This window comes from Rhizobium sp. ZW T2_16 (genome assembly GCF_044987325.1).
Lineage (GTDB): Bacteria > Pseudomonadota > Alphaproteobacteria > Rhizobiales > Rhizobiaceae > Neorhizobium > Neorhizobium cellulosilyticum.
The window spans coordinates 57,672-98,263 of sequence record NZ_JBJDRG010000015.1; the positions used below are offsets into that span (position 1 = coordinate 57,672).

At 56.3% G+C, this 40,592-nt stretch carries 42 protein-coding genes, 4 pseudogenes and 1 other annotated feature (1 of these 47 only partly in view); of the genes and pseudogenes, 23 read left to right on the forward strand and 23 right to left on the reverse strand.

Annotated elements, in window-relative coordinates; genetic code table 11:
- From ACI3K0_RS24060 to ACI3K0_RS24070, 3 genes are all read right to left on the reverse strand, one after another.
- Positions 1-1,827, reverse strand: the 5' portion of a protein-coding gene (locus ACI3K0_RS24060) for a glycosyltransferase (RefSeq protein WP_353654280.1). 1,413 nt of this gene lie to the left of the window's left edge; only the first 1,827 of its 3,240 coding nucleotides appear in the window; the start codon lies at positions 1,825-1,827; its stop codon lies off the left edge, out of view.
- Positions 1,820-4,060: a UDP-galactopyranose mutase gene (gene glf / locus ACI3K0_RS24065; protein WP_404946385.1), complete on the reverse strand. Its 2,241-nt coding sequence runs from the start codon at positions 4,058-4,060 to the stop codon at positions 1,820-1,822. The genes ACI3K0_RS24060 and glf overlap by 8 nt, the downstream gene beginning before the upstream one ends.
- A 192-nt stretch (positions 4,061-4,252) precedes the next feature.
- Positions 4,253-5,092 (reverse strand): glycosyltransferase, encoded by an 840-nt coding sequence (locus ACI3K0_RS24070; protein ID WP_404946386.1) that lies wholly within the window; start codon positions 5,090-5,092, stop codon positions 4,253-4,255.
- A 274-nt stretch (positions 5,093-5,366) separates the two neighbouring features.
- On the opposite strand from ACI3K0_RS24070, the gene ACI3K0_RS24075 reads away from it, so the two are divergent.
- Complete coding sequence (locus ACI3K0_RS24075; protein ID WP_206829101.1) at positions 5,367-5,633, forward strand: hypothetical protein; 267 nt, start codon at positions 5,367-5,369, stop codon at positions 5,631-5,633.
- Positions 5,634-5,679: 46 nt separating this feature from the next.
- Here the strand turns inward: ACI3K0_RS24075 and ACI3K0_RS24080 are convergent, their stop codons facing one another.
- Positions 5,680-5,901, reverse strand: coding sequence for a hypothetical protein (locus ACI3K0_RS24080; RefSeq protein ID WP_286195133.1), 222 nt, complete (start codon positions 5,899-5,901; stop codon positions 5,680-5,682).
- Positions 5,902-6,090: 189 nt separating this feature from the next.
- Here ACI3K0_RS24080 and ACI3K0_RS24085 point away from each other — a divergent pair, with 189 nt between their 5' ends.
- The 6 genes from ACI3K0_RS24085 to ACI3K0_RS24110 all read left to right on the forward strand — a co-directional run bounded on the left by ACI3K0_RS24085 (position 6,091) and on the right by ACI3K0_RS24110 (position 11,713).
- Positions 6,091-6,705, forward strand: a complete 615-nt coding sequence (locus ACI3K0_RS24085) for a nutrient deprivation-induced protein (RefSeq protein ID WP_206829072.1) — start codon at positions 6,091-6,093, stop codon at positions 6,703-6,705.
- Positions 6,698-7,114: a phage holin family protein gene (locus ACI3K0_RS24090; protein ID WP_206829073.1), complete on the forward strand. Its 417-nt coding sequence runs from the start codon at positions 6,698-6,700 to the stop codon at positions 7,112-7,114. The genes ACI3K0_RS24085 and ACI3K0_RS24090 overlap by 8 nt, the downstream gene beginning before the upstream one ends.
- Positions 7,114-8,082, forward strand: coding sequence for a DUF3618 domain-containing protein (locus tag ACI3K0_RS24095; RefSeq protein ID WP_206829074.1), 969 nt, complete (start codon positions 7,114-7,116; stop codon positions 8,080-8,082). Before ACI3K0_RS24090 ends, ACI3K0_RS24095 begins: the two co-directional genes overlap by 1 nt.
- 305 nt (positions 8,083-8,387) lie before the next feature.
- Positions 8,388-9,410, forward strand: coding sequence for a PAS domain-containing protein (locus ACI3K0_RS24100; protein WP_404946387.1), 1,023 nt, complete (start codon positions 8,388-8,390; stop codon positions 9,408-9,410).
- Positions 9,411-10,121: 711 nt separating this feature from the next.
- Positions 10,122-10,832, forward strand: coding sequence for an HAD family phosphatase (locus tag ACI3K0_RS24105; protein ID WP_206829076.1), 711 nt, complete (start codon positions 10,122-10,124; stop codon positions 10,830-10,832).
- The gene (locus ACI3K0_RS24110; RefSeq protein WP_206829077.1) at positions 10,829-11,713 is read left to right on the forward strand and encodes a DUF72 domain-containing protein; all 885 of its coding nucleotides are present in this window, start codon (positions 10,829-10,831) and stop codon (positions 11,711-11,713) included. Before ACI3K0_RS24105 ends, ACI3K0_RS24110 begins: the two co-directional genes overlap by 4 nt.
- A 5-nt stretch (positions 11,714-11,718) precedes the next feature.
- Here ACI3K0_RS24110 and ACI3K0_RS24115 read toward each other — a convergent pair whose 3' ends face one another.
- The 10 genes and pseudogenes from ACI3K0_RS24115 to ACI3K0_RS24160 form a co-directional block, all read right to left on the reverse strand.
- On the reverse strand, positions 11,719-12,168 hold the full coding sequence (locus ACI3K0_RS24115) for a hypothetical protein (protein ID WP_404946388.1): 450 nt from the start codon (positions 12,166-12,168) through the stop codon (positions 11,719-11,721).
- Positions 12,169-12,173: 5 nt separating this feature from the next.
- Entirely contained in the window at positions 12,174-13,253 is a 1,080-nt protein-coding gene (locus ACI3K0_RS24120) for a fatty acid desaturase (protein WP_404946389.1), read from the reverse strand.
- A 214-nt stretch (positions 13,254-13,467) separates the two neighbouring features.
- Positions 13,468-13,677 (reverse strand): hypothetical protein, encoded by a 210-nt coding sequence (locus tag ACI3K0_RS24125; RefSeq protein ID WP_206829079.1) that lies wholly within the window; start codon positions 13,675-13,677, stop codon positions 13,468-13,470.
- Between the two features lie 131 nt (positions 13,678-13,808).
- Positions 13,809-13,934: pseudogene (locus ACI3K0_RS24130) on the reverse strand (NAD(P)/FAD-dependent oxidoreductase); the annotation flags it as partial.
- A gap of 46 nt (positions 13,935-13,980) precedes the next feature.
- A complete protein-coding gene (locus ACI3K0_RS24135) occupies positions 13,981-14,877 on the reverse strand; it encodes a PhnA-like protein (protein WP_404946390.1) in 897 nt (298 codons plus the stop codon).
- A gap of 162 nt (positions 14,878-15,039) precedes the next feature.
- Positions 15,040-15,540, reverse strand: a complete 501-nt coding sequence (locus ACI3K0_RS24140) for a ferritin-like domain-containing protein (protein WP_206829081.1) — start codon at positions 15,538-15,540, stop codon at positions 15,040-15,042.
- An 82-nt stretch (positions 15,541-15,622) separates the two neighbouring features.
- Positions 15,623-16,138, reverse strand: coding sequence for a DUF4142 domain-containing protein (locus tag ACI3K0_RS24145; RefSeq protein WP_183686997.1), 516 nt, complete (start codon positions 16,136-16,138; stop codon positions 15,623-15,625).
- A gap of 402 nt (positions 16,139-16,540) precedes the next feature.
- Entirely contained in the window at positions 16,541-16,741 is a 201-nt protein-coding gene (locus ACI3K0_RS24150) for a DUF6894 family protein (protein WP_404946391.1), read from the reverse strand.
- 144 nt (positions 16,742-16,885) lie between these two features.
- Positions 16,886-17,383 (reverse strand): sigma-70 family RNA polymerase sigma factor, encoded by a 498-nt coding sequence (locus ACI3K0_RS24155; protein WP_148147881.1) that lies wholly within the window; start codon positions 17,381-17,383, stop codon positions 16,886-16,888.
- A 395-nt stretch (positions 17,384-17,778) separates the two neighbouring features.
- Positions 17,779-18,252: a hypothetical protein gene (locus ACI3K0_RS24160; RefSeq protein ID WP_206829082.1), complete on the reverse strand. Its 474-nt coding sequence runs from the start codon at positions 18,250-18,252 to the stop codon at positions 17,779-17,781.
- A 234-nt stretch (positions 18,253-18,486) separates the two neighbouring features.
- Between ACI3K0_RS24160 and ACI3K0_RS24165 the strand changes: the two genes are divergently transcribed.
- Positions 18,487-19,413 carry a manganese catalase family protein gene (locus ACI3K0_RS24165; RefSeq protein ID WP_206829083.1) on the forward strand — a complete coding sequence of 309 codons (927 nt, stop codon included), beginning with the start codon at positions 18,487-18,489 and terminating at the stop codon, positions 19,411-19,413.
- A gap of 323 nt (positions 19,414-19,736) precedes the next feature.
- Here ACI3K0_RS24165 and ACI3K0_RS24170 read toward each other — a convergent pair.
- The 3 genes and pseudogenes from ACI3K0_RS24170 to ACI3K0_RS24180 all read right to left on the reverse strand — a co-directional run.
- Positions 19,737-20,067, reverse strand: a pseudogene (locus ACI3K0_RS24170) (transposase); the annotation flags it as partial.
- A gap of 276 nt (positions 20,068-20,343) precedes the next feature.
- Entirely contained in the window at positions 20,344-20,598 is a 255-nt protein-coding gene (locus ACI3K0_RS24175; RefSeq protein ID WP_353654279.1) for a DUF982 domain-containing protein, read from the reverse strand.
- Positions 20,599-20,737: 139 nt separating this feature from the next.
- Entirely contained in the window at positions 20,738-21,361 is a 624-nt protein-coding gene (locus ACI3K0_RS24180) for a hypothetical protein (RefSeq protein ID WP_148147878.1), read from the reverse strand.
- A gap of 516 nt (positions 21,362-21,877) precedes the next feature.
- On the opposite strand from ACI3K0_RS24180, the gene ACI3K0_RS24185 reads away from it, so the two are divergent.
- Positions 21,878-22,201 carry an oxidoreductase gene (locus ACI3K0_RS24185; protein WP_183687000.1) on the forward strand — a complete coding sequence of 108 codons (324 nt, stop codon included), beginning with the start codon at positions 21,878-21,880 and terminating at the stop codon, positions 22,199-22,201.
- Between the two features lie 75 nt (positions 22,202-22,276).
- Positions 22,277-23,588, forward strand: a pseudogene (locus ACI3K0_RS24190) (IS3 family transposase).
- A 175-nt stretch (positions 23,589-23,763) separates the two neighbouring features.
- Here the strand turns inward: ACI3K0_RS24190 and ACI3K0_RS24195 are convergent.
- Both ACI3K0_RS24195 and ACI3K0_RS24200 read right to left on the reverse strand, forming a co-directional pair.
- Positions 23,764-23,919, reverse strand: a complete 156-nt coding sequence (locus ACI3K0_RS24195; RefSeq protein ID WP_206829084.1) for a hypothetical protein — start codon at positions 23,917-23,919, stop codon at positions 23,764-23,766.
- Positions 23,920-24,094: 175 nt separating this feature from the next.
- Entirely contained in the window at positions 24,095-25,225 is a 1,131-nt protein-coding gene (locus ACI3K0_RS24200; RefSeq protein ID WP_286195135.1) for a sensor histidine kinase, read from the reverse strand.
- 168 nt (positions 25,226-25,393) lie between these two features.
- Between ACI3K0_RS24200 and ACI3K0_RS24205 the strand changes: the two genes are divergently transcribed.
- On the forward strand, positions 25,394-26,137 hold the full coding sequence (locus ACI3K0_RS24205; protein WP_206829085.1) for a helix-turn-helix domain-containing protein: 744 nt from the start codon (positions 25,394-25,396) through the stop codon (positions 26,135-26,137).
- Positions 26,138-26,148: 11 nt separating this feature from the next.
- Here ACI3K0_RS24205 and ACI3K0_RS24210 read toward each other — a convergent pair whose 3' ends face one another.
- Positions 26,149-26,379: a DUF6894 family protein gene (locus tag ACI3K0_RS24210; protein ID WP_206829086.1), complete on the reverse strand. Its 231-nt coding sequence runs from the start codon at positions 26,377-26,379 to the stop codon at positions 26,149-26,151.
- A gap of 143 nt (positions 26,380-26,522) precedes the next feature.
- Between ACI3K0_RS24210 and ACI3K0_RS24215 the strand changes: the two genes are divergently transcribed.
- The 10 genes from ACI3K0_RS24215 to ACI3K0_RS24260 all read left to right on the forward strand — a co-directional run bounded on the left by ACI3K0_RS24215 (position 26,523) and on the right by ACI3K0_RS24260 (position 36,026).
- Complete coding sequence (locus ACI3K0_RS24215) at positions 26,523-26,654, forward strand: hypothetical protein (protein ID WP_286195136.1); 132 nt, start codon at positions 26,523-26,525, stop codon at positions 26,652-26,654.
- Entirely contained in the window at positions 26,651-26,962 is a 312-nt protein-coding gene (locus tag ACI3K0_RS24220) for a PAS domain-containing protein (protein WP_206829087.1), read from the forward strand. Before ACI3K0_RS24215 ends, ACI3K0_RS24220 begins: the two co-directional genes overlap by 4 nt.
- Before the next feature lie 110 nt (positions 26,963-27,072).
- Positions 27,073-27,987 (forward strand): hypothetical protein, encoded by a 915-nt coding sequence (locus ACI3K0_RS24225; protein WP_206829088.1) that lies wholly within the window; start codon positions 27,073-27,075, stop codon positions 27,985-27,987.
- Between the two features lie 62 nt (positions 27,988-28,049).
- Positions 28,050-29,297, forward strand: a complete 1,248-nt coding sequence (locus tag ACI3K0_RS24230) for a cation:proton antiporter (protein WP_206829089.1) — start codon at positions 28,050-28,052, stop codon at positions 29,295-29,297.
- Between the two features lie 310 nt (positions 29,298-29,607).
- Positions 29,608-30,246 carry an aldehyde dehydrogenase iron-sulfur subunit PaoA gene (gene paoA, locus ACI3K0_RS24235; RefSeq protein ID WP_148147872.1) on the forward strand — a complete coding sequence of 213 codons (639 nt, stop codon included), beginning with the start codon at positions 29,608-29,610 and terminating at the stop codon, positions 30,244-30,246.
- Positions 30,243-31,193 carry a xanthine dehydrogenase family protein subunit M gene (locus tag ACI3K0_RS24240; protein WP_206829090.1) on the forward strand — a complete coding sequence of 317 codons (951 nt, stop codon included), beginning with the start codon at positions 30,243-30,245 and terminating at the stop codon, positions 31,191-31,193. Before paoA ends, ACI3K0_RS24240 begins: the two co-directional genes overlap by 4 nt.
- Before the next feature lie 3 nt (positions 31,194-31,196).
- Positions 31,197-33,395 carry an aldehyde oxidoreductase molybdenum-binding subunit PaoC gene (paoC, locus tag ACI3K0_RS24245; RefSeq protein WP_404946392.1) on the forward strand — a complete coding sequence of 733 codons (2,199 nt, stop codon included), beginning with the start codon at positions 31,197-31,199 and terminating at the stop codon, positions 33,393-33,395.
- Between the two features lie 73 nt (positions 33,396-33,468).
- A complete protein-coding gene (locus tag ACI3K0_RS24250) occupies positions 33,469-34,368 on the forward strand; it encodes an XdhC family protein (RefSeq protein ID WP_404946395.1) in 900 nt (299 codons plus the stop codon).
- Positions 34,365-35,402 carry a GTP 3',8-cyclase MoaA gene (gene moaA, locus ACI3K0_RS24255; protein WP_148147869.1) on the forward strand — a complete coding sequence of 346 codons (1,038 nt, stop codon included), beginning with the start codon at positions 34,365-34,367 and terminating at the stop codon, positions 35,400-35,402. The genes ACI3K0_RS24250 and moaA overlap by 4 nt, the downstream gene beginning before the upstream one ends.
- A 12-nt stretch (positions 35,403-35,414) precedes the next feature.
- Positions 35,415-36,026, forward strand: a complete 612-nt coding sequence (locus ACI3K0_RS24260) for an NTP transferase domain-containing protein (RefSeq protein ID WP_206829092.1) — start codon at positions 35,415-35,417, stop codon at positions 36,024-36,026.
- 407 nt (positions 36,027-36,433) lie between these two features.
- Here ACI3K0_RS24260 and ACI3K0_RS24265 read toward each other — a convergent pair whose 3' ends face one another.
- Entirely contained in the window at positions 36,434-36,631 is a 198-nt protein-coding gene (locus ACI3K0_RS24265) for a hypothetical protein (RefSeq protein WP_353654282.1), read from the reverse strand.
- Positions 36,632-36,711: 80 nt separating this feature from the next.
- Positions 36,712-36,936: a hypothetical protein gene (locus ACI3K0_RS24270; RefSeq protein WP_404946393.1), complete on the reverse strand. Its 225-nt coding sequence runs from the start codon at positions 36,934-36,936 to the stop codon at positions 36,712-36,714.
- Positions 36,937-37,183: 247 nt separating this feature from the next.
- Positions 37,184-37,238 (forward strand) — a sequence feature (sul1 is cis-regulatory element that is thought to sense ions involved in sulfur or methionine metabolism; They are found in Alphaproteobacteria).
- 220 nt (positions 37,239-37,458) lie between these two features.
- Here ACI3K0_RS24270 and ACI3K0_RS24275 point away from each other — a divergent pair.
- Complete coding sequence (locus tag ACI3K0_RS24275) at positions 37,459-38,427, forward strand: hypothetical protein (RefSeq protein WP_404946394.1); 969 nt, start codon at positions 37,459-37,461, stop codon at positions 38,425-38,427.
- A 12-nt stretch (positions 38,428-38,439) separates the two neighbouring features.
- Positions 38,440-39,564 (forward strand): UDP-galactopyranose mutase, encoded by a 1,125-nt coding sequence (locus ACI3K0_RS24280; protein WP_206829094.1) that lies wholly within the window; start codon positions 38,440-38,442, stop codon positions 39,562-39,564.
- A 225-nt stretch (positions 39,565-39,789) separates the two neighbouring features.
- Here the strand turns inward: ACI3K0_RS24280 and ACI3K0_RS24285 are convergent.
- Positions 39,790-40,331: pseudogene (locus ACI3K0_RS24285) on the reverse strand (transposase); the annotation flags it as partial.
- Positions 40,332-40,592: the final 261 nt, after the last annotated feature.

Below are 40,592 nucleotides of genomic sequence, written 5' to 3' on the forward strand. Positions count from 1 at the left end.
GATGTGCAGGCCGACGCGATGGTTCCAGCCAAGCAGGCAGGTCGAGGCAAAGTTGGCGACCACGCCGGCCTCGAAGGTGAGGCTTGCGGTGGTGACCGTCGGCACGTCGAGCCCGGGAAATTCCGGCCGCTCCTGGTGGCCGACGCGCCCGTAGACCTCGGTCACCTCGCCGACGAGAAAACGTGCCAGATCGAGAAGATGCGTCGTCTGCTCGATCATCTGGCCGCCGGACTTGTCCTGCTTCCACCACCATTGCGGCGGCGGGGTGGAATCCAGCCAGTAGCCCGAAAGAAGTTGGGCGGGGTTTTCGGCCAGCAGGCCTTTCGCCTCATCGACGATATCGAGATAACGCCAGTGGTATCCGACACTCGTGATCAGCCCGCTGGCCGTCACAGCCTTGGAGATCTCCTCGGCAGTCGGGAGGTCGAGAGAAACGGGTTTTTCGACGAAGAATGGAATGCCGCGCTCGATCAGATCGCGCTCCGGCTCGCCATGGGCAAAGGGCGGAATGCAGACGTATACGGCGTCCGGGCTCACGGCGTCCAGCATGTCGCGATGATGCTGGAAGGATTTCGCGCCGAAGCGCATGGCCGCATGGTCGACGCGGGCGATATCGGGATCAGCAAAACCGGCGAGCTCCACATCGTCGAAGCCTGCCAGAATGTCTAGGTGCCGCTGGGCAATGCCCCCGGCGCCGATGAAGGCGAGACGGGTCTTTTTCATGGAATTGTCCTTTTGCATTTGGCTGGCCGGCCTGCTAACGAAACGGTCGTAGACCGCGCCCGTCTCAACAGCCATTCGGTGAGCGGAAAAACTGGTCTGAAAACGGTCGCTTCCGGCCTGCCCGACTACCGCAAGGCGGTGAGGCTCGGCCAGCGCGTCAGCGATGGCAGTGGCCATCGACTGCGGTTCGCCGGGTTTGGCGAAGAAAGGGTGATTTTCGCCCAGCGCTTCCTCGGTCCCGCCAATTCGCGTCGCAACCACCGGAACCCCAAGCGACATGGCCTCCAGAACCACAAGCGGCAAGCCTTCGAAGCGGGAAGGGAGAATCAAGAGGTCGGCGATCGCCATGATGTCGGCGACGTCCGTCCGCTGCCCGAGGAAGTGGACATGGTCAGCAATATCCAGCGCGGTCGCCAGTACCCTCAGCGTCTCCTGCTCGTTGCCCGAGCCGACCAGTAGCAGGACAACGGAAGGGTAGGATTTGATGATGCCGGGCAGGGCATACAGCAGGGTCGCATGGTCCTTCTGGGGCGTGAAACGCGCGATCGTCAGCAGGACGATCCGACTTTCATATCCCATCTCCCGCCTGATCCGCGACGAAGCGCGTGTCGGCGCAAGGGGAAAGATGCCGTTGCGGATCACCGTCATGCGTGTCGGCTCGATCCGGTCATGGAAGCTTGCAGCCGAGGCGGTGGAGACGACGATGTGGTGGGCGAGGTCCCGCGTCTGCTGTTGGTATCGCTCCTGCTGTTCGGGGTCGGTCAGCATATAGGGGAGATGCTCGGTCCTGATGACCGGGATGCCCGCGGCCAATCCGGCTGCGGCCAAGTCATGCCCCTCCCAGCCGATCCCGGCATGGACATGCAGGAGATCGAGCGAGGCAGTTGCCATCCAACGGCAGAACTCGTGTTGATCTCGCGCAATCCTGACGCCCAGTCCATGGCGAGCGGCGCGGGGCAACAAGCCTGCGCGATCCTCCGAGATCAAGCAGATGCCGACGTCCCATTGCGGGCTCAGTCCACGGGCAAGCGCCAGCATATGCTCGCCCATGCCGGATGGATCCCGACTGTCGGTCGCCAGAAGGATACGCGGCTTTTCAGTCACGCTGGACATCGGCCAAGACCCCGCCGACATCATGTCGTTTCTGCAGGCGCCTGTAGGTGGCGAGCGCTTGCCCGACGACCTGGTCCATGTTGTAATATTTATAGGTGCCCAGCCGCCCAGCGAAGGTCACGTCATCCCGCTCGCGCGCCAGCTCCCCATAGCGTTTGTAGAGCGCCTGGTTCTCCGGGCGGGGGATGGGGTAATAGGGATCCCCCTCCGCGCAGGCATATTCATAACTGATGCTGGTCTTGCGATGAACCTGACCGGTCAGATGCTTGTATTCGGTGACGCGCGTGTGCGGCACGTCCTGCGAAGGGAAGTTGACGACGCCGACCGGCAGTAACCGCCTCGCATCATGCGTCTCGTGACGGAATTTCAGGCTGCGATAGGGCAGGCGTCCGAACCTGTGCCCGAAATATTCGTCGATAGGTCCGGTGAAGATCGTGTGGCTGGCCAAGCCCGCCTGATCGAGTTCCGCAAAATCGGTGTCCAGCATTACTCTAATGTTCTCATGGTCCAGCATCCGCTCGAACATGCGGGTGTAGCCATCAAGCGGCATGGCCTGGAACGTATCGAGGAAATAGCGGTCGTCCTCGTTGGTGCGGGTCGGGATGCGCGCCGTTACCGAACGGTCGAGGTCGGACGGATCGAGGCCCCATTGCTTGCGGGTGTAACCTTCGAAAAACATGCGATAAAGTTCTGATCCAACCTGCGATATCACGACGTCTTTCGACGTCACGATCGGATCACATGGTTCGGCTCGGCCCGCCAGAAACAGGGCCGCGGCTGCTTCCGTGGAGAGATCGAGACCGTAGAGGCCGTTGAGGGTTGTGCGGTTGATCGGGACAGGGAGACGCAGATCGCCGATCTGGGCCAGCACACGATGTTCGTAGGGTCGCCATGCGGTGAAGCGTGACAGGTAAGCAAAGACATCCTCGCTATTGGTATGGAAGATATGCGGCCCGTATTTGTGTACCAGGATGCCGGCCTCGTCGTAATGATCGTAGGCATTGCCGCCGATATGGGGCCGCTTGTCGCAGACCAGGATCTTCTTGTTCGAACCGTCGGCCAGGCGTTCGGCCAGAACCGATCCCGCAAAACCTGCTCCCACGATCAGATAGTCGTATTTTTCCGGTTCGGTACGCCGAGGATTGCGCAGCAACAGTCTTTTGGGCGGAGGAGGCACGGTGGCGCTGCACGAGACTGCCTGCTCGACCAAAGCCGACATGCTGTCGAATGTGGCGTCCCAAGACGACTGCGCAAGAACTTCGTCCACGGCCTGCAGCCAGTTACTGCTCGATCGTGTCATTGCCAGTGCGGCATCGCAGGCTTTCCCGAAATTCTCTACACCGTCGGCCAGGAATACGCCGGGCACGTTGCCATAGGTGCGCACGACGTCGGTGACACGCGTGCCGACGACCGGCCGGCCGGCCGCAAGATATTCGGGTGTCTTGGTTGGGCTGATGAAACGGGTTGCCTCGTTCAGGGCAAATGGCATTAGGGCCACGTCCCAACCTGACAGATAGGCCGGCAGATCGGCATAGGTTTTGCGCCCGAGGTAATGGATGTTGGGCGCCTGGGGCAAATCGTCGGGCGAAATCTTGGCGACAGGTCCGAGAAAGACAAATGAAAAGCCGGACCGCGCTGCCGCCGTGGAGCGGATCAATTCAAGATCCAGCCTTTCATCGATGACGCCGTAGTACCCAAGGCGGGGGTGAGGGATGGCCGCCTGGTCCACCGGCTCAGGCAATCTGCAACGGGACCTGCGGAAGTGATGGGCATCGACGCTCGACGGGAAGGGATGGATATTGTCGTGCCGATGTTTCTTCACCTCGTAAAGGCTGAAACCGCCGGTGAAGACCGCGTCCGCGCGGGTAATCAGAGCGTCTTCCGTTTCCCTAATGTTTGCGGGAGCCAGCTTGAAATTGGCCAGCTCGTCCATGCAGTCATAGATGACGGCCGCGGCTTCGACATGCTTGGCAAAGCCGAACATCATCGGCGTGTAGAACCAGAGGACAGGTTTCCGGCCGCCATGCAATGCCAGCAGATCGTCCAGCAGGCGGGAAAGAGCAGCCTCTCGATCGGCTTCGCTCCACCAATGGGGAACGCGCGGACGGATTGCCTTGACGCTAGTTCCTTCGAATGGGTGGATCTCCAGGTATGGCAGATGATGATCGCTCGGAATGAATTCTTCAAAAAAGAAGACCTGACGCTCCAGTGAGAAACGTTGCATGAGATGCTGTGGTCGCTGCAGTACAAAATCCCACCTTAGGTGAGAAAAGCAGACGAGAGGAGCATTGGCCGGCACGCTCACATTGGACGATTGCGTAAATGCACTCACTAAATTCATTGAACACCCCAAGGTCGCCAGCCCCTCGAACAGAGGATTTGTCCACGAGTTCCAACCGCCGCAAAATATATCCGGCTAAGAACCGTCGATGATCCGCTCGAGTTTTTGTATACTGTGCTGCCAGGCCCAGTTTCGAAGGACGGTATCGCGAGGGTGGAAGCTGTCGTGCACCTCCAGCATGTCGCTTATGCCTTGATGGAACCTATCCTGCGAAGACGTGCGGCCTGTCTCAGACGTGATGTACTGCAGCCCGCAACACAGCTGATCGTTGGCGAGAACGGGGAGACCTGCCAACATGTATTCAGTCAAGATGGCGGGAGCCCCATCGTTGACCCCGCAGACCACTCCGACTTTGGCTTGGTTCATCAGTCGATTAACCTCACCAAATGGAACTCCCGGCGGATCGACGAAATCGACGTTGATCGCCAAGCTGCGCGCTTGGTCATGAAGGTCACCTATCATTTCGCCATAACCGCAGACGCATAACGCCTTGATCGACCGGGGCAGCTTTCGCAAAGCTTCGAACAGAATATCGTGCCGCTTGTACGGCTGTGCTGCGGCGACATAGATCACATCATAGGTTTTCGGCAGACCGAGGGGCCTGAAAGTGCTGCCGGAGGCGAACTCTGGTCCTATCGGCATAATGGCTGTCCGCATCCGCGGATGACGTGCGCGTACTGCTTCCGATTGCCACTCCGCACCAGTAAGGACTAGATCAAAATGGCGGCTGACCTCAATTGGAACGCGCAGCGCGGGCGCGTCAATCGAGTTGTAGATCTTGAAGCTGTCGCGGCAAGCCGATAGGATATCTTCATTAACACCGAGGCCCCAAACGCATAAAATCGTCGGGGCCCCAAATGCTTGCAGGTAACCGAGCATATCATTGGAGCGAAACGGCGCGTCGGGCCCGTTCATCCGGAACGCTCGCCTTCGTAAGATTGGATTTTCCCAACGATCCGACGGAGGGCTCTCTCCTCGCCAATGGGTCCATATTTCGGCAGCGTCGGCCAAGCCGCTTTTGAGAACGGCGAGGGGGAACCGCTCTATATACCCACCGTCCACGTCCACCGGCACTGATGACCGTGACGGATCCGGTGGGTCTCCTCGAGAGCCCTCCATCCATTGCCGGCGAAACAAGCTCGCCGGCGGAACGTCCGCCCTGCAGGGAGGGCCGTCCTGGAAGTCGCTAATGACGATGATATTACGTGGTCTTCCCGCACCGACCATCAGTGGGCGGTCCTCAGCGCTGAAGGCCAGAATTAAAGCCGGTTTTTTTGCAATGTTCAGTGAGATCTGGGTCCAACTCAAAAATCCTACTCGTATCGATCACGATTGCTCCAATGCTCGTATGGTGAAGCCTCCCCAGAATATGCGTCCGGGTGTGAATGACGCCGCCAATGGCGGCGACCTAAAAACTTTGGATATCTTGGTATGCATGAAAATGACCGAAGATTAGCCCTCGGCGTTCTGATTCACCACAGACGTGGCGATTGACGAGAGCGTCAGGTCGGTTTCCTGTTCTTCATCAAGCGTGGTCTGAAGAGTCCCGCAGCTTCGGTGTAACCCAATTCGAGCGTCCAAATGTCGTTGACTGCGTCTCTGTCCGCGTCGGGATTGTCCTTCGCAGTGAGATAGCCACATGGGCGCATTTCTTCCGGGCCCTCCCATCGCGGCGATTGGTCCGTTGTATCCTGCCCACCGGCAGTCCGTATAGCAACGCTCATAACGAAAGCTCCTCTCCTGTGCTGCTAACAAGAGGTGTGGCAGATGGTTCCTTTTTTCCGCGCCCGGATGCGGGATAATTTCGATGACTATGGACGAACGATAATCTTGTCTGTGCTGAAGGAACTATTCGAACTTCCTCTGGTTCGAGCGCCGGTCGCATGACGACCGATCATTCAAGGGAGAGTTTCATGACGGACATAAATCAGGGCTTCAGCTCCGGCCGGACCGCCCCTGGTCCTGACAAGGACAGCCCTTCAAAGGCCGACGGTATCGTCGAGAGAGGCGCTGCGGCGGGCGACATCAAACAGAAACTGTCTGATGATTTTAGTTCGGCGTCCGATTTTGCGCGACAAGAACTGTCTGGTGCGTCCGAAAAAGCCAAGGCCTCGGTCGAGGGCCAGAAAAACTTGATTGCTGGCAAGGTGAGCAGCGTTGCCGCTGCGATCGGCAGGGTGGCACAAGAACTCGAACAAGGTGACGATCGGGATTTGAGCAAGTTTGCTCGCAGCATCGGTACCTCAATGAAGACGTTTTCCGACAACATTCAGGATCGCAGCCTGGCGGAGATCGCTGGAATGGCTGAAGACTTTGGCCGCAAGCAGCCGCTTGCCTTTCTGGGAGTCGCGGCCATTGCTGGCCTGGCCGCCAGCCGGTTTATTACCGCTTCGGCTGCACATGGCCCATCCACAGCCGGCAAAACAAGAGCGGAGCAAAATCCCACCGCTCCTGTATCCATCGGGATCACCCCGTCTGGTGCGGCTTCAACAAGCCAATACAGCAGAGAGGATCGCAGCAATGGCTAACTCAACGGAAGAAAGATCGCTCTCGGAACTCGTAACCGGCCTTGTCGGGGATATTTCCGGGCTGTTTCGCAAGGAGATCAATCTCGCAAAGACTGAAGCCTCCGAAAAAATCGCGCATGCTCTGGTCGGCGTCGAGGCATTCGCCGCCGGTCTGGTCCTCGCAATATGCGCCGTCGGCGTGTTGTTGGCGGCCTTGGTGAATGGACTTGCCGCATTTCTGGTGGCGCAAGGCATGGCAGAACACAACGCTGATGCCCTTTCATCTGTTGTTGTCGGCCTTGTCGCCGCATTGGTTGCGTGGGGCCTCATCACCCGCGGCCTTGCGGCGTTCCAGGGCGGCAACCTCAAGCTCGACCGCACCACCGCCTCGCTTCATCAGGATGCGAAAATCGTGAAGGATAGAACGTGATGGCCTACACTTCAGAAAATCGAAATTCTGCGGAAATCGAGCAAGAAATTGCTGAAGACCGCCGTCGCATCGAAGACCGGCTTGACGCGATCCGGCAACGCATGTCGCCCGGACAGTTGGTAGATGAAATTCTCAATTACGCCAAATCGAGCGGCGGAGGCGAGTACGTGTCCAATCTCGGTGCAGCGGTCAGAAACAACCCTATGCCCATGGCACTGCTGGGCGTCGGACTTGCATGTTTGATGGCGGGTCCGAAGACAAACATTTCATCTTCTGCCAGTCGAGGTAAGGAGGAGTATCCGCTAGCAATCGTCAAAGGGGACCTTCGCCGATCGGGACCAGTCAGGATCGACGGAGATAAGCGCTATAGCCATTTCACGGATGGTGGTGGCAGCCAGTATAAGGCGCTGACAGACGAGACAGGGCGTCGTGCAGGACATTTTGTCGATGAGAGCGGCAAGACCTTTCGAGGCTTCGCCGACGCTACCGGGCGTCAGTACAATGACCTGCGTGACGAAGCGGGGAAGCTGTTTGAAGAGGCGTCCGGTTGGGTCTCAAATACGTGGAGCGATCTGACGCGGTCGGCAGGCAAGACAGGCCAGACACTGTCTGACGCTGGGCACAGTGCAGCCCACACCGGCGCGCAGTTCAATGAGGCCATTCAGAAGCATTTTAAGGATCAACCACTTGTGGGCGGCGCGCTCGCCTTCGCCGTCGGTGCTGCAATCGGCGCCGCTCTTCCCCGGACCCAGATGGAGGATGAAGCGCTTGGCGATGCCGCTGACGGTGTCAAAATGCGTGTATCGGCTGAAGCTTCCAAAACATTTGATAAAGCTGGAAGCATCGCCTCGGAGGCCTATAATAAGGCCGTTTCAGTTGCGGCAGATGTTCACGACGTCGCGCACGATCGCATACGCGAGGAAGCCCAATCGTTCAAAGACGGCGAACGCCCTTCATCGACGAGTTAATGTCCTAGCCCCTTATTCCGGACGGCGATGCTCGGGGCGGCGATCTATTCGCCGTCTCTCAGAGCCCGTGACGGGGCGCGAGAGGAGTAGCTGTTGCCATTCTTGAGTTCCAATGATCGACGACGGTGACGCTTCGATTTTCAAGGACATTAACTCGTCAATCAGATCCTGACTTGCAGTCGACGCTGATTGATGGGCTAAGGCTGTTGCTGGAGCAATGATAATCCTGGTGATGGCGGGCCTAAAATATCCCATGAAACAACAACCTCGTTGTGGAGTTACGCTCAGCATTTGAATGAGGTGGCATGTGCCAGATAGCCCATGGCGACAAGCCTACGGCCGCAGCTCCACACGGGATTCGTGATTACAAGGAGCAATCCGCAGCTGCATTTGAGCGAACGCGTATGCCGCTTGTCCTCACTGATGCCCGCCATCCCGATCACCCGATCATTCTTGCCAACAAGGCGTTTCTCAACCTGACGGGGTATGAGAGTAGAGAGGTACTTGGAGGTAACTGCAGGTTTCTGCAGGGAGAGAATACGGATCGAGCTGTTGTCGACCAACTTCGATATGCCATAGCCGGTGAGCTTGAGGCTACGGTCGACATTCTGAACTATAAGAAAGACGGAACGGCGTTCTGGAACGAGTTGCATTTCAGCCCGATCAGAGATGACGATCAGCAGCTTGCCTACTACTTCGCCTCTCAGCTGGATGTGACTGATTTCCGGAAGATGAAGGAACTCGAGGCCTCCGAGCGTCGGTTGCTCATGGAGGTTGATCATCGAGCGCGAAATGCCCTCGCGATTGTGGAAAGCATTGTGCGTCTGAGCCGAGCAACTGAGCCGGCGGATTATGCCATTGCGGTGCAGCGCCGCGTTCATGCGATTTCAGCGGCGCACACTCTCCTTTCCGAAGCAGGTTGGGTTGCTGTCGACCTTCGTAGACTGATCCTGGCGCAGTTTCCGGATCCCCAGCAGAATGTCTGTGAATTCAAGGGGCCCGTCCTTTTTATAACGCCGGACGCCGTGCAGCCTCTCTCTCTCGCTTTCCATGAATTGGCAACCAACGCGCTGACGTATGGGGCGGCGGCCGTCGGTAGGGGGTCTGTTGCCGTCGTATGGGACATTCAGCCGGGTGGCAGCGTCGAAATTACTTGGGCAGAGGAAACCCAACCTTTCGGCGGCGATAAACACAATGAAGGGTTCGGCACCAAGATTGTACGAACTCTCGTCGAACGACAACTTCATGGGCAGGTGGCCTGGAACTGGCGTGACAGTGGACTTCGTATCGATATCCACATTCCCCAAGAATTGACCCGCAGCTCGTGAGCCGTTGTCGCAGTCGCTGAAGGGTTGTTGCGATCGACACTTTGACTGTTCAGTAGTCAATAGCCGGCTGAGACGCCTAGCAGCCTATTGTTGTGATTCCGCGATGTGTGTTCAACAGCCGAAACTTCTCGCATCACCTCAAAATAACATGAGCGCTTGTGGAACTATGGCTGCCCGCGGCGGTTCGCACCGCGATGAAAGGTGGACCAATGACCGATAACAAGCCTGACGCGGAAAGCGATGCCGGCAGAACTGGCGAGAACGCTGACGAAAATCGCAAAAAACTCGCAGAGGAGGCGAAGAAGGGCATCGACAAGGCAATGGTCAGAAAGCGACCCTCATCCTCTTAGTATCGAGATGGGTATCAACCGTCCGGCAAAGTTATTTGTCCAAGGCTATGCATACCTGAAACTAACAGCTCTGCTCAAATTTGCCCTCGTGATTGGTGGACAATAAGGTCTCATGGTCGACGAAAGTTCGAAAATGCTGTTGCGTGCTGCCGCGGCCCACATAAGACGGCAAGAGATACTGGCTTTTAGATCAGCACTCTCCGTCCATCTCGCTTCAATCCGGCAAGCGAAGACAAAATACTCCACTGGTGTTGAAGATGACGACTTTTGCGCCGGCCATGCCTAGCCGTCTGCGCAGTTGCGAAACTGCTACGCAAATCGTCGCGGGTATCTGAAACAAATCTTATGATTGGGATCCGAAATGCAGGTCAAGGCGATCCTTTTCGATATCGATGGCACGCTCGTGGACAGCAACGACCTGCACGTGCTTGCCTGGCGCGAGGCATTTGAGAGCATCGGAATGAACTTCTCAGGGCCGGAAATTCATGCTCAGATCGGCAAGGGCGCCGATATGCTGATACCCGCGCTCGTGCCGGACCTTGATGCCGCAACATGTCAGGAACTGGGAAAGTTGCAGGGCGGGATTTTCCGTCGCAAGTATCGCGCGTCTGTCAAACCGTTCCGGCACGCTTTCGAGCTGCTTGCACATTCCAGTGAATGTCAGCAGCAGGTCGTACTGGCCTCTTCGGCTTCGCAGGATGATCTCAGTCACTATATGGACGAACTGAATATCAGGGAGCTCGTGGCCGCCACGACAAGTGGCGGCGAAGTGGAAAACACCAAACCGTCTCCCGATATCTTTTCGACCGCGCTGGCAAAATTGAAGGGTGTTACGGCCGAGGAAGTGATGGTGGTGGGGATTCTCCCTACGACGTCGAGGCGGCCCGCAAAATTGGCATTTCCACAGTGGCGTTGCGGTCCGGAGGGTTTGCGGATGAGCTCCTGCGGAATGCTGGCGCGATTGCCATTTACGATGACGTCGCTGCGTTGTTGTCGGATTACGCCAACTCCCCACTGGGTCATCATATCGAATGACCGCTCTTCCCCTGTGGGACCGCGAGAAGCACGGTGAGTGAACTATCGGAAGACGAGATTGCTGTGCGCCGCATCCGACGAGCCGAGCGCCGTCAAAAACAGCGCGATGCCAATGTCACGCGCGCAGCCAGAATGCACGAACTTCGCATATCGCGGCCCACGCTCGAACCAGTGGCGTCTGACCCGGTATCCGGATACGTCCATATCGGCTGCTCCGGGTGGTATTACTGGCATTGGAAAGGGGCCATGTATCCCTCCGACGTGCCATCAAGCCAATGGTTTTCGATCTACGAGGGCCGTTTCAAAACGGTCGAGCTGAACGCGCCGTTTTATTCCTGGCCGACAGTGGGTGCGGTTAAGACGTGGATCCGCCAGGCCGATCCGGGATTCGTTTACTCGATCAAGGTCTGTGAGCTCATCACCCACATCAAGCGTTTCGATGAAACGGAAACCTTGATCCAGGATTTTGGTTATATCGCGGATATGCTCGGGCCTCAAATGGGGTGTTTCCTGTTCCAGCTCCCGCCGAGCGTCCGATACTCAGCCGAAACTCTTCACTCGATCCTTTCTCAGCTTGATCCGCGGCGTCGCAATGTCGTGGAATTTCGTCATAAAAGCTGGTGGAATGCGACGGTGTACGAAGCCTTCTCGTCCGCGGGTATAATCTTCTGCTCGTGCAGTGGTCCGAAGTTACCGGACGAACTCGTAAAAACCGCCGATGACATCTATGTCCGCTTTCACGGTGTGAGCCAGTGGTATCGTCACGACTACAGTGATCAAGAGCTGCAGGTCTGGGCCGACCGAATTTTGAGCTCGTCTGCGAAAACCGTCTGGGTGTATTTCAATAATGATCGCGACGGTCATTCCATAAGAAACGCGCAACGACTTGCGGAGATGTTAAACGAGAAAGCAGGATAGAGACGTCAGTCATCGCTGATCGAGGGCAGATGGAGTTCGACCTCGCGGCGCTGCTTCTCCTCCATTGGCTCAACCTTGACATCCCAGAATTCCGAAGCCTCCTTGGGTTCGTCCTCCCATAGCCGCGTGTTGACGATGTTGTCGTCGACCTTAGCTCGCCGTTTGCCGCCTAGCCGGAGATATTCCTCGGCCAATTTCAGTGATGGAGTCTTTTCCTCCTCCCCGCCGTCCGCAGTTTCTGGCGCTTCGATAGCTGCAAGAGCGGCGGCGAGCCTGTCGTGTTGTGGTCCCCTCGGCTCTTGCGCCAAGAATGAATCGACAGTGCTTCGTGTTTCATGCCCCCCCGACGCAGGATTACCTCGATGGAGAACAAATGCTGCACTGCTCTGCTCGTTACGTCCGAGGAACCATCGGTCACCGTTGGAACTCGTGGCAAATTCTTTCAGATTGTGCATTGCTATCATCCTTTCACGGAACGTTGAGCTTCAGGCGGCGACGCTGTTGGCGCGCCTTTTTGTTGTGCCCGAGCTTCTTTCAAAGAGATTAGTCGCTGTGTCTTCTCGTCCCACAAGACGAGTTTTACGCAGGCAAGGCTATCACGGAGGGTGATCCGGCCCACATTCGCCAGTTCGGGGTAATCCCGAAGAATTTCGGGCAATCTGTAGAAGGGCACTTTGCTCGACAGATGGTGGATATGATGCATTCCGATGTTTCCGGTGATCCATCGCAGTGGCGCGGGGAGATCGTAGTGTGACGCTCCATGCATAGCTGCGTAAGGGAAATTCCATTCCGGCGGCCTCGACCAGTGTGTATCCTCGAACTGATGCTGAACGTAAAAAAGCCAGACACCTGCGGAACTGGCAATCAACACGATTGGGAGATGAACCAAGAGGAAAGGTACAAGTCCCACCGCCCAGATCAGCACGACAGCGAGGGCTGCAACAGCGGCGTTCGTGGCGAGTGTCGACACCCAGGGAAGGGCGCCTGAGCGCATCAGTCCGAAAGGTAATCTTTGTTTGAACAGAAACAGGAATGCTGGGCCGAGACCAAACATTACGGCAGGATGCCGATAGAGCCGATAAGCGACCTTTCCCCGTGTAGGCAGGGAATGATATTCGCGAACAGTGAGGGTCGTAATATCGCCAACCCCGCGTCCGTCGAGATTGCCGGCCGAGGCGTGGTGCTCGGCGTGGGCTCGACGCCAGTAATCGTAGGGTGTCAACGTCAGGACGCCGATCACTCTTCCGGTCCAGTCGTCCCAGCGACGACGACCGAAGAGGGAGCCATGGCCGCAGTCGTGTTGGAGCATGAATAGCCTCAGCAGAAATGCGGCCGCCGGCACGAGTAGAACCAGGCCTGGCCAGAACTCAAAATGGACGGCAAACCAGGTGCCGAACCAAAGCAGCAGGAACGGTACCCCTGTGATTGCAAGCTCATAGACGCTGCGACCAACATCTGGCTGTCGATATTTTGCGAGGATCTTCAGCCAAGCTTTTTCGTTTGAGCCTGACTGTAGATCTGATGTGCAAGTCGCACTCATTTATGGATTGCCTCAGTTTGTGGATGAAATTCTGTTCGGCGCGCAACACTTTGGTCGGTGCGGAAGGTGGTCCGGTTTAGCCCAACACGATACGCAACGATGTCAGTGTTACATCTCGTTCGTGTTCGAATGCGGCATGCGCGGAGTGCCGTATCGGCTCGCGACGGTATTGTTGGGGAGGGGCGGGTGCTTTCGCTCCCGCCCATGATAACGGCTAGCCGCGAGAATTCTGCTCGTTTGGCTCTGCGGGATCGTAGTTCAGATCGAAATCCTTCTCGGACTTTTTCCCGGGTGGATCTCGATGAACTGTCGCATCTTCCGAACCCGTGATCACGGTAGGTTTTGCGCTGTGAACACCGGTCGCTTTACGGTCTGCCTGCGAGGGCGCGTACTGGCCCTTGGCATCGTCTTCTGGGTTGCTCATATTTCCATCTCCTCGTTAGAGACGTCGAACATCCCATTGGTTCACGAGTTCCGCGGCTTGAGAAAATATCTTTGCCCGATCGCAGGTCGTGAACTCCGGGGGTCGAAAGCGGATGAACCGTGTCTCGATATCTACCTCAACAGTGTACGCGAAGCGCTCATATCGTTTCGAATGGTTGTTGCCGCAATCGCCGCTTGCCCCATCGCGCTGGCTATCTGATCAAGGCCGGGTACCACATCCCCGGCAGCATAAAGCCCCGCAAGGCGCCATGTGCAGAATCATGCTTCGCATCGAAAGCTGTTATTACACGCCTTCGATGTGACGCTTGTCGTCGGTCCTTAAAATGCCCCTCGTGCCGGAAACCCCGCCAAACCATGACGCGGCAGCACCTAGTGCCAAGGCAAGGAAGCCAAGGATTGCGCCTGTTGCTACCGTCGTGGCAGCGAGATCGGCGGCCTCTGCGGCCTGCTTTTTGGCGGATTCAATGTTGTCGTGGTAGGTCTTCTCATACTGTTCGACTTGCAGTCGGGCCTGATCAACAGGGATGCCTTGGGCGCGTGAGACTGCATCGGCAGCGCGTGTCCGGGCGTCCTCAGCCGCTGCTTCATCTCCCGTCATGGCCGCCCGGACAGCAGCAACTGCTGCGTCTTGCAGGGCCTCGGGATCATTTCCTGTCGATCCGCGGACCTGCCGTTCTATTCCGGCCATCGGATCGGTTGCGCTGGAGATCGCCGGGGCACTTGCTGCCACAGCGGTCGTAGCCGTTTGTCCGGCTCCGCTGATAACGCTCGAAAGCCCTGAAAACGCGCCGCCGATCAAAGCGCCAACTGACGTGGTCAACATGAATAAGACGACTAGCGTGGTCACAGCCCAGGTCGTCAGACCATGCAACCCACCAGTCGGCTTGTCGGGTCGCCCCGATAGCCTGCTGGCGATATAGCCACCGATGAAGGCTGAAACGATCCCCGCAAGCACGAACCAAATGCCCCCTGCTATCGAAAAGTTAGACGCTTCCGGGTTATCGGAGGTGGTCGGGTCGAGTACGCCAGCGCCGATACCAACGCCCAGGAGGTTGAGCAAGAACTGCGCGGCGAGAGCGATCGCAACACCAGCGAGAACCGCTCCCCAGGAAATTTTATAGAACGCTGCGCCAGAGGCGAAGCCGCTATCGCTATCACGGGCTGGAATAGGAACTGTCATAGGAATTCTCCTGGATCGCTATCGATATTCGGAGCTCGCTAACATGCAGCTGAGGAAGGAGTTCCACGCCCATGAAATCAAGTTTGATACTGAGCGAACGCGCTTCGGAAAAAAGTGAGGCCTCCTGGCGGCGGCCTCTGATCAGTGAGGTCAGAACAGTATCTAAGCGACTTTGTTGGCGCCCTTGGGATTGGCTGAGGCCTCCCCCAATTGGGTAAGCAGCTCGTCGGTCTGCAATTCTTCCTGCAGATTGGCATCCAGCAGCGGAACGGCGTCCGCCAGCCCCAGCTGACTGGCCCAGCTTTTCAACGTTCCATAGCGCGCGATTTCGTAGTGCTCGACGGCTTGCGCCGATGCGATCAAGCCCGCGTCAAGGGCGGGCGATCCCATGAATTCTTCCATGATCTCCTCGCCTTCAGCAAGAATGCCCTGGATCGCTTCGCAGGTTTTGCCACGCGCCGGCTTGCCGATCAGCTCAAATACCTGCTGGAGGCGTTCGATCTGACCTTCTGTCTGGTCTTTGTGAGTCAGAAAAGCCTGCTTGCCCTCAGGGGATTGGGCGGCACGTGCCATCTTGGGCAATGCCTTCAAGATCTGCTTCTCGGCAAAATAGATATCCTTGAGCGTATCAAGGAACAGATCGTCCAAAGTCTTCTCTGCCATCATAGGCTCCATAATTGCTAGGGTCGAAAATGCGGCCATCGAACACGTAGCCGCGTAATAAGTTCCACCGCTTTGAGCGCGATTATTTGTTATCGGTCAAACCGTGAACCTTGATCGCATGTGTTCTCAACGTCCCAAGCGTTGCTGTCGCAAAGTTTTTGATAGGACCGTCAGGCCCATCCTTGACGTACGAGGTAAACATCGCGACAGCCTCCTCGTGGGCCGCGACCTGGGTTGCGAGATACGCTTGGTCGAAATCCGCATCTGACGCCACTTCGAGGGCGGCGAGCTTGTCGGTGTTTTCCTTCGTCAGCCCTGTTGGAAGTTCGATTTTCTCGGCCTCGACAGCCGATTTCAAATCCGTAGAAGACTTGGTGTGATCCATCACCATGTCGCGGGCAAACTGTTTGGCGGCATCATCCTTGCCACGCGCAATAGCGACTTTGCCCGCTTCGATTTCGAACATGTCGGCCTGCGCAGCCTTTTGAGCGAACGCTGTGCTCGCAGCGTCCTGAGCATAGGCCGGAAGCATGCTAAAGGTTGCGAAGGAGTAGGTGATGGCGAAAGCAGCTATCATTAGTATACGGGGGTAATGCATCATTCAATCCTTATCAGCAGTGACAGTCGGAACCTGGCACGATGGTTAGTTGAAGTCGGGAGACATCGTGCCTCCGCGGTACTCCACGAGGTTGCTCACAAACCCAATCTCCTTCAGAGCGGCGACGATCTCTCATGACGACTTGGGCTGCCATTTCGCGCCCGAGGCGACCCACTGTTCCTCCACCCCAACGCCGAGACGACGAACAGTCCTTGCGGCGGATACGGCAGGTTCCTTATCTGTTAGAATGGGACCTACCCGAGTTCTAGCCGGTACAGCCCCTTGCGAGGGGCATATGGCGCACCCTAGTTCTGGAACTTTTGTAAATGGCCCCTACGAAGTGCGAGGAACTCTTCCTAGTTCATCCGACAAGCCTAAAGACCGTGGCGGTCTACTGAGAGTTCACGCCGAAAACGATGGTTCCGGCGACATAGTTACGACCGTTTGCCACGCTTGACCGTTCCAGCTGTGCTTGCCGTCACTCAACATCTGCCCAGCGGCTCGAATCGCTTCGGTGCGCATCTTGTCCGAGTTTGTAAGATCAAAGCCGATTTCATCGACGACCGCTTTGCCGTTGAGAACGTGAAAAAAGTACCGCGGCATATGGCTAGGCTCCCGTGCTGTGGCGGGAGCGCATTGTCTCTCTGTCACGAGCTGGCGAACAAGGTGCGGGTGAGGTGATGATTAGATATGCAAACCCCGGCGATCACCAGCACATATGATAGGTTGGGCAATTATGGATCCATATCATGGGGCGCCACCCATTTGCTCCGTGAGCGCTAGTCGAGCCCGGTTCACCCGGCTTTTAACAGTGCCGACTGGGCATCCACATCTCTTAGCCGCAGCCTCGTAACTGTCGCCGTCCACAAGAACCGCATCGAATGCCCCTCGGTGCTCGGGCGAAAGGCTTGCGATAGCCCTGTTGAATTCTTGCATTCGGATTGACCATTCCTGCGCAGGAGGCACGGATGACTGTAGCGAGACACAATCCTCACGACCGGGCGCTTCTCTCACGCTTCGTTGGTAGCGAGTGCAGAACGAGTTGCGAAGGATCGTAAACAGCCACGATCTGAGGCGGGTGCCCGGCTGGAACTTGTCGAGATTGGCGAGGCCGCGCAGGAGTGTTTCCTGAACGAGATCATCGACGTCGTTGGGATTGTCTGAGAAGCGCTTCGCAAATTTCCGGATTTCAGGAATGAGCCTGATCATGTCGGCGCGAATACCATCGTCGGTATCACGATCCATTGGAACTACCTCGAGGTGTTGCGCCATCCTTGACAGGAAGGGATCCGGGCTGTGCTAGAGCGGATGCGTTTGGTGTGCTCGTGCGATGAGCCTCCCGGCCCTCATCGCGACGTTTGCCTACGAGCCTGCACGTCAGTTCGCTGAGGCGATCAGGGTCTACCAGGGCTCGGACGTAGAAATGCAACACCGCCCTGGCAAGAAATACAGGGTCGACATCCGCGCAAATCGGACGAGTCACGGCCACTCGATACGCGGCCGCCATTGCCCGGATATCCGAGGGGAAAAAACCGTTGGAAATACTTTGGGAACTGTCTGCACTGATCGCTCCTCCTGTTCGGCCTCGCGGTCGTTACAACTCAGCGTATCTTCTCCTATTGGCCGCTCAATCACATATGTTAATGCTTTGTCACTTTATGCTGCGTGAGAAGCGCGGCCATGATCGCAGTGATCGCCTCGTGCTCGCGTGACATGCAGAAGCCGCTCGTTTGTGCCTTCCCTGTCTGCGATCCCGCAAAGATGGCCGGGATTCCCAGCCCATCCAGTTGATCAGTCAGGAGGATAAGCGCGTCAATGTCTAGGTCTAGGTCGATTATCGCGCCCACGACTAAGCCAATCGCTACGCGGGAGATCCGACCTATGGATAGAACGGGTCCAATCAGTTCGACTCCTGCTTCCCTCCACGCATAGACCATTTTGCGGTCGACGAATGTGTGCTGGCCAATTGTTAGGATGAGCAATTTTTCCACAAACTCCGCTTTCTTCGTCTCGAATGCGATGGTTTCGCGGATGTGCATTTTCACCGTGGACTCGGGAATCGTGGATATCTTCCCGGTCGACGAGGTGTCGGTGGTTTGACCCATCTTGTCCAAGTCGAAATCTCTGAACAAGAAATTCAGTAAGAGTTCCCGCTAAATACTTCTTAAGCGCTTCTTCTCCGTCTGGAGATGAGACTGGCGACCCCCTGGCGAGCTTTGACTGGATAAGCAGGCGCGCGTTCGCCGATACGCAATGGTTGACCGCCCTTCCTTTTTCTTTTTGACGCTGGGGAACTCGATCCAGGTCGTATTGTTCGTTGGCGTCATCCAACTAAGAAGGAACGGCACATGTTCATGAGAGTAGACCAGCTGCAGGCCAACCTGCCAGCTCCAAAACGCGCAGACCCAAATGCCGCCGCCGCTCTGCAGGAGCTTCTCGGCGGGAAGTACGGAGAAATGTCGACGCTTGGAAACTACATGTTCCAAAGCTTCAATTTCCGCAGCAAGGAAAAGCTCAAGCCATTCTATAGCCTCGTCGCCAGCATTACGGCGGAGGAGCTTGGCCACGTCGAACTCGTTAGCAATGGCGTTGCCATGCTCAATAATGGTCCAGACATTCCGGGCGGTGACGAAGGCGATGGAGGCGATATCTCAGGCGCTCCGTGGGAAGGGATGAAAGATATTCGCCTCGCTGCGGCGTTCCTGTCTGGTGGCGGCGGTGCGATGCCCGTCAATAGCAACGGCGTTTCATGGAATAACGATTTCATCACAACCACGGGCAACGTGGTGGTCGACCTCCTGCACAACTTTCACCTCGAATGCGGCGCGCGCCTTCACAAGCTACGGGTCTACGAAACACTCTCTGATCCGACCGGTCGTGAAGTCTGCGGCTATCTCCTTGTGCGTGGTTCCGTCCACGCGCACGCATACGCACTGGCGCTTGAAAAGATCACCGGCGTCGACGTCAAGAAATTCCTCCCGACACCGAACATTCCTCTCGATAAAGTTCCCGAGTGCCAGAAATATTTGGATGAGGGTTCTCACCGCCGTCTTTATACGTTCAGCCCAGGCGATTATAAAGAGATGTCAGGAATTTGGGGTAATGGCGAAGTTGCATTGCCTACGGATCCACCAGGTGAGCTCGAGGTCGTCGACGGCATGCCTGAAGGCGGAAAAATCCAGCAGCTAATCGGGGTTCCATCGGCGTTTACGCCTGACTATGCCCCGGAAGAAATGTTCGAGATTGCGGAGAAACTTTACAAAGCATCACGCTAAAGACCGGGGGGCTTAGCCCCCCGTTTCCAAAGCCATTAACGGACCTCGTAAGCATCCGGCGAAGGCCGCCCTCTTGGTCACTGATTTCTCGTTGACTAAACTTTTTATCGACGAATGGAGACAACGGGCAAAATGCGATATGGATTAGCTAGAAGAATGGTTTTCTGCTCGCGATGATAGGTGCGCAATAATCTACAGGACTGGCTCTATTGCGAATATCTGCCCGCGATGCGGCGAATCCGCCCTACGATCTCCAAGCAAAAGGGATTTGGTGCGTTCACAGCAAGAATGGATCAGTGAGGTAGAGCAGCGAGACGTGACATTTAGAGATCATGCTGCTTGAGCGTCTGCGCTGCCGTCGTCCAATTCCAAGGTAGCGGTTTCTCCATCTTGGTGATCGGCGTGTCAGCGATGCAGGCAAGAACGTGGAACAGCCACGCCTACCGATCGATATCGTTGAGCTTTGCTGTCATGATCAATGTGGCCACGAGTGCGGCCCGGTCAGTGCCCCGATCTGATCCAGCGAAGAGCCAAGGACTTCCTGCCGAGTGCGAAGCCTCACAAGGCTCGCTCGGCGGCGTTGTTCGTCAGGCAAATCCGGCCGTCGTCTAGGAACGACGTGAAGCCGTCCCATCGCTTGAGCATGTAATCAACGTCCTATCATCAACGTCCTATAACGCGGCCAGCGATGACGGCGGGGCGGAGCGCTGACCTCTCCCGCAGAGGGGTTAAGCCTTGGGCCTGCTGTTTCGGCAGCCCAAATATTTAGGCGGAATTCGGGAGTCGAAGGCTCGCTCGGGTAATATGGCGAGCCCTTGTCTCCATGGCCCAGGTGAGTGATCAGTAACTTGCCCAAACTGGTGTAGTTCCGTGGGTTACGGAAGAAATGTCCAAGGTTAACCGCCCTGATATGGGTGTAACACTCCGCACCTAGTATTCGACGAGGTTACCTGCTTCCTGTGCAGCCAGAATGAAAGCTATGCGTGCTGATGCTGGTTCCACGACATGATCAAGGCAATCGAGGCAAGCCTTCACTGCCTCGTAGAACCGGTCACCCTCATCCCCTGGCCAATCCGTCAAGAGCGCTAGGGCGGCGTCTTCTACGGAACTGACGATGCTGCCGCGGTTACTATTATACTGAGTCAATTGAAGCGGTTGAAAAGCATGTGAAGCCTCATATTCCAAGAGAGTATCCTTTCAACCAACTCTGATTCGGCAACGACCCACTCGATGATCGAGTGGGGGACTCGCTAACAGACCAAAATGGCCAGAGTTCCACTGGTTAAAAAAGAAATGTTTGAAGTCTCAACGCCCTCGAACTCACTCACCACTTGTTCCCGGCTACTAATCGAAGCCGGTGCTGGGCCGCAAGAAGAAAAAGATAGGCTGAAAGCTCTATGGTTTCCTCAAATATCTGGCCGTAACCGAGATAGGCCTCTAGCGAAAGATTCATGTGGTTCTCAGCCGCGGTCATGAGCAGAACCGCTACGCCAGCCATCGCAACCTCAATTACCGGTAATTGCCGAGACTTCGACGCAAGGAGACCTACCGTCCAGAGTTTAAACCGAACAAAGAGCCCGAATGAAAACAAAAGCAGCAACCCCACGAGGGGAGCGACCAGAGCCTTGTAGGGCAAAACGGCGCTAGTGTAGAAAGGCCCGCTGGCAGCGAATTTGATCGGCGGCAAAAAAACAGCTCCCCAACTGAGTTCTCGGCCCAGGCAAATGAACCACACTGGAGCTGCCGCAAACCATAGATAGCGCCACGGCTCTTTCGCTTGGGTACCGTAGGATATCGCTTGAAGGCCGCCGATCAAAAGAACAAGGTTTTGGGCCATCTCAATTGGGCCGTTTTCATAACTAGTCCAATTGGGTAGGTGAAACGACAGTATGTAGGCAGCAAGGAAAGCCGCCAACGCGACGAGCCTAAAAGCGGTGTGTACAAACATTCAGGATTGTCTCTAGTTGAATCGCGTCCCAGTCTTCTGGTCGGCAGAACAAACCCACCGCCCCGTAGTCGGCCAAGTATAAATCAAATGCTTGATGCACCTGGATCAGGTCGTTTGAGGTAAAAAGACGATCCAGAATCCGGCGATCGCGATCAGGAGCAGTATGAGAAGTACGAGCACGACCAAACCGCGCCCGTACCCCTTTTTAGGTGGGAGGTCGCTATCCATCCCTACGTGCCTGTGCTGATGCCATAGACCGCGATACCAATCCAAATGAGAGCGGCGATGACGGCTAGGACCGCAAGAAGTGTCAACGCAGAGCGGCCGAAAACCGCTTTCTGCCGCTGCTTCGCTACCGGCTCGGTATGATTTTGTAGGCTTGGCTCGTCTTGTGGTCGCATGTTGTTCTCCTGTTCGGAGGCTAACACGACGAACGGCGGATGGTTCCTGTACGGCGTGGAACATTACTCCGCATCAGAGGTTCGCTTTGTGTAGGGTATCAAGGAAACAACCAAAATGATGAAAATTCTTGCGGTAACGGCGCTGTCTATTGGTCTGGCAACGTCAGCGATGGCTCAGAGTTCAAGCGGCGGCAACAATGGTAGCGGAGGCAATAACAGCGGAAGCGGCGGCAACAGCAGTGGGACCAGCAGCGACACCAATTCTTCTGGTGCGAACAATTCTGGTGGAATGAGCAATTCCGGCAATGGTGGCAAGGACATGGGTAGCTCGAACACCAATTGTGGTGCTCCCGGTGGTACGCAGGGCGCGGCACAGTCTGAACAGAACAACAACACCAGCACAAATCCCGGCGCTGGTCAGGCAGGAACTTCCTGCTAACAATGAGCGAGGTCTCCAGAGGCCCGCCGAATGAACTGACCCCCGAAAGTTGGACACCCAACTTCGGGGTTTTGCATGTCCAAATACAGCGGCACGTTCAAGCAGGAGGTCGTTTCGTATCACTGCGACGGCACGCACAGCTACCGAGGGGTTGGTTTGCGTTTTGACTATTCCATGGTCCGTAGGTGGGTCCACGCGGCCAATTGCGTGGCTGGCTTATCGCGGAAGCAGAGCCATCACGATGCTCAGTTCAGGCTATCGGTCCTCGAACGGATGTGGAAGGATGGCCTGTCCCGTCGGCAGGCGGCAGCGCTGTTCGACATTCGCAGCGTTGGCTGCCTCTCGGTCCGGGAGAGGCAATATGAGCGAGGCGGGCTTGAAGCCTTGGCTCCGCGTCCAAGAGGCGGGTCCCGTTCCATGCCCAAACCACCTGTCGCTCCGCCCCGGTTACGAACACCTGCGGGGATGGACCACCAAGTGATGAAGTCAGAAGCCGCGAGGAGTTGCTGGCTGAACTGGCCTATCTGCGGATGGAGAATGCATACCTAAAAAAACGGGAGGCCTTAACGCAGGCGCGTCGCGCACTGAGCGGACGCAAGCAGTCCAGGCCTTAAGGCCGCTCCATCCCCTTGACGGGCTGCTAGCGCTTTCCGGCGTGGCGCGCAGCACGTTCTATTATCAACTCAAGGTGCTGTCGTCGGGCGAACGGCATAAGGCTTCGAAGTCAACGATCCGCTCGATCTTCGACGAACACAAGTGCCGCTACGGCTATCGCCGGGTGACGGCGGCGATACGTGGGCGTGGAGGCGCGGTCAACCACAAGACCGTCCAGCGGCTGATGGTTGAGATGGGACTGAAGTCGCTGGTCCGACCCAAGGAGTACCGGTCCTACACGGGTCAGGCTGGCTAGGTGGCACCCGACCTGCTGCAACGTCAGTTCTGGGTGAAGCGCATGAACCAGGAGTGGGAGACCGATGTCACCGAGTTCAGTGTCGCCGGCGAAAAGCTGTTCCTGTCGCCGGTCATGGACCTACACAACGGCGAGATCATCGCCTTCGAGACCGCGAGGCGACCCATCTTCAAACTGGTCAAGGATATGCTCGACAAGGCAGTGAGCCGCCTCAATGACGAGGACAGGCCGATCCTGCATTCAGACCAGGGCTGGCAGTATCAGATGCCGGAATGGAGCCGGATGCTCGAAAGCCGCAATATCCCAGCAAGCATGTCACGCAAGAAAAACTGCTACGAAAACGCCGCAATGGAGAGCTTCTTCGCCACGCTCAAGTCCGAGTTCCTCTATCCCAACCGCTTCGACAGCATTGATAGCCTGCGTCAGGGCGTCGGGGACTACATCCACTACTACAACAACGATCGTATCCGGATGTAACTCAAAGGGCTGAGTCCTGTGCAATACAGGACCTAGCCCCAGATCATTTCAGCGATTCAACCGTCCAACTTTATGGGGTCAGTTCATAATCTGGGGCTTTTTCTTTAGTCAATGGGTCGTATCCGGTCGGGCGAGACGTGCTCTCCAAGCACAAGCCTCCATCGGAACCCAGATGTCAGTTTGTTTTGTCGATAGCGTGCGGGGAAGACTGGCGCGACGTGTCACCAGGCGTCCAGAAAGCCGGGTAAAAGCCGACAATCGCGATAGCAGCCATGAAAATCACGGCCACGAAGATTGCCATAGCGATGCGCGGTTTTGCTTCGATGCTCATGAATGGGTTCCGCCGGATGGAAAATCTCCATTATCTGAAAGCGCCCGTTGGGCGTCCTCTAGCAGCTTTTGTCGATCGCTATCCGCCATCTGGGAACCGGTTCGCGAGGCATCGCTTGTGTAATCCTTTTTGTCTTCTGGCATTAGGAGCTCTTCCGCTGTGTCTAGTGATTTTTTTATCCAATGACTCTGGCCAGATTTTTTTGCATCTGTTCCCAAGTATTCCATGATAGGTCGGGTTGTGGTTTTGGAACCTCGATCTCCGTTTGGTAGCTCCCTTGCAGGACAAACCTCACGCCGTCGGCCGCATAGGTCGTCTCACCCTTGCCAGAAAAATACGAGGCGACGATCTGGTTTGTCAGACGAGAACCAAAGCCGGTTCGCGTGGGAGGTTGGACTTGCGGGCCTCCAGCCTCTTGCCAAACAAACTCGAAACCCCGTAACCCGGATGTCTTCCAAGTGATACTTACCGATCCTGTCTCGCTGGAGAGTGCGCCGTATTTCGCGGCGTTGGTGGCAAGTTCGTAAACGGCGAGTGACAGGCCAATGCCCTGCTGTGAAGAAACATGGAGTTTCGGCCCGGTGATCCGGAAACGTTCCGGATTGTCCATGTGGGCTGAGATGCTTTGACGCACGGTGTCCTCAACATCAATGTCGATCGGCACGTCGTTCAAGATGCTCTGTGCCTTGGCAAGAGCGGTAATCCGATGATGGATTGTCTCGCGAGCCTGTTCCAGCGTTTCGGCATGCCGGAGGGTCGCATTCACCACAGCGGTGGTGACAGCCATCGAATTCTTAACGCGATGAACAAGCTCGTGGCGAAGAACCTCCTGGATCTGTAGACTACGGACCACAGCGGTTGTGTCCACAGCGACGTCGATGAGGCCGGCGACATTGTTCTCGTCATCGAAGAGCGGACTGTAGGAGAATGTCCAGAATGTTTCCTCCTGAAATCCATTGCGGTCCATGATGAGACGCATGTTTTCGATGTAGGTTCCTCGTCCAGAGAGAGCGTCCTCGACGAACCCTTGTACGTGCTCCCACACGTCCGACCAAATGACCGAAAAGGGTTTGCCAAGGGCCCCGGGTTCCTTTGCCCCGAGAAAGGGTTTATATGCATCATTATACAGGATGTTGAGGTCGCGCCCCCAGGACAGGCAGATCGCATGACGTTGGTGTAGCATCGTCTGCACGACAGCTTTCAATGCCAATGGCCATTCGTTGATCGAACCAACGCTTGTTTTGGCCCAGGCGTGGTCGCGGATCGCATGAGCCATTGCGCCACCTGCTCGCAGGAATTCACTCATGCCTCGGTCCAATCGATTAATAGAGCACGCAGCGACCTCTACGTCCCCGAAGCCACTTCTGAACTGCAGGATTAGGCGGAAATACAGCCACCGCCTTCACATAGTTAATAGTCCATCGAGTTTTCTGATGTTTTATCCCGACGATACGGACCAGATGAAAGGCAAGCTGTGCCAAACGCATTCATCCGCAAGCTCGGCAGTTTTGAGCCGCTACGCAGTGACGATCGAGAATGGTTGGCGTCTGTCTCAGCTCATACCAGACTGGTTGGCGCGGACCAGGATTTGATTAGGGAAGGCGATAACCCGGAAAACGTTCTGGTGATCGTCGATGGTTTCGCCATGCGCTACAAAATGACGTCCGACGGCAGAAGGCAGATATTTGCTTACCTGATCCCAGGCGATTTCTGCGATCTCCACGTCGCACTTCTACGGAAGATGGATCACACCATCGCAACGCTTAGTCCATGCTGCGTGGCCCAGCTGTCACCTGGCACCATACTAGAGCTTACGGAGCGACGTCCTTCACTCGCGCGAGCGCTTTGGATGTGCTCGCTTGTGGACGGGGCCACGTTACGGGAATGGCTTGTCAACCTGGGGCAAAGATCCGCACCACATCGGATAGCGCATCTGTTCAGCGAACTACATGAAAGAATGAAGGCGGTTGGCCTCACCAATGACGGCACGTTCGAACTGCCGTTGACGCAGGCAGAACTCAGCGACACCATGGGATTATCAGTCGTTCATGTGAACAGAAGTTTGAAAGAGCTGCGTGAAGCCGGCTTGGTGAGCCTGAAAGACGAACGAATTGTGATCTCCGACGTCCAGCGCCTCAAGGACTACTCGGATTTCGATCCTAGTTATCTTCACCTTCGCTGGCCGCAAGACCTTCGGACCTCGGCACAACGAAGCTGATTCAGCATCGATCAGAGACCGTGTCGGTCCACCGAGAAGTTCACTCCGAATACGATAGTGTTATCCGCGTCGGCGACAATCATCTGCCATGCCTGGCCTTTCCAGGCGTGTCGTCCATCACTCAGCATCTGCCCCGCCGAGCGAATGGCTTCTATTCGCACCTGATCCATTCCAGCCAACTCCATACCAACCTCGTCGACAATGACCTTGCCATTCATGATGTGAAAGAAATACCGCGCCATAGATTGCTCCTTCAGTTTGGCGGGAGCGCTGTGTCTCTCTGTCAACAACTGCCGGAAAGGATGCCGATGATGTCTTATGAAAACACGCGACTGCCGAATACGTCTAGCACATATGATAGGGTGGTGATGCTCGGAGTAGCTGAATGATCAATCTCGACAATCTACTCGGCGATGAGCCAGAAGCTGGGATTTACACTTGGGGCCTCAGCAGCGATCGTCTCTACGGAGACACCGCGATTGCGGCTCTGTCGGTCTTGATCCTCTACAGACAATGAAGGGACTGCCAATCTCATCGTATATCGATCGCGTCCATGTGGCCGATCAGGGAATACTTTCCAGCTTGATATCCAAAGCCGTCAGGGTCGGCCTACCCTATACCGCGGAATATCGCGTGGCGAACGCGTCGAAGAAGTGGAAGCTGGTCATGACCGTCGGCCGATGCTTTCGTGACAGCACTGGAAATCCATTGCTTTATTCCAGGATCATCTACCCGGTAATGACCTTTAGCCGTCATTTAATGATGGGGCAGGCACTGCATTATGTCTCTCAGGTCGTCGGTGTGTGTCGACTAAGTCCGAGGTAGGCAAAGACGGTTTCTTCACAGCAAATTTGCGGATTGTATCGCGTAGTTGCACCGCGGATGCGGAACAACGAGAGACGGCGAATGTTCTCCTGACTAACCAGGAGCATGACTTGACCATCATATCAGCCGACCAGAATTATGCCGCGCGGGATGAAGCGATCGCGATAAACTCCTACACGACCGTTCTTCGACGCCCGAGGGTGCCGCACGAGGTTTTTGCGACCTACTGGCGCGACGTCCATGGACCTCTGTGTTCGCGTATCCCAGGTCTCGGTTGGTACGTGCAGAACCATTTCCATCGTGAACAGGACGCGCATCTTTGGCCTGATGTGGAAGGCATCAAGCCTTTCGAGAACTACGTCCTCGACGGTGGTGTGGAGATCGGCTTCCAGTCGAGGGCCGAGCAAGAGGCTTTTAACCAAGCATGCTCGATCCTGTTTGCCGACGAGCAGAACATGTTCGCCGCCACTGTGGCTTATTCTCTTCCCGGAGGATCGCAGACATTTGTCGACCGCGTTGCGGATCCCGTTCCCAACGGGGACGATGGCCTTGACCGAATGCACATTCATTTCGGGTCTCAAACGTCTAATCCAGCCGCATTTGCGGAATTCATGAGAGCATTCTCAAAGACGCTGGCATCTGACACCGCCGTCTTGAAAGTTCGCCTGCACCTGCCTGATCGTTACGATAACGCCAAACCCGCGCCGCCCGCACCTGACGTTGACCATATGGTGACAGAAGAACGGCAACTTATCGCTATTCTCGAACTCGCCTTCGCAAACCCGATTGCGCGCAGGTCATTCTACGGTGGCGACTTGTTCCGCAGCACACTCACCGGGCAGAGCACCAACATTAGCCACTATGCCGCCTTTGCGGTCAGCGGTATCTACACTTATGTCCGGGACAAAAAGCTTACCACCGCGGGACTGCGGGGCAGCAGGCCGGCGCAACTGATCGATGCGCTCGGCGCGACAAATCAAATCGTGGACGACGTTCGGAATCTTCTATTGACGGGCAGGATTTGAGTCCCTGGCCTTGATTGGTCAAATGTTTGAGTCGCTGAGACCACCGCAGAAAGTGAGCGTGCGTGGATATCTACCTTGTTACGCTGACCATACTCGGCTTCGTCGTTCTGCTGACCGCATGGCTGCCGATGATGATGCGGCGCCTACCATTATCGCTGCCCATTGCTTGCCTCGCCATTGGCGCGATGTTGGCATGGTCTCCTTTTCCGCTGTTGCCTCGCTTCAATCCGTTGGAGAACCGCGAGTTCACTGAGCGGATGACGGAGGTCGTCGTCATCGTCGCTCTCATGGGCGCCGGTCTGAAGCTGGACCGCCCGATTGGATGGAAGAGGTGGGAGACGACGTGGCGGCTACTCGGGATCGCCATGCCATTGACCATCGCTACACTCGCATTCTTAGGGTATTGGATCCTTGGGTTGACTGCGGCCTCGGCTCTCTTGCTTGGTGCCTCGCTAGCGCCAACTGATCCTGTCCTCGCCAGCGATATCCAGGTTGGGCCGCCCAAGACAGGCGAGGAGGACGAGGTCCGGTTCGCTCTTACGTCTGAGGCGGGTTTGAACGATGGTCTGAGCTTTCCTTTCGTACACCTGGCGATCGCCATGGCAGTTGGGAGTGCAGGAGCCCGCGAACTGTACCAGCATTGGGCTGTCGTTGACGTAGGCTGGAGGCTGGCAGCCGGAGTGGCTATGGGCTGGACGCTTGGAAAGCTCTTCGGCTTTTTGGCTTTTAAGATGCATGGGAGCAGCCTGGCAAAGACCCAGGACGGCTTCGTTGCGCTGGGAATGACCTTCGCGACATATGGTCTAACCGAACTTACCGGTGGATACGGCTTTGTCTCCGTTTTTCTCGCCGCAGTCGCCTTCCGAGCAAGCGAACGGGAAAGTATTTTCCATGAACAGCTACATGATTTTGCCGAACAGATCGAGCGATTGCTGATGATGGTACTCCTCGTCTGCCTTGGGTCCATTGCAGTAAGTGGCCAGCTTCTCGCTCACATCGATTGGCGGGTGATCGTTGTCGCTGTCCTTGCGCTAGTTCTGGTTCGCCCGTTGTTGGTTTGGATATCCTTGATAGGATCAGGACATCCTCACGGCGAGGCGATCATAATCGCTGTATTCGGCATCCGCGGCCTTGGGTCGATCTATTATCTTGCCTATGCGACTGCGCATGCGGAATTCCAGGCTGCGGAGACCGTCTGGGCGACCGTGCTGTTAATCGTTGTTGTGTCAATTGTCGTTCATGGCATTGCCGTCACGCCGACGATGAAGTGGATCGATGATCGACGGTCAAACAGACAAATCAAGGCATAGCGAATTCGAGGTACGGGTCGAGGGTTCGTTTCTTTTCACATTCAAACGACTTGCCAATGTTGTTACACAGGGCTTTGTCGGCTGGCATATGTCCGTGAAAAATCGCGCTCCCAGCACGACATAGCTCTTGGAACAAGCTCGCGGTCCGCAGCTTTTACTGCTTGGGCTGCAGGACCTAAGCGCATTCATGCGTTTCGCTAATAGGTGCATGCGGATCTGAAGGGGTAGTCCCGTTCGAACGCGCCTCTATTTGGAAAGCGACGGCGAGGTTTGTGACTGACGTGCCGGAGCCATTAGCCAGGAGGTTGAGATGCCAACACCAATCCAATTGGAACTTTCCCGACGAAAACTGCTTGTGTCATCATCCGCAACACTAGCGGTCGCTGGAGCCGCGACGGGTGTCCGTGCGGCAGACACGAGGGGAAAAACCTTGCAAAACATCACAGAAGTCGCCTTTGAGGTCAACGGAGAATCCCAGAGTCTGATCTTGGATAACCGCACAACATTGCTCGATGCCTTGCGTGAGCACCTGCATCTAACAGGAACGAAAAAGGGCTGTGACCATGGCCAGTGCGGCGCTTGCACGGTGATCGTCGATGGCCGCCGCATCAATTCCTGTCTGTCACTCGCTGTCATGCATGAGGGCGACAAGATCACCACCATAGAAGGTCTTGGCCAGCCCGGCAATCTGCACCCGATGCAGGCGGCCTTCGTCAAGCACGACGGCTTCCAGTGCGGCTATTGTACGCCCGGACAGATCTGTTCCTCCGTGGCGGTGCTCGAGGAGATCAAAGCAAACATCCCGAGCCACGTCACCGAAAATCTCACCCAGCAGGCGGCGCTTACCTCGGAAGAAATTCGCGAGCGCATGAGCGGCAATATCTGTCGATGCGGTGCCTATTCCAACATTCTCGATGCGATCAACGAGGTTGCGGGGGTGCGGGCATGAGAGCGTTTACCTACGAACGGGCATCTACAGTTGAAGCTGCGGCAACGGCGGCGGCACAAAATCCTGATGCAAAGTTCATCGCCGGCGGTACAAATCTTCTTGACCTGATGAAGCTTGAGATCGAGAAGCCGTCGCATCTCATTGATGTGAATGGCATTAGCCTCGGCTCGATCGAGAAAACGCAGGATGGCGGCTTGCGTATCGGCGCGCTGGTGCGCAACACTGATCTCGCCGCTGATGAGACGGTACGTCGCGATTACGCCCTTCTGTCCCGCGCGCTGGTGGCCGGCGCATCTGGTCAGCTGCGTAACAAGGCGACAACCGCCGGCAATTTGCTTCAGCGCACGCGCTGTCCCTATTTTTACGATCCTAACCAGCCCTGCAACAAGCGCCAGCCGGGCAGCGGCTGTTCCGCCATTGGTGGCGTCACCCGCCAGCTCGGCGTCGTTGGGGTGAGCGATGCCTGTATCGCCACCCACCCGAGTGACATGGCAGTGGCGATGCGAGCACTGGATGCGATGGTGGAAACCGTCAAGCCGGATGGCGCCAAGCGCGCGATCCCGATCGCCGATTTCCACCGCCTGCCAGGCGATACGCCGCATATCGAAACGGCGCTGGAGCGGGGCGAGTTCATCACCGGCGTCACTCTGCCGGCTCCGGTTGGTGGCAAGCAGATCTATCGCAAGGTCCGTGACCGCGCCTCCTATGCGTTCGCGCTGGTCTCGGTCGCAGCCGTCATCCAGCCCGATGGCAGCGGCAAGGTTGCCGTCGGCGGCGTCGCCCACAAGCCGTGGCGCGTAGAAGCCGCCGAGACCGAACTCCCGAAGGGCGCGCGCGCCATGGCATCCGCCCTTCTGGCGGATGCGCGGCCGACCGAGCAGAACAAGTTCAAGATCAGGCTGACCGAGCGCACGATAGGCGCCGTCCTGTCAGAGGCGAGGGGATAAGCCATGCAGTTCGACAAACCAGCAACGACCAATCCGATCGATCAGCTCAAGGTCGTCGGCAAGCCCATTCACAGGATCGACGGCGAGTTGAAGACCACGGGTCGCGCCATGTACGCCTATGAGTGGCATGATCCGAAACTGCGCTATGCCTATGGTTATCCCGTCGGCTCCGCCATTGCTAAAGGACAGGTCACATCGATCGAGAGTGCCGCCGCAAAGAAGGCGCCCGGCGTTCTTGGCGTTGTCACCGCGCTCGATGTCGGCGATCTACAGAAAGGCAAGTTCAACACCGCCAAACTGTTTGGTGGCAGCGAGATACAGCACTACCATCAGGCAGTCGCCGTCGTCGTGGCCAAAACCTTCGAGGAGGCGCGGGCGGCAGCCGCGCTGATCAAGGTTGACTATGCGCCCGAGAAGGGCGCTTTCGACCTCAGGGCCGAGATGGCCAATGCCAAGACCCCGGATCCTTCGACTGAGCCGGATAGTTCTGTCGGGGATTTCCAAAAAGCCTTCTCCTCCGCCGCAGTCACGCTCGATGCGGAATACACAACCCCGGATCAGTCGCATGCGATGATGGAGCCCCATGCGTCGATTGCCGCGTGGGACGGCGACGAGGTCACTATATGGACGTCCAGCCAGATGATCGACTGGTGGCGCTCCGACTTCGCCATCACGCTCGGCATGGACAAGGAAAAAGTGCACCTGATGTCGCCCTTCATCGGTGGGGGCTTCGGAGGTAAACTGTTTCTCCGGGTCGATCCCATACTGGCGGCATTCGCGGCCAGAGCGGTAGGACGTCCGGTCAAGGTTGCGTTGCCGCGCCCGATGATCTCGAACAACACGACTCACCGTCCAGCCACGATACAACGCATTCGCATCGGCGCGGAGCGCAACGGCACGATCACGGCAATTGCACACGAAAGTTGGTCAGGCGATCTGCCGGGTGGTGGGCCGGAGACGGCGGTGATGCAGACGCGTCTGCTCTATGCCGGTGAAAACCGGATGACCGCCATGAAGCTCGCAACGCTGGATCTGCCGGAAGGCAACGCCATGCGCGCCCCCGGCGAAGCACCGGGTCTGATGGCGCTCGAGATCGCAGTCGACGAGATGGCGGAGAAGCTCGGCATGGATCCGATCGAGTTCCGCATCAAGAACGATACCCAAGTCGATCCAGAAAACCCGGAGAGGCCGTTCTCGCATCGCGATCTCATCGGGTGTCTGAAACTTGGTGCAGAAAAGTTCGGATGGGACAAACGGACACGTCCCGCGACACGACGCGAGGGAAACTGGATGATTGGCGTGGGTGTCGCGGCGGCGTTCCGCAATAATCTGGTCATGCCGTCCGGGGCGCGGGTGAGGCTTGATCAGGAGGGTATTGTCACCGTCGAGACCGATATGACCGATATTGGAACCGGCAGCTACACGATCATCGCCCAGACCGCCGCCGAGATGATGGGCGTCGGTGTGGATAAGGTCGCAGTTCAACTCGGTGATTCCCGGTTTCCTGTCTCTGCGGGATCGGGCGGGCAGTTCGGGGCGAACTCCGCCACTTCGGGCGTCTATGCTGCATGCGTCAAGCTGCGCGACGCGGTGGCCAGCAAGCTGGGATTCAACTCCGCGGATGTCGTGTTCGAGAACGGAGAAGTTCGTTCCGGTAACCGCGCTGTCGCGCTTGCGGAAGCGGCAGGGCACGAGGGTCTTGTCGGCGAGGATATGATCGAGTGGGGCGATCTCACCAAAACGCACCAGCAGTCCACCTTCGGCGGCCACTTTGTCGAGGTTGGTGTCGATATCGCGACCGGTGAGACCCGTATTCGTCGCATGCTTGCCGTCTGCGCGGCGGGCCGCATCCTCAATCCGATCACAGCCCGCAGCCAGGTTATCGGCGCGATGACGATGGGTGCCGGTGGTGCTCTGTTGGAAGAACTGGCGGTCGATACCCGCCGCGGGTTCTTTGTCAACCACGATCTCGCCGGTTACGAGGTGCCCGTGCATGCGGACATTCCGCATCAGGAAGTCATCTTCATGGACGAAACGGATCCATACTCGTCGCCGATGAAGGCGAAGGGCGTGGGCGAGCTCGGGCTGTGCGGCGTCTCAGCGGCGATCGCCAACGCGATCTACAACGCGACCGGCGTGCGTGTGCGGCATTACCCGATCACGCTCGACAAGCTGATTGGCGATTTGCCGGACGTCGCCTGATCAAAGGCGGTGGCCGATCACGGCCACCGCACTCTCCAGAGGACATAAGTTGAGCAACACGGTAATCACGACCATGTCTAACCCGGTGCGGGCAAAGTCGGTAGACAACCCTGCTGATATTCTTTGGTTTGCTATCGAGGCTGCGCAGTACGGCGGCGCAGCCCTTGCAACTCTCGTTGAGATACGGGGCGGTGCGGCACGTGCTCTCGGAGCGCATGTTGCCGTTGCGTCCGACGGGCGGTTTTGCGGTTATGTGTCAGGTGGCTGCGTCGAAGCAGCGGTGGCGGCCGAGGCATTGCAAGCCATTGCCGATGGCCGGGACCGGATGGTGAAATTTGGTGAGGGTTCACCATTCTTCGACATCACGCTGCCCTGCGGCGGCGGCATCACCATAGCCATCCATGTCCTGCGCAATACGGACGTGTTGGACGATGCTTTGAAAGAGTTGGCTTGTCGTAAATCGGTGGCGTTGGCCTACAGCCCGGACCTTCAGAGACTTGCGCCCCTCGATAAAGTTCCCTTGCGATCGGGTTGGTGCGGTGAGGATTTCATCTCGGTCTATCGGCCCAAGACACGCGTGGTTATTTCTGGCCAAACGGGGGAGGCGGAGGCAGTCCGCCGGCTGGCAGAAGCGTCCGGATATGCGTTTGACGTTGTTGGTTCCAAATCAACATCGCAGATTATTGATATAGATGCGTTCACCGCTGTCGCGCTGCTCCATCACGATCTGGATCTGGAGGAAGTTTGGCTCACCAAAGCCCTAGCGTCCTCTGCGTTCTACATAGGAGCTCTTGGTAGCACCCGGACGCACCGTCGACGCATCGATCGCTTGCGATCGACTGGTGTATCTTCAGAAGCATTTGATCGAATAAAAGCTCCAATTGGCTTGTTTGGTCCGACACGAGACTCGGCTTCTTTGGCGCTCTCGGTGCTCGCAGACATTGCCGCTGCAAGACTGGAGAACTTTGGATGACTGCCATGCTACTGGACAGGGTGCTATCCCAAAACCAGCAGGCGCACATGATCGACAGGTTCGGTCGGGCCGTAACCTATCTACGCGTCTCCGTCACAGACCGCTGCGATTTCCGCTGCACTTATTGCATGTCGGAAAACATGAGCTTTCTGCCGAAAAAGGATATTCTGTCGCTGGAGGAACTCGACCGGCTATGTTCCGCCTTTGTGGCCAAGGGTGTCCGAAAACTACGACTGACCGGCGGCGAACCGCTGGTGCGCAAGAACATCATGCATCTGGTGCGCTCGATCGGCCGCCATATCGAAACCGGCCATCTCGACGAACTGACGCTCACCACCAATGGCTCGCAGCTCGCCCGCTTCTCGCAGGAACTGTACGATGCTGGCGTGCGCCGTATCAACGTCTCACTCGATACGCTCGATCCGCAGAAATTCAAGAAAATCACCCGCTGGGGCAATTTCTCCAAGGTCATGGAAGGCATTGACGCTGCCCAGAAAGCTGGCTTGAAGATCAAACTCAACGCCGTTGCCCTCAAGGATTTCAACGAAGACGAAATCCCCGCCATGTTGCTTTTCGCGCATGGTCGCGGCATGGATCTCACCGTTATCGAAACTATGCCGATGGGCGAGATCGAGGAAGATCGTACCGATCGCTACTTGCCGCTATCGGTATTGCGCGAAAATCTCGAGAAACAATTCTCCTTGAGGGACATCCCCTTTAAGACCGGTGGCCCAGCCCGTTATGTCGAAGTGGCCGAGACAGGCGGCCGCATGGGCTTCATCACGCCGATGACCCATAATTTCTGCGAGGGCTGCAATCGCGTCCGTCTCACCTGCACCGGCACGCTTTACATGTGCCTCGGCCAGAACGATGCCGCCGACCTGCGTGAAGTAATTCGCGAAAGCAACGATCCGGCCCATTTGGCTGCGGCCATAGACGAGGCGATCGCGCGCAAGCCACAGGGCCATGATTTTATAATTGACCGGAATAACCGGCCGGCGGTATCGCGGCATATGAGCGTGACAGGCGGCTAAGGAAAATTGAAGATGAAGACCGTCGGCGGTTTACTTTTAGCAGCGGGTCGATCGAGCCGGATGCCGGAAGGTTGTCACAAGCTTCTGGCCGAGTTCGAAGGAGTTCCACTGGTACGAAAATCCGCGGAGACGATGCTGCGTTCTGACCTGAGATCTGTAACTGTCGTGACCGGACACCGATCGTCAGAGATCGAAATGGCCTTGAAGGGATTGCCGCTCTCCACAACGTACAACAAGCATTTCGAAGAAGGGATGGGGGCGTCGCTAGCCTGTGGATTTAGGCATGCCTCCTTTGCGGATTGTGATGGTGTTCTTGTTATGCTCGCCGATATGCCGGAGATCACGACCGCACATATCACCAAACTCTTGATGGCTTTTCGATCAGGCCAAGATGCGCTCGTGCGCGGCGCGGATGGTGATAAGCCAGGGCACCCGGTTGTCGTCCCATCCGCAATTTTTTCGCAGATGCAAAAACTAGATGGCGACAAAGGAGCAAAAGAAGTGCTTCAACGTCAAAAAGTCCCCATCAGGATGATCGATATTGGAAATGCTGCGCTGAAAGACATTGATACCGTTCAGGACCTAGTGGCTGCAGGAGGAGAACTCTGTGGTCGTGGTGAGTAGTTGCAGCCAACCTTTCAGGCAAAGTTGCTAAGGATGCCTCTGCCGTCGGCTCAAAGATTTCAGCGGCTTGCTTGTTTCAAGAGCGTATAGGTCGCGGGTTCGTATACGCTCAAGAGCTTAATTGGCCAACGAAGGCGGTTTACCAAGGCAGGCCCTCGAAAGTGCTCGGAGAAACTCTCTTGGTTGCCGGATCGGGAGCCCGCTCGTACCGCAACAACATGGGTGACCGCCAGCGTCCCGGCCGTGTTCTAAAGTCACCGACGTTCCGGACCCGAAAGAACTCCCATTTTAAAGATTGCTACCAGTCACATTACCAACATTACTTCTGAGGTTGCCGCCCGTTCCGCAAGTAGCTTCTGACCTCTTTTGGCGAGTGATCGAGTGCGGTCTTCTGTCAGGCCTTTCTCTTAAAGAACTGCACGCAGTGCACTCATCAGTTCCGTCTGTTGACGGACAATACGTTCGCGCGCCCGAAACAAGATCGCGCGAGCCTGCTGATCCGATGTCTTGGGAGAGACAAAACGCATCTCGGGCTGCCGAGCTGCAATGATGATTGCTACGGCATCGGCTGCGTCGTTCTTCTGTCGCTTCACGAACGGGCGCACGTATTGCGGAGCAATCAACTTGACTTCATGGCCCAGCTTGACGAGTTCTCGGAATCAATAATGGGCGCTGCCGCAGGCTACTATGACGACAACTGCAGGCACTTGCCCTGCCATGAAGCGTAAAAACTCTCCTCGTGCCAGCTTTTTGCGAAATTAACTTCGCCTGTCATCGTCGCCCCGTGAAGCTGGAAAACATACTTTGCCAAGTCCACGCCGATCATTGTGTCGCCCATCTGCCGTCCTCTCTGCTTTGCGGTTTGCACCATCGGCACCATGCGATGCCGCTGGGGGAGGACGGCAACCACCCCATCTCCTACACATTGCTGATGTGGGGCTTGTCCGGGCCTTTCGGACACTGAATCAATGGTCATGACGCAGTGGATTTGTTTAACGAACCTCAGGGGTCATCAATACTGATCCCATATGTTGGAGTTTCGCGAAATTTGGAAAGTCAAATAAAGTCGCATTGTAATTTTCAATGCGAGCAACGAGAAGAGATGTTCCCGATATATTACTTGCTGTAAGCGGCGTATTATGTATTCTGTATTAGAACTTGGACTCCACATCATGTGGGTGGCTATCCCAGCCGCCAATCCGCTGGGCAACCTGATCTCTCTTTTTCAGCGATCTGCTGAAACGTTGCTCGAGATTTAATCGTCAGGTTTTTCGATGGCCCTGACACATCGCTAATTACTTTTTACCAGCTGCGTGTGGGTGCCCGGTCAATATCGTCGCTCGGTTAACAGCCTCTCACATCTACTTTGGCGACCAAGGAGCGAATTGACGCGGCCTTCGGAGATATTTGGTGAACTATGAGAAGTCAGTTTATGCCCGCCGGCGGCAAAGTGGACGGCTTGAAAACTACCGAAAAGTCGCCACGCGGCCTGGCCGTTGTCCGTTGCGGGGAGAACACTCTCCACCGGACTTGGGTTTCGGGTAGACGAAACTTCGATGTCGGCATCAGCTATTATGGGTCCAACTCAACGCTAGAATTCCCGGAAGCCGACTACGTACATCATTGTAAAGGCGGAAAATGGGATGGGCTATTCAGCTTCTTCAAAAAGTTTCCCGGAGTCCTCGATCGCTATGATTACTTCTGGCTTCCAGATGATGACATCGTTGCAGTTGCGGCAGATATCGACAGCCTCTTCGCGCTCGGCATAGAGAATGAATATCATGTCTACCAGCCGTCCCTGGATGAACATTCCTACTACTCGCATGTCATTACCCTTCAGCACCCGAGCTTCGAGGTTCGGTACACAAACTTCGTTGAAGTGATGGTACCGTTCATAAGCCGCGAGGTACTCATTCGCTCGCTTCCGTTTATCGAGAAGACCGCCAGCGGCTTCGGGCTTGATTTTCTCTGGCCTCAGATGGTGCGCGAGATCAAAGGCGACGCCTACTGTGGCGTCGCAGTCGTAGACACGATCACGGTGCGTCACACCAGACCCGTTGGTGGCAATCTTCATCAGTTCATGCGTGACACCCAAAGACATAGCGCCAGGGACGAGATGGGTGTTACGATGGAATGGGTCAACGATGCCCGTGGGGCACGTATAAACGGTGTCAGCGTCCCCCGCATTCGGATCCTTTCCGGAACCCTCCGTGGTGGACTCCAGCTCAAAGGGCTGCGCCTCGCGCGTCAGGTCTGGTTTGACTTGTTATACCGCTTCACCAACAAGTCCCAGCCCGTCAAATGGTTCGCGGCATCCAAACATGCTGTGAAGGCTGGATTTCTAAGCCAAAATGTCATTTTGCCGGTCGCGGGTATCCTCCAGTCTTTTACGCATATCTGAAAGGATAAGGCTGTGGCCAAACTTCTCGTTGTGGGCGCTGGTTTCGCTGGTGCGGTCTATGCGAGAGAGCTGGCGATTTCCGGTCACGAGGTCGATGTCATAGAAAAGCGCGACCATATCGCCGGGAACTGTTTTGACTATGTGCATGACTGTGGTGTGCGAGTTCACCGGTACGGGCCACATCTCTTTCATACTTCCAACGATCGGGTCGTCGCGTGGCTATCCCAATTCACCGGGTGGCTGCCTTATGAGCACCGAGTTGTGGCGCTTCTCGACAACGACCGCAAGGTACCGCTGCCCGTAAACCTCGATACTATTAATGCCGTCTTCGGTACACAGCTTAATGCACCAGAAGATGTGATGTCATATCTCGCCTCGCTCGCACTTCCTCGATCACCGGTCATAAGCGCCGAAGATCATCTTTATTCCACAATCGGCAAGAAATTGACTGACCTCTTTTTTCGCCCCTATACGAAAAAGATGTGGCAGATGGATCTTTCGGAAATCGATGCGGCAGTCGTTCGTCGTCTGCAGATACGCACAGATCGAGATCCGCGCTATTTTCTTACCGACACATTTCAGGCAATGCCGGCAGAAGGTTATACTAAAGCGTTTGAGAGGATTTTCGATCACGACCGCATTTCGGTGAGCCTAAGCACGTCCTTTTCCAAGGATAAACTCGCTGGCTATGATGCTTGTTTCAACAGCATGCCGATAGACGAATTTTATGAGTTCGACCTCGGCGAACTGCCTTATCGCTCCATTCGCTTTCACCTCAGCGAGCACATCGCCGCAGACGCAGAGGAGGATGCAACGATTAACTACACACACGCTTATCCCTATTCACGCGAAACTTGGTGGCACGTGTTACCCGGACATCACGTGCGTGAGACCTCACACGTGCTGCGAACGATCGAGGAGCCATGCTGCTATCGCGACAACAATTTTGAGCGCTACTACCCAGTCATGGACCGCGATCACATGCACGAAAGTCTTTATGAGCGTTACGCTGCGCGAGCTGCAGGTGATGATCATATGTTCTTTATCGGCAGATGCGGTACCTATAAGTACCTCGATATGCACCAGGTCATTAATCAGTCGCTAGCCCATGTTTCGAAATGGATGGCGAGGACTTAAGATAAAGTTGCTTATCCGGCTTCAAACAAGCCGTGTGGCTTGGGAGTGCCCCAGAACAACGGTTCAACACCGCCCTGTTATCTGAATCGGTCAACTTATTGGATGTTCAGCAACTTAGCGACTCATAAGCGCTGATCTAAGTTCGAGTCCTTTCAAGTGCTTAAGCCGCATCCGATCTTGGTTCGATCGTAAGCGGGAAGCTGAGGCCGTTTAGGCCTGGTAATTTCATGTCATGAGAGCGTCGATCTCGCTGCTGGGCCATCCGTTTGCGAGGCGCTCTAGCGTTTGGGTGAGCCAAGCTTGGGGATCGACAGCCTTCATCTTTGCCGTTTGCAGCAGCGTCGCGACTGTCGCCCACGTCCTGCCGCCACCATCGCTGCCAGCGAAGAGGCTGTTCTTCCTGATGATAGCTTGGGGTCTGATTGCCCGCTCAACAATGTTGGAGTCGAGCTCGACGCGGCCGTCCGTCAGAAAGCGCTCGAAGACATCGCGGCGCGAGATGCATACCGAAGTGCCTCGGCGAGTTTAGATTTTCCCGAGACCCGCGGCAGTGTCACCTGCCAAAGTGTGAAGAGGTCACGGACAATAGTCGCCGAACGTTCCTGACGCGCTGCGACACGGGCGTGAGTATTTTGGCCGCGGACGGTTTCCTCAATCTCCCAAAGCTCTGCCATGCGCTCGACCGTTTCTGTGGCAACCTTCGAGCTCTTGGCGACATGCAGTTCATAGAACTTCAGGCGGCTATGTGACCAGCAGGCGGCCAGGACAACGAGGCGTTCCAGCTCCTGCTCGACCACCATTGACTCATCATCCGAGGTTGATCTGATGCAACCTGAGATGCCATCCCATCAAGCTCGAAGGCCTTCGCAAAGCGCAATCCCCGCGGCAACCCTATTGATGGGATCGTGTCCCAGGGAGTGGTGTAGCTTAGACGGCCACGGCTCATCCCAGAGGGCCGGATGAGTGTCAGCTTGCTGCTGGCAGGCTGATGAGTGGATCATCGCTCATCGTAGCGATTGTCTCAAGGG

Excerpts from the sequence above, each read along its gene's own strand:
- ACI3K0_RS24105 (WP_206829076.1), top strand. The coding sequence starts at position 10,122 with ATGCAGGTCAAGGCGATCCTTTTCGATATCGATGGCACGCTCGTGGAC.
- ACI3K0_RS24085 (WP_206829072.1), top strand. The coding sequence starts at position 6,091 with ATGACGGACATAAATCAGGGCTTCAGCTCCGGCCGGACCGCCCCTGGT.
- glf (WP_404946385.1), bottom strand. The coding sequence starts at position 4,060 with ATGCAACGTTTCTCACTGGAGCGTCAGGTCTTCTTTTTTGAAGAATTC.
- ACI3K0_RS24090 (WP_206829073.1), top strand. The coding sequence starts at position 6,698 with ATGGCTAACTCAACGGAAGAAAGATCGCTCTCGGAACTCGTAACCGGC.
- ACI3K0_RS24080 (WP_286195133.1), bottom strand. The coding sequence starts at position 5,901 with ATGAGCGTTGCTATACGGACTGCCGGTGGGCAGGATACAACGGACCAA.
- ACI3K0_RS24075 (WP_206829101.1), top strand. The coding sequence starts at position 5,367 with ATGACGATGATATTACGTGGTCTTCCCGCACCGACCATCAGTGGGCGG.
- paoA (WP_148147872.1), top strand. The coding sequence starts at position 29,608 with ATGCCAACACCAATCCAATTGGAACTTTCCCGACGAAAACTGCTTGTG.
- ACI3K0_RS24095 (WP_206829074.1), top strand. The coding sequence starts at position 7,114 with ATGGCCTACACTTCAGAAAATCGAAATTCTGCGGAAATCGAGCAAGAA.
- ACI3K0_RS24220 (WP_206829087.1), top strand. The coding sequence starts at position 26,651 with ATGAAGGGACTGCCAATCTCATCGTATATCGATCGCGTCCATGTGGCC.
- ACI3K0_RS24115 (WP_404946388.1), bottom strand. The coding sequence starts at position 12,168 with ATGCACAATCTGAAAGAATTTGCCACGAGTTCCAACGGTGACCGATGG.
- ACI3K0_RS24260 (WP_206829092.1), top strand. The coding sequence starts at position 35,415 with ATGAAGACCGTCGGCGGTTTACTTTTAGCAGCGGGTCGATCGAGCCGG.
- ACI3K0_RS24070 (WP_404946386.1), bottom strand. The coding sequence starts at position 5,092 with ATGAACGGGCCCGACGCGCCGTTTCGCTCCAATGATATGCTCGGTTAC.
- ACI3K0_RS24140 (WP_206829081.1), bottom strand. The coding sequence starts at position 15,540 with ATGGCAGAGAAGACTTTGGACGATCTGTTCCTTGATACGCTCAAGGAT.
- ACI3K0_RS24120 (WP_404946389.1), bottom strand. The coding sequence starts at position 13,253 with ATGAGTGCGACTTGCACATCAGATCTACAGTCAGGCTCAAACGAAAAA.
- moaA (WP_148147869.1), top strand. The coding sequence starts at position 34,365 with ATGACTGCCATGCTACTGGACAGGGTGCTATCCCAAAACCAGCAGGCG.
- ACI3K0_RS24210 (WP_206829086.1), bottom strand. The coding sequence starts at position 26,379 with ATGGCGCGGTATTTCTTTCACATCATGAATGGCAAGGTCATTGTCGAC.
- ACI3K0_RS24240 (WP_206829090.1), top strand. The coding sequence starts at position 30,243 with ATGAGAGCGTTTACCTACGAACGGGCATCTACAGTTGAAGCTGCGGCA.
- ACI3K0_RS24125 (WP_206829079.1), bottom strand. The coding sequence starts at position 13,677 with ATGAGCAACCCAGAAGACGATGCCAAGGGCCAGTACGCGCCCTCGCAG.
- paoC (WP_404946392.1), top strand. The coding sequence starts at position 31,197 with ATGCAGTTCGACAAACCAGCAACGACCAATCCGATCGATCAGCTCAAG.
- ACI3K0_RS24185 (WP_183687000.1), top strand. The coding sequence starts at position 21,878 with ATGATGAAAATTCTTGCGGTAACGGCGCTGTCTATTGGTCTGGCAACG.
- ACI3K0_RS24195 (WP_206829084.1), bottom strand. The coding sequence starts at position 23,919 with ATGAGCATCGAAGCAAAACCGCGCATCGCTATGGCAATCTTCGTGGCC.
- ACI3K0_RS24135 (WP_404946390.1), bottom strand. The coding sequence starts at position 14,877 with ATGACAGTTCCTATTCCAGCCCGTGATAGCGATAGCGGCTTCGCCTCT.
- ACI3K0_RS24165 (WP_206829083.1), top strand. The coding sequence starts at position 18,487 with ATGTTCATGAGAGTAGACCAGCTGCAGGCCAACCTGCCAGCTCCAAAA.
- ACI3K0_RS24100 (WP_404946387.1), top strand. The coding sequence starts at position 8,388 with ATGTGCCAGATAGCCCATGGCGACAAGCCTACGGCCGCAGCTCCACAC.
- ACI3K0_RS24250 (WP_404946395.1), top strand. The coding sequence starts at position 33,469 with ATGTCTAACCCGGTGCGGGCAAAGTCGGTAGACAACCCTGCTGATATT.
- ACI3K0_RS24155 (WP_148147881.1), bottom strand. The coding sequence starts at position 17,383 with ATGGATCGTGATACCGACGATGGTATTCGCGCCGACATGATCAGGCTC.
- ACI3K0_RS24145 (WP_183686997.1), bottom strand. The coding sequence starts at position 16,138 with ATGCATTACCCCCGTATACTAATGATAGCTGCTTTCGCCATCACCTAC.
- ACI3K0_RS24200 (WP_286195135.1), bottom strand. The coding sequence starts at position 25,225 with ATGAGTGAATTCCTGCGAGCAGGTGGCGCAATGGCTCATGCGATCCGC.
- ACI3K0_RS24180 (WP_148147878.1), bottom strand. The coding sequence starts at position 21,361 with ATGTTTGTACACACCGCTTTTAGGCTCGTCGCGTTGGCGGCTTTCCTT.
- ACI3K0_RS24275 (WP_404946394.1), top strand. The coding sequence starts at position 37,459 with ATGCCCGCCGGCGGCAAAGTGGACGGCTTGAAAACTACCGAAAAGTCG.
- ACI3K0_RS24215 (WP_286195136.1), top strand. The coding sequence starts at position 26,523 with ATGATCAATCTCGACAATCTACTCGGCGATGAGCCAGAAGCTGGGATT.
- ACI3K0_RS24150 (WP_404946391.1), bottom strand. The coding sequence starts at position 16,741 with ATGCCGCGGTACTTTTTTCACGTTCTCAACGGCAAAGCGGTCGTCGAT.